This is a genomic window from Streptomyces actuosus (assembly GCF_016921115.1).
Taxonomy (GTDB): domain Bacteria; phylum Actinomycetota; class Actinomycetes; order Streptomycetales; family Streptomycetaceae; genus Streptomyces; species Streptomyces actuosus_A.
The window spans coordinates 1-57,671 of sequence record NZ_JAFFZS010000039.1; the positions used below are offsets into that span (position 1 = coordinate 1).

A 57,671-nucleotide genomic window follows, 5' to 3' on the forward strand; every position below is an offset into this window, starting at 1 on the left:
GCGTCCCGCTTGAACTCGGCCGTGTACCGCTTACCCATGTTGCTCTTGCTACTCACTACCTGTGACTGCTTCCTCCGGGACCATCCGTCCCAGTATCAAGCTGTCCGGCCGACAGGGGGAACCTCAGACCCCATCACCAGTGCAGCCGCGAGGGCGGCCCTTCGCATGGCGAAACCCATTGTCCTTCCTCCCGTTTGGCATGTCGGCCTCATGCGGCGGAACAACCCCGTGAGGAAACCATGGAACGCACCGACAACGACACTGACTAGAGGGTAGCTTGAGCTGGGCAGGACCAAATTGGCCAGGCCGATAACTGCTGAATGAATCGTGCAAGGTTGCACGGAACTACCGCCTCCGGCGCCATGATTCGGGCGGTGAGGCCATTGGGTCACGCTCGCAGGAAGACAGCAGCATGCCGGTTGGCTCGGAACCTTCCGTCAGAGTGCGTCCGAAAAGCGCCAGTGGGCAACGAGGGGCACACTGAGCGTTTTCAGCGTTGCTTCTCCAGCCTGAGGACGCCGGCGATCGACGTGAGACGTGTCGAGCTGCCGCGAGCTCGTCCGAAGATTCGCCAGGATCTCAGGCGGGCGACTCCGCGTTCGACGGGCCCGCGGGTAGCGGACAGGGCTCAGTCGACCGTCCGCTCGGTTGGGGGTGAGCTCACCGTTCGGCGAGCTGATTTCGGGATGGTGACCCAGTCGTCGGCGCCGATGTAGGCCATGTCGGCGAGGATCGGCATGCCCTGGCGTTCACAGATCCGGATGATCTTGTGCCTGCGGGCGGCTGTGAGGTCGTAGGTACGGCCGGGCAAGGCGGGCGAGAGTCACAGGATTCTCCCGGCTGGATGCAGCTCGTCGCCAACGGCCAAGGGGTGTCTCGCCCCCGCAGCCCGGCGGGGACTGGCCCACCTCGCCCGTCTCGCCGGCGACTTCCCCACCGCGTGCCACGTCGCGCAGACCCTCAGCTGGGACGGCCGCCAGCACCGTGTCGAAGGCGACATCCTCTAGCCCAGGCCTTGGTCCTGGCCTTCACCGACCCCACTGCCGCCGACGCGTTCCACCTGGCCGAGTAGCTTCTGACGGGACTCGACCTGCGGGCCACCACCCTCCCCACGAGGATCGCCGCCCTCGTACGAGACGCCGGCGCCACCGGCAGCCTTGAGCCCGTGCGCCTGCTGCGCGCCGACATTCAGCAACGCCGGCCTGACAGCCGCAGAAGCCGCGCTGGAACTGGCTGCCTGTTTCCATCACGCCGTCCAGGACGACCATGACAAGATCAGCGCGGCGGCCTCCCGACTGCGCGACGTTACTCGCGGCGGCGACTACGCCTACCTATCGCAGCTCCTCAACCGTGGCGCTCACCGTGACCGTCACGTCTTCGAGGTGTGATGCACCGATGTCCGTCACATCAACCTGCGTCGGCCATGTTGTACGCGGGAACACGTTGCCCGCCTCGACCCGTGCCGTGACCGAGCGGTCTGTCCTCTCGCGTTTCACGCTCACCGTCACTTTGTAGGTTGTGCGCCTGGTGCCCTGGTTCTCGATGGTCACCGGAACCACGACCCGGCCGTTTTCCATGCGTGGCCGGTAGGCGATCACCCGGCCGTGCAGGGCCTTCGCCGCGCCGGGACCGTACCCGTATTCCTCGGGACGGGGTATGTGGGTGTTCCCAGCTCCGACCGGGTCGCCGCTCGGAGCGCTGCGCGCCCGCTCTTCCCCCTCCTTCCGCTGCGCCTCGGCAATCGCTTCCCGAGAGTCCGTGGAGTGCGGGGAAGCAGCGAGAGGTGTGCCGGGGGTGTCTCCCGGAGCGGGCGGCGACGGCTCTCCCGGGGTACTGCGGGTAGGGGTGGCGGTCACGCCGGTCGGGGACGCGCCGCTGGTGGCGTGTCCGGCCCCGCAACCGGTGGCGAACACGATCGCGCTCAGCAGGCCACCAGCCCACGCTGTTCTACGACTCGACAAGGGGTCCCCGCTTCCAACAGCTCCCGAAGCGCAAGGCGCACGGCACAAGATGCCCGCACTATAACCAGGACCGTCGAAAGTGAACCGATAGTGGCCCCGACGCTTGGCGCAAATCCGCCTACCCGCGACGTCTGAGCCGCATCATCCCAGGCATCCCCGCAGTGGCGCTCAGGCTGCGCTGGCCTGGCACTACGCGGACAAGCGTGAAACCCCCGAATCAACATGCAAGTTGACCAGATCCATGGGGCGCGGCGATTTCGGCGGGGGCTTGTCGATTTCCAGCCGATGCCGACAACTGTGGAAGGATTGCATCCGGTTCCGCTTCGCGGAAGGCACTTACCCGATGCACAGAAGCCCTGCGATCGCCTGCCCTCAAGGAGTATTCCGGATCTGGTTGCGTTTCAGTCAACCATGATCGTCGCGCCTCATATCGAGTTTCACGGGTAACTGGTACGGGCCCTACGCTGACCGAGCTCGAACATTCACCCGGAGCCCCCGGCGGGCTGAAATTCCCGTGACTTCTTGGAGAGCGGTTCGGGCGCAGCGGGAACGCGCGCCGGTGGTTCATGCCATCAGGAGGAAGCCGCCCCATGCGAAACGCCATACGCGCCGTCGCCGTCGGCGCGTCCCTCATGGCCGCCGGTCTGCTCGCCCCGCAGGCGGTCGCACAGGACGCCCCGAACGCCAACCAGCGCATCACAGGTACCAGCGTCCTTCTGTCCGAAAAGGGAGCCAAGGACCCCCAGACCCGCGCCATCGCGCGGGCCGACCCGGCAGCGGTCCGCGCCACAGCCACGCTGTGCGGCAGCGGCTATCAGCTGGAGTACGCCGAGCGGCTGCCGGACTCACGTCGCTACGGCACCCTCTTCACGTACGAGAAGTTCGGCTCGGTCGGCGGGGTCTGCGTCCTGTTCGACAACAACACCAGCAGCAAGAAGCACATGAAGCTCAAGCTGTGCCCCAACAAGACCGGCGCGAAGTGCAAGGTCGATGAGGGCTACTTCAGCCAGTACGCGGGACCCGTGAGGTACGAGAGCGAGAACGGCAACTACGTCGAGTGCTCCATGGTCACAGCACTCATGTGGGACTCCAGCGGCAAGGCCATCATCGACCGGGTCACCAGCGCAACGCTCTGCGACTGAGCCGCACCTCGCGCTGCCGCTGACCCCGCCCCCCCACGGTGGGCAGGTCTCACTACTTCCTGCGTCACCGCGCGGCCCCTGTTCGGGCCGTGCGGTGACGCGTCCTGCCGTGCGAACGGGCGGGAGCGCACCGAGATCGAGGTAGCCAATACCCACGAGCAGGATGCGACGTACCCGGTCCAGGCCGGCATCGCCGACGGTGGGGGCTCTGGAACCGCGGGGGCAGCGGCAACCGTACGACGACACACCCAAAGCAAAGAGTCCCCCTACAGAACCTATTCAAGGTCAACTCTGAAGCAGCGATGGAAAGCAGGAGATTTCGGTTGTGAAACCCGGACGAAGAATTCACAGACCTTCGATGGTCATAGCGGCGTGCACCGCGTTGTGCGGTGGTCTGCTGAGCGCGGCCCCCGCGTTCGGCACGCCGGGTGGCGACTCCGACTCGAATTCCAGGTCCGGCCACAACTTATGGTCGGACGCGTCCCCGGCCAAGGGCTCCGCGTCCTTGTCCTCGACCCGGATCAAGGACCCGGGCATGACGCTCGGCAAGGGATGGAACACGTCGCAGGACCGGGCGGTGACGGCCGCCGCGGACGCGGACGGCCTGCACATCCTGGTCGCCGACTCGAAACAGGCGTACGCGTGGAAGACCGCAGCGATCCTTGCCGAGCCCCGCATGCCGGCCGATTCCTGGATCGGCAATCAGTGTCTGATGGACCATGACCACACCGCCGTCGTCTACGCGCCACGTACGTTCACCAACAAGCCCGACCTGTTCCAGGGCGGAGCGTTCACGGCGATCGTCAACACCTCCACAGGAACGGTGACCAAACTCGGCTTCACCGCGTCGCTCGCGTACTTCGATCCGACCTGCAACTCCTCCGCGCGCACGGCGGCGTTCACTGCGTACCGGGACATGAACGACCCGGCGAAGACGAAGACACGCGTGGTGACCGTGAACACGGCGGGCAGGCAACTGACCGAGGCGTCGGTGAAGGGCGAGGTCACCTCGGCGGCACCAGTCACCGGCGGCGCCGTCGGCGCGTGGGGTCGCGACCTGGTCCGGCTGACGGACACAGGCAAGAGCAAGACGGGCAGGACCAAGACGCTGACGTCCGCGGACGCGGTCGCCTTCGACATCCGTCCGCTGGACACGGGCGGCAAGAAGATCGCCTTCATCGAGCGCGGCACCAAGGAGCACACGGCGAAAGTCTGGCGCGGCCACGGCAAGGCGGCCACGGTGGCCTCCGGCAAGCCCGGGGCGCTCGGCCTGGCCACCGGCGGCCCCGGCAAGGCGTACCTGACGGGCAAGACGTCCGGTGCCGTGCACACCAAGGGCACGGGTATCACACAGATCGACGTGGCCGCCGACGTCGACGTGTCCACTCAGGGGCGCCTCGCCGTCGACCCGGTACTCACCCCCGGCATGAAGGCCGGTCTGAAGCGCATCCAGAAGGCCGGACGCGACTTCACCAAGTCGGAGCAGGCCAAGGCGGTGCCCGAGTCCGACGGGCAGGCCGTGTCGCCGAAGGCACTGGCGAAGACAGAGCCCACCACCATCACCTCCACCGCCACCACCACGGGCATCGAGGTGACCCAGAAGGTGACGCCCCAGGCGGCCGCGGGCACGGAGAAGTCCTCGCCGGCGCTGGGCAAGAGCAGCAAGCCGGTCACCGAGGAGGCCCCGGCCGGGCTGGACGAGCAGATGGAGCGCACGACGCCGGCCACCTCCGCCGCGGCAGCCGCCTCGGCGCACGACCCCACAGACCCGGACCGCTGGTGTTCGGTCTCACGCAACGACGTGAACGCGCAGGCGCTGCAGCCGACGCCGAACCAGGTCGAGTGGGCCGTGGACATGGCCGTACGCGGTGACCTGACCTCCGGCTACATACGGCAGGGCGACTACCGTGCCCAGGCCGGCCTGGGCACCGTCGACCCGCAGGGCCTCTTCCCCCGCCCGACGCTGAACGGTGACGCGGGCGCCCGCATCCCGGCCAACGTCCTGCTCGGCATCCTGGCCCAGGAGTCGAATCTGTGGCAGGCCGAGTCCGGCGCCGTTCCAGGCCAGATGGGCAGCCCGCTCGCCGCGGTGGACGGCTACTACGGCCATCAGGCCGGCGGCGCCGTCGCCGACTACTGGAAGATCCACTGGGACAAGTCCGACTGCGGCTACGGCGTGGGCCAGGTCACCGACGGTATGCGGACGGCCGGCCACGAGAAGACGGGCGAGACGTCGTTGTCCCCGGCGAAGCAGAAGATCGTCGCCGTCGACTACGCGAGCAACATCGCCGCATCGATGAAGATCCTCGCCGACAAGTGGAACGAGGTGCACACCGACGGGCAGATGGTCACCGTCAACAACGACGACCCGTCAAGGGTGGAGAACTGGTTCACCGCCGCCTGGAACTACAACCTCGGCTTCAACGCCCCTGGTGCCCCCAACAGCCCGTGGGGCCTGGGCTGGTACAACAACCCGGCCAACCCGGTCTACAAGAACGACAACCCGTTCATGGACACCGTGGCCGACCCGGACGCCAACCACGACGCCGCGCACCCACAGGACTGGCCGTACGAGGAGAAGGTGATGGGTTGGGCAGCCTGGTCGATCGACACCGGCTTCTCCTACGGCACCTCCGGCCGCCAGGACTGGAAAGGCGAGTCCGGCTTCTCCTCGGCGGGCTTCCGCCCCGCCTGGTGGGTCACCGACCTTCAGCGCTCCTACGTCCAACCTCCCAAGAGCACATTCTGCAACGAGCACAACGGCTGTGACCCGCTGGACCCGCCGCACTGCCCGGACGCCGCCTGCTACACCCAGTACTGGTGGAACCAGTCGAACGCCACCTGGAAGGACGACTGCGACCGCTCCTGCGGCCACGAGAACATCAAGTACCAGACACTGATCCGCGAGCCCGGCCGTGGCTACCGTCTCAAGAACGGCACCCCCGTGTGCAGCGGAGCCCCGTCGGGCGCCACGGTCGTGGCCTCCGTCCCGAACGGAACCCCCACCTGGAGCGACTGCGGCGCGATCAAATCCGACGGAACATTCCGCTTCACTTTCTACCCCGACAGTGACGGGCGATTCGAGGCCAAGGCGGACCTGCACCAGATCGGCGGTGGCTACGGCGGTCACTTCTGGTACACGCACACGCGCAACCAGGACCATCTGGGCGGCACGACGTCCGGCGCGATGACGGTCCGCGGCTCGTGGATCCCCAACGGAACCTTCGACCTCGCCAAGGTCTACGTACACGTCCCTGACACCGGAGCGCAGACGAAGCAGGCCCACTACACCGTCTCCGGCGTGGCCGGCGGCGCCCGTGAGGTGATGGTCGATCAGGACGGCAACAACAACAAATGGGTCCCGCTCGGTGCGTACAAGTTCACCGGCACACCCAGCGTGACACTGTCGAACTACACCGACGGCGGTACGGCGGACACCGACATCGCCTACGGCGCCGTCGCCTTCCAGCCGGTGCATGGCACGTACGTCTCGGACACCCTGGAGGCGGACGCGTTCTTCGACGAGGACCAGAACATCGACGTCCGGCCCGAGTCGGGCATCTTCGACACCCCGATGAAGTCGCGTCAGGCCCTGCATGACTGGGCGCTCGACGTCTCCGGGAAGATCACCGCCCTGCCGACCTGTATCGACACGGTGGGCTCCCCCGCCTGCGTCAAGCCGGAGACCAAGGCCTCCGCCGAGCGCTGGCGCCACGAGGTGACGACGGCGGGCACGAGCACCACCGACCACCCCGACGGGCACAGCATCCCCGTGTGGATGCACTATGCCAACCCGTACACCAAGCGGCCCACCTCCGACAGCAGGCCGGACTGGTTCGGCAGCGACGACGGCGCGTACAAGCTGTACAACAAGGCCACCGTCTCGTACGTGAAGACGACCGACGGGAAGATCGTCCAGGGCAGCGAGAGCGTGTCCTACGACGACCGCACCGCCGACACGCACATCCCGGACTTCGTACGGGAGTTCTTCGCCGCGCTCCAGAAGGACTACGGCACCACGCCGCCGGACCTGAACTACACGACGACGAACCTGAATGTGCACGACGGAAGGACGACCACCACCACGACCAACAGCGACGGCATCCTGCCCGGACGCGCGTACAAGTCGATCGGCGTGAAGCCAGTGATCACCGACAGCAACGACAACCTGGTCACGGACGCCACCGGTACCTGTGTCGCGGTGATGCACACATCGGGCGGTTCGATCGGCTACCGCAGCGCCCTGGCGAACCGGAGCCTCACCGACAGCGTGCAGGACTGGGTGAACCGGGTCTCAAGGGACACCGGCTCGTCCGACAATCCCATGGCGCTGATGTCCCAGGAGATCCGCAACATGTTCTTCAAGCCGGGCCTCACCGGGTCGATCTTCGGCCAGGCCCCGCCGATCTGGCAGGAGCTGGACTTCAAGAGCTGCGCCGACGGCACCGTCAAGCGGGTCAGCGGCGCCCCGATCCTGCGCTCCAGCTACATGCCGAGCCAGTACCTGTACCGCAACGGCAAGGCCATCGACCTCAGCGGTGCCTCCACCGGCTCCAGCGCGCCGATCACGACGGGCGACTTCTACCACTTCAGTGGTCCAGCCTCCCCGCCGACCACAGACGACCCGTACGCGAACTGCACCATGACCGGCGGCCATTCGGGCAACCCGTGGGACATCGCGGTCTACGCGCCCGACCCGAAACCAGGCATCGACCCGGACACGGCGCATTTCTGCAACGCGCCGGACAAGACACCCGATGCCCAGTACACGCGGTAGTCGCGTGTCAGCCCGGCAGCCTGGTTGCAGACGCACACGGCGACCACGCATAGGCCCGATAGAGTGAAGGTGGCCCCCGAGACCGGGGGCCACCCCTTCGTTTGTGAGATGAAGAGCGAGGTCCGTCATGGCCGCCGCAGCACTGCTCATAGGCTTCGCCATGTTCTTCTTCGCCCCGGTGGTCCCATGGCTGCTGTTCCCGATGCGCCGCCGGGCAGGGGCCGCGGCTGCGGCGGTGTGGGGGGTGGCGCTCCTCGTCCTCAGCATCTTCCTCTGGGACGGGGCGTTCCTCGCGTCGGTGCTCCTCACCGCCTTCTCGTGCTGCGTCCGCCTCGTGGTCGAGGCCACCGGCGCCCTGGAGGATGCGCGGGCACGGCGCCGCGCCCGCCACTCCTGACGCCAAGAGGTCGATCAAGGGCGGTCTCACGGAGACCGCCCTTGATCGAAGTCCAGCCACACTCCCGCCACCCGGCGAAAGCCCGGTTCAGACACCAAGGTCCTGCTGGGTTGCTAGGCCCTCTTGGGCTCGGCCTGCTGCACCACCTCGAAGGACCACAGCGTCGAACCCGCGGCGGCGGGCCTCGGCTTGTCGCCGCCCTCCCCACCGCCCTGGTGCGCGGCCTTCATCGGCCCCTCCATCCACGCCTGGAAGGACTCCTCGTCCCGCCACCGCGTGTACACCAGGTACTGGTCGGTGCCCTCGACGGGGCGCAGCAGCTCGAACCACTCGAAGCCGTCGGAGCTCTCCACGGTGTGGGCCCGCGAGGCGAACCGCTTCTCCAGCACCTCCCGCTGCTCGGCGGGGACGGCCAGTACGTTGATCTTGACTACGCTCATGGCCCCATCCTGTCGTACGAGCCATCAGGAGCGCGTCAGTGACCTGCTGGCGCACGGCCGCGGCACCCCCGGGCAGGGGCGGCGGAACTCGGGGCGGGGCGAGCCAACCCACCGCACCGGCCGCTCCGTTGGGCGCCCGTCGCGCCCTGTCGGGGTCAGGCTCCGGATCCACGCGAAGGAGCGCACCCGCAGCGCGGCTACGGCGACGAAGCCGCCCACGGCGCGGAGCGGCTCCCGGGCTCCCGCGCGCCGCCCGTCGGCTGGGCCCACCTCCGCACCGTCGCACCCCCGGCAGCCACGGCACCTCGCACCACCGGGTCCGGTCGGGGGGGCGCGATGCCGGGCCCCCGTCCGGCGCCGGTCGGGCACCACCCCCGCCCGGCCGCCCGGCTCACGCGGACGAGCCCCCACCGGTGCCCCTCGCCCGCCCCACCCACCGTCCCCCTGCCCCAGTCGGCCCCCGGCCCTGTCACCACGTGCCGAATGCGGGCATGATGACCCGGTCGTTGCCCAGGAGACCGGCGAGGTGAGCGGTGCGCGTGCCAAGAGGCGTGGCGAGTACGGCGGTTCTGTGCGGCACGCTCCTGATCGCCGCCTGCGCACCGACCCTTCACGACGACGTCGCCACGGCCTCCGCGTCCCCGCGCGCCGCGAAGGCACCGGCGGCGCTGCCCGTCCCCCGCGGCACGGGCAGCGAGGTCCCCGACGACTTCAACGGGGACGGCCACCGCGACCTGGTCCTCGACGACCTGGTGAAGTCCCAGGCCCACACCGACGACGCGGGCATCGGCATCGTCTACGGCAGCGCACGCGGCCTGGTCCCCGGCGTCCGGCAGCTCCTCAGCCCGCAGCGGCAGGCCGCCCGGGTCGCCGGACGGGCTCCGGCGCTCTTCGACGCCGAGGAGTCCTGCGACCTCGACGGTGACGGCTTCACCGACCTGATCGTCTCGACGGACCCGCCGTACGACGGCCAGGGCCGGCCACCGGTGCCGTTGCAGGTGCTGTTCGGCTCACCGCGGGGCCTGACCGGCACCGGGGTCGTCCTCGACATCCCCGACGGGGCCCGCTACGGCGACGACTGGCCGGACCAGCCGGTGTGCGGCGACTTCGACGGTGACGGCGCGCAGGACCTGGTCGTCCACGCCTCGCAGGGCCGGCTGAGCTTCCTGCGCGGCCCGTTCAGCCGCCGGGGCAGGCCCCGCGCGGCGGCGGCGCCGCTCGCCTCCCCGGGCAACGTCCCGACGGGCCCGTCCGCCGACGTCGACCGCGACGGGTACGACGACCTCCTCGTCCGCGCCGCGCAGGGCACGGGTCCCGCGTGGGTGCTGCTCGGCGGCCCGGACGGCCCGGACCGCACGGGCACGGCCCTCCCGGACGGCATCGACGTCGCGCTCGGCGACTTCGGTCGCGGCAAAGCTCTGGATGCGGCCGTCGGCAGCATGGATGAAACGTCTCTGCGCCTTGACCTGCCGACCCCCGCGCCCGCCGCTCTCGCCTCTCCCGGCTCCCTGCTCGACGCGGGCGACTTCGACGGCGACGGCCGCAGCGAACTGGTCTCCTCCGGCTCCCGACTGAAGATCTTCCGGGGCCGTGCGACAGGCCCCGCCCCGGACGACATGCTGATCGTCCGCCCGCCGGACACTGGCACCACCCGCGTGGTGGCCGTCGGCGACTTCGACGGCGACGGCCGCGCCGACCTGGTCGTCCGGACGTACCGGGGCGAGACGAAGGACACGGTGGCCGTCTACCCGGGCTCGCGGACCACGCTGGTGGCCCCCACACCCTCGGTCACCTTCTCCACGGCCCGGTTCCTGGACGGTTGACGGCCTGGGCACGGCAGGCGGGGCCCGGCGGACGGCACGGAGAGCACGGGGCGACGGGGAGCGCGGTACGAGGACGCTTCGGGGAGGTACGGGGACGCTTCGGGGAGCGGCGCGGGGGCCGACGGGAGAAACGGCGCGAAGCCGCCGCGGGTGCCGCCCGGACGCCGGGCCGCCGGACGCTGGGGCGTCGGGGGGGGCCGGGGGCCGGGCCGGCCGCCACCCCGGCCGCGTTCCAAGGAAACCGGTGGGTAGGGTGTGCGGGCTCATACAGGGGAGGGGACGAACACACGATGATGAATCGAGTCACCAGAGCCATGGCCACGCTCGCCGGCCTCATGCTCGCCGGCGCCGGGCTGACCGTCACGACCGCCGCTCCGGCGGCGGCCGGCGTGGAGGACTGCCCCGAGGGCTACTTCTGCGGCTGGTCGAACAACACCGTCACCGGCCCGATGTGGAAGACGAACAAGGACGTCGCGTACATGGGCGGCTGGGACAACAGCATCCATGCCTACGTCAACCGCACGAACGCGGTCGCCTGTCTCTATGACGCCGCCGGATACGACACGTCGAAGGGCTCGGACTGGCTGGAACCCGCCAGCGCCGAGGGATACCCGTACTACGAGAACATGAACGGCACGATCAGCTCGATCAGGTTCGTCCAGGACAGGCACGAGTGCGACGTTCCCGACTACCCGAGCTGGATGTCCTCGACGCACAGCCCCGGCCCGCGGGACTTCGGCGACATGGACGGCAACGGGCAGGCCGACGTGATCAGCCGCGACCGGGCCGGGCGGCTCTGGTTCACCCCCGGTGACAGCACCGGCCGGCTCATCGGCACCGGCGGCTGGAACGCCATGAACGCCCTGACCCGGCACGGTGACTTCACCGGCGACGGCCACGAGGACCTCATCGCCCGCGAGGCCTCCACCGGCAGGCTCTGGCTCTACCCCGGCACCGGCACCGGCACCGGCGGCCTCGGCAGCCGCACGCTGATCGGCACGGGAGGCTGGAACGGCATGCGGAACGTCACCGCGTACGGCGACCTGACCGGCGACGGCCGCCCCGACCTGATCGCCTCCGAGAAGTCCACCGGCCGGCTGTACCTGTACCCGGGCACCGCCACGGGCGGCCTCGGCACCCGCAAGCTCATCGGCACCGGCGGCTGGAACGCCATGAACGCCCTCGCCGGCATGGGCGACACCGACGGCGACGGGCACCCCGACCTCTACGCCCGCGAGGCCTCCACCGGCAGGCTCTGGCTCTACCCCGGCACCCGCACCGGCGGCCTCGGCAGCCGCACGCTGATCGGCACGGGAGGCTGGAACACCATGGGCCACCTCCTCGCCGTCGGTGACTTCACGGGCGACACAACCCCCGACCTCGCCGCCGTCACCGACGACACCTACATGATCGACGGGTGGCTGGAAGGACCCGGCCTGCTGTTCGCCTACACGGGCCGCGGCGACGGACGCCTCGAAAGCGGTCGGCGCGTCGACGACAGCTGGTGGGGCTTCACCGACGTCTGCTGACGGTCGCTCCCGAGGGCTCGCCCCGAGGCGCTCCCGATGCCTCTCCCGAGGGCTCCCGCCCCGCCGCTCACGCGGCCGGCGGGAGCCCTCGCGCATCACCCGCCACCGTACGCCCTTGCGGGAAACGCCCCCACCAGGGCATGTCACAGGTCCGCAGCAAAGCCGTCCCCGGAAGCCACGGCCCGTCACATCACGCTCCGGAAACAGGTACGTTCGAGAGCGTGGCAGGATTCAGGATCGGACGCGGCGGTCGGGACGACCGCGCCGCACAAGCGCGACCGCAGCACCCCCCGTACGGGCAGCAGGCGCCGCAGGGACCGTCGTACGGCTACCCGCAGGCGCCGCAGCACCCGCACCCGCAGGGTCGGCAGCGCCCGCAGTACGGCGGCGCCGCCCAGGGGGGCTACCCCGGCGGTCCCGGCTACGGCGGCAACGGCGGCAGCGGATACGGCGGCGGGCAGGACGAGCCGGAGTACTTCGGGGGCGACCCCGGATACGGACCCGGCCCGGCCGGCACCCCCGACCCGTACGCGGCGAACACCCCGGGCCACACCCAGGCGTTCTCGATCGACGACCGGGCCCAGTACGACGACGGCGGCTACGACGACGGCTACACCCAGGGCGGCACCTACCAGGCGGGGGCGGCCGCCCCGACCGGCCCGACCGGCCCGCGCCTGCACTGGAAGGAACTGCTGAAGGGGATCGTCCTCTCCCCCGACCGGACGTTCCTGCGCATGCGCGACTACACGATGTGGGGCCCGGCCCTGATCGTGACCTTCCTCTACGGCCTGCTCGCGGTCTTCGGCTTCGACGGCGCCCGCTCGGACGCCATCAACGCCACCCTCTCCAACGCGATCCCGATCGTCCTGACGACGGCCGTCGCGATGGTGGTCTCGGCGTTCGTCCTGGGCGTCGTCACCCACACCCTGGCCCGCCAGTTGGGCGGCGACGGCGCCTGGCAGCCCACGGTGGGCCTGTCCATGCTGATCACGTCGCTCACGGACGCTCCCCGCCTGGTCGTCGCGATGTTCGCGGGCGGCGACGCGACCTTCGTCCAGGTCCTCGGGTGGGTGACGTGGGTCGCGGCGGGCGCCCTGCTCACCCTGATGGTCAGCCGCTCCCACGACCTGCCCTGGCCCAAGGCGCTGGGCGCCGGTGCGATCCAGCTGATCGCCCTGCTGTCGATCGTGAAGCTCGGCACGTTCTGACCCGGCCCCACCGCACGCCACGGAAGAGGCCCCCGGCCGCGCCCTCGCCCCGCGAGACCCGCATGCCGGGGGCCTCCCCGTTCCCCGCCCCGTCCCCCATCTGCAGAAGAAGACGAACGGGGACCGGCCCGCGCCCGCGTGCCCGCCCCCGGAGCCCCCTCCGGGCCCTTCTCTCCCTGGTCAGAGGAGGTGACGTACGCGGTGGACCACCAAGCGCTCCCCCTGCCGCCGAGGGGAACATGTCAGCGCCGACCGGTGGAGGAGAAGCTTCCGGCGGCCGCTTGAGCCAGACCCGAGCGTCGCCATGGCGGCCGAGGACAAGCACCGTAGGCACGGCGGTCGCCGCTCGACGTCGTCCCTGTCGGAGTGGGGCGGCAGAGACCATGACGCCGGCGACCAGCCGCACGACGCTCCGCTCCTCACGCCCGCGTCATCGGCGCATCAGAGCGCTTCCTTGTTCTCCCTGGGCGCCTCACCCGACTTGTGCACCGGAGGCAAGACACTCCACGGGAAGTGGATCCACTCGTCGGTCCGCTTCCACACGTACTCGCACTTCACGAGGGACTGCGACTTCTCGTAGATGACGGCGGAGCGGACCTCGGCGACATGGTCGAGGCAGAAGTCGTGGACGAGCTTGAGCGTCTTGCCGGTGTCGGCGACATCGTCCGCGATCAGCACCTTCTTGTCGGTGAAATCGATGGCGTTGGGCACGGGCGCGAGCATGACCGGCATTTCGAGGGTGGTCCCCACACCGGTGTAGAACTCGACGTTGACCAGGTGGATGTTCTTGCAGTCGAGGGCGTAGGCGAGCCCGCCGGCCACGAAGACGCCGCCCCGGGCGATGCTGAGCACGACGTCGGGCTGGTAGCCGTCGTCGGCGATGGTCTGGGCGAGTTCGCGGACGGCCGCGCCGAAACGCTCGTAGGTCAGGTTCTCTCGTACGGCGTTCAAGGGGCTGCTCACACCTGGGTCCGATGGAAGTTGATGTAGGAGCGGGACGCGGTCGGGCCGCGCTGCCCCTGGTAGCGGGAGCCGTACCGCTCGCTGCCGTACGGGGACTCGGCGGGTGAGGTGAGCCGGAACATGCACAGCTGGCCGATCTTCATACCGGGCCAGAGCTTGATGGGGAGCGTGGCGAGATTGCTCAGCTCCAGAGTGACGTGGCCGGAGAAGCCGGGGTCGATGAACCCTGCGGTGGAGTGCGTGACCAGGCCCAGCCTGCCGAGGGAGCTCTTGCCCTCCAACCGGGACGCGAGGTCGTCGGGCAGCGTGATCACCTCGTACGTCGAGGCGAGCACGAACTCCCCGGGATGCAGGATGAACGGCTCGTCGCCCTCGGGCTCGACCATCCGCGTGAGGTCGGCCTGCTCGACGGAGGGGTCGATGTGGGGGTAGCGGTGGTTCTCGAACACGCGGAAATAACGGTCGAGACGCACGTCGATGCTCGACGGCTGCACCATGGATTCGTCGTAGGGGTCGATCCGAACCCGCCCGGCGTCGATCTCGGCCCGGATGTCCTTGTCTGAGAGAAGCACGCCCCGAGGATACGCAAGGCGTGCGGAGCCCCCACAATCGCGACGGCTCCGCACGCCGTTGATCTTGTCTGCGCCGCTGCCGCAGGCCGGTGCCGGCGGCGTCCGGCCTGCGGCGGCGGCGCCTGCCGCCGCTACCGCTTCTCGAACGTCACCGGCACCGCACTACGGAGCCGGGCGCAACGAGGACACCGCACGAGCCGACCGGGCCCGAGTCGCTCGGCCTGCTGCATCGGGAACGAAGCGGTGGTGAACACGTGCCCATCGGCACAACGGACGACGGTGCGCTCCATCAAGTCCTAGAGTCCCTTCCCCATGAACCGCGTCACGTCTGGCTGGGATGCCGTGACGACGATCGCCACATTACGGGATGAAAGGGACGGCTCTCCAGGCGGCACTCCGACCCGGCCGACCCCTCTCGAAGGCCTCCACCGTACGCCCCAACTCCGGCCCCCCGCACCCGGATCCCACCCCTCCCAACACACCGGCCCCCGGGGGGCGAACACCGGGGGCCGGGGATGAGGTACAGTGGGCGACGGTTCCGACACCGAGCCGAATCGGCGCAGGTCGGGAACGTACGCGGGTGTAGTTTAATGGTAGAACATCAGCTTCCCAAGCTGAGAGCGCGAGTTCGATTCTCGTCACCCGCTCCACGACAAACCCCCAGGTCAATGACCCGGGGGTTGTTTGTTGTCTGGACCAATGCAGGGTGCGCGCACCACGGCCGGTCGCTCACGACATCGTCGTCAGCCTTCGGAGGAATCGGCATGAACGGCTGCCAGGACGGCGTGTCGGTATTCCGCTTCGGCCTGTGCGCTCGTGAAGCCCGTGCATGCGGTGACCTGCCGGGTGTTGGTGAATTCAGGGGAGAACCAGTCGGTGACGTTGTCGTCGACGGCCTGAGTGATCGCCGGTGACCCGGTTTTCAGGCGGAATCCGACCTGGTGGCAGACGTGGCTCTCGGGGCGGACGAGGTGCCATACGACGGCCGCGTCGAAAACGGGCTTGGCCGGGAAGCCGTTCGCCGCCAATTCGTCCACAAGCGGTCGTGAAGACCGCCCGAAGTAACGCGCGAGCGGGTCCGGATCGGTGGCCATCTCGCGCAGCCGGTCGAGCGGGATCGGGGCGAGGGACGACAGCTCGAAGTTGATGGCGGTGAACGGGATCGAGGTTTGTTCGAGTACGATCGCTTCCGCGCGTGGGTCCATGATGTAGTTGAAGTCCACTGCCGGATGACCGAACAGTTCCAGCGGCGTTGTCGGCTTGCTGCCGACCAAGGCGACGACCCGTTTGATGTGTGCAGCTTCCGCGGGGTAGTTCATGGCGAGGCAGGCCACGTCGGTCAGTGGTCCGATGGCGAGGATGGTCAGCCCCCGCGTTCGGTGCAGTTGGTCGGCCATGAACCGGACGCCGTCGTTGACACAAGTGTCGGTGAGGTCCGCCCCACCGGTTTCTTCTTGGCGAAGGACCGGCAGCCAGACGTCCGCCCCCTGGACCACGGGCACCCGGGAACGGAGCGCCTTCCTGGTGGCTCGCGCGGTGACCATCGAGGGTTCGACCAGCGAGTTCCCCATCGTCACGACTACGCCCCGAAGGTCGACACGCTGTGCGACGGCAAGGGCGAATGCGTACGCGTCGTCGATGTCGGGAACCGAGGTGGCGATTCCGTTGCGATTGCCCGTAGTCAATCCCATCGCCAGATCGGTGGACAGGATGACCGGCTCCCTCCGGTTGCCGGAGGGGAAGGAGTCCTCCTTCCCCTGGACGAAGGAATCGACGGCATCCGGTGGCGCATGCACGGGAGAGTGCGCAGCCGCTTGAGCCGCGCTCACGTTGCTGCACAGCACCACGGGCACGAGTAGCCCGACGCTCATCGCGATGAGTTTCCTCACCGCAGTCCAGTAGTGTCGTCTCACTATGGCTCATTTCGCTGATCAGGGGATTCGGGTAGCTTTCCTTGATCCGGATCGTCGCTGCAACAGCCGAGCTGGCAGCGACACCGTAAAGGACGTCCTCAATGACCCGCCGAGCCGACACGATAAACATCGTGATGTTCACCCTGAGCCGACATACGGGCTTGTCAACGGCTCTCCACGGTGAACTTCCACCCCATTGCTGAACCAGAAGCAATCCAGCACCGATTCAGTTTCTCCAGGGAGCAGTCGCCGCGCGGAGCCCCGCCGTCTGCGCTCCCGCCTCAACCTCGCCGAGAGTCGAACAGCTTCACGAACCATCTCCCTTCTCGGGCTTTTGGTTGTTGCTGGGTCACGCAGTGGATGCCACCGCCACCTTCGACGACGGCGTGGATCTCCCATGGGACGATCTCGCGGTCGGGGCAGGGGTCACCGATGACGGCGGCGGCTTGCTGCCTGGTGCGCGTCGCCGCCCCTTTCGCGGTCGACGGCCGAGACGGGTTCGCCCCGGCGCCGCACCACACAGCAGCTCGGCCGGTCCCTCCAGGCCAGTCGATGGGGCCGCCGGCCTTCCAGCCGGAGGCGGTGGCTCTCTTGTCCGGTAGGTCAGAACGGGCCGCTGAGGGTGCCGAGTCGGTCGGTCAGACGCAGGTTCTCGGAATAGTCGACGGGGCAGGCGATCACGGAGACGCCTTCGTCGTCGAGGGCGCGGCGCAGTGCGGGCAGCAGTTGGTCGGCGGACTCGACCCGGTAGCCGCGTGCGCCGAAGCTCTCGGCGTAGGCGACCAGGTCCGGGTTGGTGAACCGGGTGTGGCTGTGACGGCCGAGTTCGAGTTCCATCTTCCAGGTGATCAGGCCGTATTCCTCGTCCACGAGGACGAGGACGACCAGGGGGATGTGTTCGCGGACGGCCGTCTCCAGTTCCTGGGAGTTCATCAGGAAGGAGCCGTCGCCCATCATGGCCAGGACGTGTCGGTCCGGCCGGGCCAGTTTGGCGGCGATGGCGCCCGGCAACGCGAAGCCCATGGTGGACAGTCCGTTGGAGACGAGGCAGGTGTTGGGTTCGTAGGTCGGGTAGAGGCGGGACATCCACATCTTCCCGGCGCCGGTGTCGGCGAGCACGATGTCGTGGCGGTCCAGCGCCGTGCGGACATCCGCCACCACACGCTGCGGCACCAGGGGGAATGCCTGGTTGTCGCGTCCGTACCGGAGTTCTTCGTCGAGCAGCGTGCGGATCTTCGTGCTGCTCTGCGAGTCGTAGGTGAGGCCGTCGGGCAGTGCTGCCGCGAGTGCGTCGAGCGCCTGCGAGGGATCACCTTCGACGCCGACCGCGACCGGGTAATGGGCGTCCACCTCGGCGGGGAAGCGGTGCACGTGCACGATGCGCTTGTCGCCGTTCGGGTTGATCTTGGCGGGGTCGAACTCCTGGATCTCGTAGCCGACGCAGAGCAGCACGTCGGCCGTGTCGAAGCCGAAGTTGCCGTAGTCGTGGCGCATGAAGCCGACCGCGCCGAGGGCGTTGGGGTGGTCGTCGGGGAAGACGCCCTTGCCGTGGAAGGTGGTCGCGACCGGGATGTCCAGTCGCTCGGCGAACCGCAGCAGAGCGGCTGAGGCCCCGGCCCTCGTGGCGCCGTGGCCGGCCAGCACGACGGGATTCCGTGCCGTGGTGAGCACCTCGACCGCCCATGCGATCTGCGAGAGCGACGGCGCATCGGCGTGCACCGTATCGATCTCCAGGGGGCTCAGGGTCTCGATGGGGCTCTCCGCCTCGATGTCCTCCGGCACCGCCAGGAACACGGCCCCGGGACGCTCGCTCTGAGCGGTCTTGAACGCCTTGCGCGTCATCTCCGGCACCGCGTCCGGACACTCGATGCGGGCCGACCACCGGGTGACCGGAGCGAACATCGACACGAGGTCGATGACCTGGTGCGACTCCTTGTGGATGCGGCGCAGGGAGCCCTGGGCGGCCAGGGCCACCATCGGAGCGCTGTTGGTCATGGCGTCCGCGGCGCCGAGGAGCAGGTTGATCGCGCCGGGTCCCAGGGTCGCCGAACACACGCCGGCCCGGCCGGTCAGCCGTCCGTAGATCTCCGCCATGAACGAGGCTGCCTGCTCGTGGCGCACCAGGATGTACCGGATACCGGAGTCGTTCAGCGCGTCGACGAAGCGGATGTTCTCCTCACCCGGGATCCCGAAGACGTACTCCACGCCCTCGGCCTGCAGACAGCGCACCAGGAGATGCGCGACGTCCTGCGCTGCTGGCGTCTTCCGCGACTCGGTCGCGCTCGTGGTGCCCATGGGGCGAACGTAGGCACGCCCTTCTGCCACGGCCACTCTTCGGCCGCCGACCGGGGCACGGACCAACTTCGATCTCGTGCACCGAATCGCGCGCACCGGGCGCGGCTGCACTCGGCCCTCCGCGTCCGTCGCGCGGCTGCGGACGCGGTGCGGCCCCGCGGACAGCCGGTGGGTGAGGGAGAATCTCTGCCATACGGGGTGCGGACCTTGGGCCTCCAGCCGTGCGCGGCACCACTCGCCGTCGTCCACCGCGACCTCGAAGGTGTCCGGCACGGTGGGGTCCGGGTGGGAGGCGCTCCCGTCCGTGCCGGGAACTCTGCCCTCGGCCGGTCGTCCCTGACTCCGGGCCCCGCCCGGCTGCTGCCCGCGACGACCGACGCGTGCTCCAGCAGACCGAGATCGGGCGCGCAGAGGGTACGCGCGCCGTGAGGGGACGCTCCCGTCAGGGCGCGGCGTCCGGGCCGCGGGACCTCCGGCGCACATCTACGCGCCGTAGACCACCGACCACGGGCGGGGGGAGTCGTCCGGACGGTGCGGGACGCCCGCGCGTCCTGAGGTTGCCGCGTGGTCGCGGGCCAGGACGTCCGCCGCGAGTTCCGCGAAGCGGCGGGCGGCCGGGTGGGCTCCGCGACCGACGGGCCAGGCGCCGCTGATGCGCAGGGTGAGGGGGCGGGCGGCCAGTGGGCGCCAGGCGACGCGGGGTTCCTTGCGGGCCACCGGCCCCTGGTCGAAGGCGACTCCGCGGCCCGCGGTCACGAGAGCGAGCAGGAACTCGGGGTTGGCGGCATGCCGAACGCGGCCGGGTACGAAACCCTCGGTGCGGCACACGTCGAGGATCCGGTCGTACCAGCCGGGTGCCTGGGCCCGTGGGAAGAGCACCAGGTCGTGGCCCGACAACTCGCCGAGGGCCACTTCGGGCAGCCGGGCCAGCGGCGAGGTACGCGGCAGGACGACGCCCAGGTCCCGTGGGACCTCGGGGCCCAGACGCAGTTCGGTGGCGTCGACGGGGTGGTGCACGAGCCCGACGTCGAGCCCGCCGGAGGAGAGCAGCCGCACCTGTTCCTCGGTGGTGACCTCCTGCAGGTCCACGGAGAGCCCCGGAGCGTGCTCCGCGCAGGCGGTGAGCAGCGCGGACAGCACGGCGGCCGTGGTGTCGGGCGGTACGCCCGCGCGGAGCGTGCCGAGGCCGCCGTCGCCGGCACGGCGGGCCAGCGCGCGCAGCCTCTCCTCCCGGGCGAGGAGTTCGCGGGTCTCCTCCAGCAGTGCCGCCCCGGCGGCGCTCAGCCGCACGCCGCGCGGCGAGCGGTCGAACAGCTCTGCGCCGAGCTCCGTCTCCAGTCGGCGGATCGCCTGGCTGAGCGGCGGCTGCGCCATGCCGAGCCGCTCGGCGGCCCGGCTGAAGTGCAGTTCGTCGGCCACGGTGACGAAGAGGCGGAGGTGGCGTAGGAGATCCACGGTCAGGATCGTACGTGAGTACGCTGCGGAGGGGCTCCGTAGTGATCTTGCTGCCCGGGCACGTGGCTGTCCCGTGCCCCGAGACGTTGCCGCAGACGTGGGAGGCGCGGTCCGACCCATGCCGAGTGGGCTCCCGTACGTCCCGGTGGTCACCCGGCCGGTCGTCGTCCGGTGGCCGGAGCGAATCGACGGCGAAGGGGTAGGCAGTGATCGAGGAACGGATCCGGGAGGTCTTCGCCGGTGCGGGCGCCGAGGGGCAGTTGCACGTCCTCCCGCTGAACGTACGGGCCGGGGCCGCCGAGGAGGCCGCCGGGGGGCCGGGGCGGCCCCGTGAGGTCGCCGTGGGCGCCGACGCCCCTGTGGTGATCGCATCGATCTTCAAGGTGCTCCTGGCGCTGGAGTTCGCCCGGCAGGTGGTCGCCGGCCAGCTCGACCCACGGGAACGGGTGCGGGTGACCGCGGCCGACCGGCTCGGTGGCTGGGGCACCGCCGGCTGTCTGGACGACGTCGAACTGTCGCTGCGCGACCTGGCCCACTTCGCGATGTCGGTCAGCGACAACACGGCGGCCGACCTGTTGCTGGCCCGCGTCGGCCTGGACACCGTACGGCTCCTCGCGAAGGAGCTCGGGCTGGAGCGGACCCGGATCGTGGGCGGCCCGAGAGACCTGCTGGAGTCGATGCTCGCGGAGGTCGGAGCGCGCGACGAGCGCGAGTTCGCCGCCCGCTACCCCACCCTGCCGGACGACCGCAAGAGACGGCTGGCCGTACTGGACCCCCGCCGCACCACGGCGAGCACACCGCGCGAGATCACCCGGCTGCTGCGGCTCGTCTGGAGCGACGCCGCCGGCCCGCCGGAAGCCTGCGCGCTCGTACGGCACCTGATGGGGCGCCAGGTCTTCCGGCACCGCCTGGTGTCGGGCTTCCCGGACGACGTCACCGTGGCCGCCAAGACCGGAACCCTGCCGGGGCTCCACATGGAGGCGGGCGTCGCCCGCTACCCCGACGGCGAGCGCTACGCGATCGCCGTCTTCGCCCGCACCCACGACCTGGCCGCATCCCGTCCCACGGTGGACACCGCGATGGGCAGAGCCGCGGAAATCGCGGTCGGCCACCTCCGGGACGGCAGCACCGGCCACTGACCGGCACACATATGCCTTCGCGTATCACACGAGCCGAATTCTGGTCTTGGACAGGGCAGTTCAGGCGCTGATCTGCTGACGCCATGAACCAGGACACTCGTGTCACGGACGGATCGGACGTGCCCTCCCGCCGCGGGCTCGACCGTCGTACGGTGCTGCGCGGTGCCGCGCTCGGTGCGGCCTCCCCACTGATCCCGGCCACGACCGCCGCCGCCTCGGCCGAGGACGGCGGCCGGCGCGGCGGCCCAGCCGCCGGTTCGGCGTCGTTCCGCTGGCTCGGCACCGCCGGCTGGCGTATCGACGTGGGCGACCGGACCGTCCTCTTCGACCCGTACCTCACCCGCTTCCCCACAGGCCTGTTCGACGGCGCCTTCGACCCGCGGACCCCCCTGCGGACCCGGCCGGAGATCGTCGACGCGCACATCGGCCGCCCCGAACTCGTCCTGGTCAGCCACTCCCACTGGGACCACCTCGCCGACGTGCCGCACATCGCCAGGACCACCGGCGCCCGCGTGATCGGCACCGAGACCACGTACCACCTGCTGGTCTCCCTGGGGGTGGACGCGGGGCAGATCTCCGTGGTGAAGGGCGGCGAGGTGCTGGACCTCGGGGGGATCACCGTCGAGGCCGTGCCCAGCCTCCACAGCCGCAACAAGAAGTTCTCCTACTTCGCCCCGGGCACGCTGAACGCCCCACCCGCCACCGTCCCGAGCACCATCGCGGACCTGCCCGAGGGCGACACCCTCGCCTTCCAGGTGACCGCCGGGACCGGCGGCCCGTCGGCATTCCTCACGGGGGCCAGCGACTTCTCCGAGCGTGCCGTGCGTGGCCTGCGCCCCGACCTCGCGATGATCGCCGTGCCCTCCAGCACGGCCACCCTCCGCTACGTGCCCCGGCTGCTGCGCGCGCTGGACACCCCCGGCGTCGTCGTACCCGTCCACTGGGACAACTTCGAAGTGCCGCTGAACGGTTCACCCGTACCGGACCCGGCGATGGATCTGGACACGTTCCTCGCCCAGGTCGCGAAGGTGTCCCCGGCAGCGCGCGTCGTCGTCCCGGACTACCGGACCGTGTACGACGGCGACATGCGCCCCGCAAGGGAATAGCGTGCCCGGGGAGACGGTCTGTCGGCGCCACGGCTTCCGCCCGCTGAGAGTCCCACGGCATTCGTGCCGCCGCCGCGTTCGGAGTTCTGGAAGTGCTCTTCGACGTCACCCGCAGCGATCTCGTCGACGTCTTCGGCGAGAACCGGATCGCGACCGTGCCCGCCTCCGCCTACCCACCCGCCGCGGCGGACACCGAGGGCGCCCCGCCTGCCGCAGACCGTCGGCGTCCCCACCGGGACGCTCCTGCTCCGTCAGCCCGACGAGGACGACGGCCTGCGGCTCCTCGTCCAGGACGTCGTCCACGTCGAGGACTCTGTCTCGGGGGGTGTGCGGCCCTCGAACGCACGAGGATCGGGCAGGCGGAGGGCGCGAACATCGGCTTCGACCGCCCCTTCCATCGTTCGGGGCGGGGGTGCCTTGACCGACCGGGACGGGCGTGACAGCGGCCACGAGATCGCGGTCGAGCGGGCCGAACGCAGCGCGGGGGTGTCGCCCGCCGTGTCGAGGGCGGCCGGCGTCGGGGGTCTGGCACTCGCCGCCCTGGCGAGTTGGAGCAGCCTCCTGCTCGTCGTGCAGGGGCGGGTGATCCCCGGCTGGGGCGTGAGCGCGGTTCTCCTCGCCCTGTCGCTCGCTCTCCGACGGGCCCTCACCCGGGCACACCGCCCGACGGATGCTTCGAGGCTCCGGCAGAAGCCGACCACGTGGGTCCGGGCGGGCAACCGCCTGCTGATCGTGACGGCTGTGCTCGGCACCGCGTGGGGAGCCGTCGACGACCTGGTCTCGGACGCGGAGTACCTCGTGCTGCGCCCGGCGGGGCCGGGGGGCTGCACGGCCGTGGTGCGGGAGACGTCCTTCCTCGTGATCGGCCAGGGCGAGGTGTACGCGGTGGGACGCACCGGACTGGCCCTGGGCAGGTCGGGGTCCTGGACGATCGACGATGGTCACCGGCCCGTTCGGGCCGGCACCTACACGTTGGGCTGGGGCCGGGACGGCGGTCGCCTGCGGATCATCGGGACGGGCACCGATCCGGTGGTCCAGGGGGGATCAGCCGACATCGACTGCGGGTGAGGCCCGGCCCGGCAAGCACGGCTGCCCGTCCCGGCCCGGACACCCGAGTCGGGACGGGGCCCCTCATGGCGGCGCCTCGGGCGGGCCGCCGGCGCCCCGGTCGCGGTGCTGCCGACTCCGCGGAGCTCCTCGCTGTCCCGTGGCCGGTCCTCGATCCCGTCGGTGTCAGGCCTCGCCGTCGGCCGCGGCCCGCATGAGCGGCCTCGCGGCCTGCTCGGTGGTGTCTGGGGGGACGACCACCAGATCCCGGCGTCCCTGGCCGGGGGCGAGCAGGACGACGGTGTCCGCGGCGGACGCCTTCGTGGTTCTGCGCAGTCGTACGACCTGGTTGCAGACGAGCATCCGGCCGGGCGTCGGGGACCACTTCGAGCCGTTGACGGTGACGCTGGCGATGTGCCCCCAGTCGGGCGGCAATCCGGCCAGGAGCAGGGGTAGTTCGGCAAGGAGGTCGTAGGAGCGTGGCCACCAGGCGCCGTCGATGGGCCGGGGCATCGCGCCTTGGGGTGACAGGCTCAGGCGCAGGAAGGGGTGGGAGGGAGGCGGGGGCTGCAGTGTGGTGGTCATGTCTGCTCCTGCCGGCTGCCGTGGGACCGGGTTCGAGCCCGGCGGGCGGCGGTCGGTGGTGGTGGTGGTGGTGGTCGGGCCCGGCGGGCCGAGCCGGGCGGACCGGCGGCCGACAGACGTCAGGGAAACTTCCTGGGGGAGGCGGCGATGCGCCTGTCGGGGGCATGGGGACGGCGGCTCGCGGACAGTCGGGCGGCGATCAGGACCGGCGTCATGGTGCCGACGATGGCTGCGCGACGTCGCGGGGGCGAGGGTCGGGCACGGCGCGGACCCGGTCTCCGGGCGCGTCCCCGGCGGCCCGGCGTAGTCGATCACCGGGAACGGCACCCGCGAGAGAGGCGGTGCTCGGAGAACTCCCGGCGGTCTCAGCCTACTCCACCCGGCACGCGAGAAGCGCTGCCCGCCGAGCACTCGCCGGAACCCTGGCGGTCCACGCGGGGGCAGGGGGCACACGGTCCGTTCGGTCGCGCCGGTGCCGCCCGCGGCTCGGGAGGCGCGGCCCACGGGGCGTCCGCGCGGGGGCCCGGCTCCGCCGTCGGCGCCCCGCGGGATCGGGCCCCGGCTCCGGCGACGGCACCGCCCGCGGGGTGAAGGCCGAGGCCGGAGGGCCGGCCGGTGTCCGGGACGCCCGGCCGCGGAGCGGCGTCGCGTGAGGTGGCGCCGGCCTCGGCGGACCGCGCGTGGGCGTGCGAAGCGGTTGTCTCCGCGCGACCATGGGGACACCGGAGTGCCTCGCCGCCGGGGCCGGGCCCCGGCCGGCGCAGTGGCCCGTGGCGGGAAGGGCGGCATGGTGGAGGACATGAGGCCCCGGGAAGGACGGGAGCGGTGGCTGTCGGCGGCGGAGCCCGATCTGTGGCAGCAGGTCGTCGATGAACTCGGCACCGCCGTGACCGTGATCGATCCGGCGGGGCGGGTCGTCGCGCTCAATCCGGCCGCCGGGCGGCTGATGGGACGTCCGGCTGCGGCGGTGTACGGGCAGGACCTGCACGACCTGTGCCACCGGGATCCGGGAGGCGCCCGGGTCCCGCGGGAGTACTGCCCGCTCCTGCAGGCACTGGCCGAGGGACGTTCGGCGCTCGGGGAGGACGACCGGTGCCTGCGAGGTGACGGTCGGCTGGTCCCGGTCTCCTGGTCGGCCTCACCGGTGACGGAGAGCGGCGTGCTGCGGGGGATGGTCCTCCTCGTGGTGGAGGCCGAGGCGGTCCACCGTGTCCGCCAGGAACGCGCCGAACGGGCGGAGCGGGTCGAACAGGCCGAACGGGCCGCTCGCACGAGCGCCCTGGAGGACCTCGCGGAGCGGTTGACCCTCGTCGCGGAGATCACCGACGTGCTCGGCCAGACCCTGGACGTGGACGAAGCCCTCGCCCGGCTGAGCCGGCTGCTGGTCCCCCGCCTCGCCGACTGGGCGGCGGTGGACCTCCGGATCGGCTCCCACCAGGTGCACCGCGTGGCGGTGACCGGCCCCGAGGGCCGCGACGCCCGGCAGGAGGACTGGCAGAGCCAACTGCCGGAACCGGCCACGGAGCCGGCGCCTTCGCCGCTGGTCCGGGTGCTCAACGGAGGCGGTCCCGTCGTGCAGGGTCCTGCGGACGTGGACGCGGCGCCCGACTCCCCGCTGGCGGCCGTCCACAGCGCCTTCCTCAGAGCAGTCGGCGCGGCATCGGTCGTCACGGTCCCGCTGGGCGCCGGACACCCGGTCACCGGCGCCCTCACCCTGGTGCGCACCGATCCGGCGCGCCCCTTCGACAGCGGTGACGTGGACCTGACGGGCGACATCGGCCGCCGGGTCGGCCTCGTCATCGACAACGCCCGCCGGTTCGGCCGGCAGCGCGAGATCGCCGAGGCCATGCAGCGCAACCTCCTCCCCCCGCTGCCCGAACACGGCCGGATCCAGCTGGCCGCCCGGTATCAACCGGCTCCGGCCGGCTCGCAGGTCGGGGGCGACTGGTACGACGCGTTCACGCTGCGGGACGGCACGCTCGCCCTGGTCATCGGCGACGTCGTGGGCCACGACCTGGCCGCCGCGGCCGGCATGGCGCAGGTGCACGGCATCCTGCGTTCCCTCGCCTGGGACCGCACCGGGCCGACCGGAGCCGTCGTGGACCGCCTCGACGACGCGCTGCACGCCATCACCAACGTGACGATGGCCACCCTCGTCCTCGCCCGGCTGGAAGGCCCGGACGCCGGCCCCTGGACGCTGCACTGGACCAGTGCCGGGCACCCGCCGCCCCTGCTGCTGGTACCCGGCGGGAACGCGCTGTACCTGGAGGCCGGGCAGGGGCTTCTTCTCGGGGCCCCCTTCGGCGGCGGTGACCGGCCGAGCGCGGCCCACGCCCTGCCGCCGGGGTCCACGCTGCTGCTCTACACCGACGGCCTGATCGAGGTTCCCGGAAGTGACCTGGACACCGGGCTCGGCCGGCTGCGCCGCCATGCCCTCGCTCTCGCGCACGAACCGCTGGAGATCCTGTGCGACGAGTTGTCGGCCCGGATGTCCCTCGGCAGCACCGACGACATCGCCCTGCTCGCGCTGCGCCTGCCCGCGGCCTGACCCGGGAGGCGGCGGGGGCGGCACGCGCGTCGGCGGGGTCGGCACGCACCGGGACGCGGGGCGGGCCGGGCGGCGGAGACGCGGGGCGCGTCGCCGACGCTCCGCCGCCCGGCCCGCGCCCGCGAGACCTCGGCGCAGCCCCGTCCTCCTGGGGGCACTGTGCGGGGAAGGGCGGATCGTGGGCGATTCCGGGTTGGAAAGCCGCGCGTGTGGCACCCGGTCCGCGAGAGGGCCGGACACGCGAACCGCCTCCCGTACGGGTCACCGGTTCGGACATGAGCCGCACGCCGCACGAGGCCGGTACGGCCCGCTCTGCCCGGTTGTCGCCGCCAGGCTGTCCGGCGACAACCGGTGCGGCCTTCCCCGAACCGCGCCCGCGGCGCTCCGCTCGTGCGCGCAGCCGGCCGCCGGGCGGGCATACTCGGGGTCGGCCGGCCGCGAGTCGGCAGGGGGTCGGGGGCACCGCGAACCGGCCCCACCGGCGTCGCCGCGGCCTCCGTATGCGGTGACATCAGTTGTCGCGTGTCGGATCGATGCCGGAATGTCCATGGTCCGGATCCTCGGGGTCGGCGCGATCGTCGAGGGCTTCCCGAAGCAGCGGGACGATCTGGCCCGCAGCCACGAAGTACCTGGCCGTCGTACGGTTCTTCACCTGGGCGAAGGCGGCCTCCGAGCTGTAGGGCGTGTCGGCCAGATCGTTCGCCCAGGGCCACGGCGCCACCCCGGGCAGGGTCGCCATGGGCCGTCCGTCCTCGGTGCGGGCATCGGTGAGCGTCTGCCGCAGTCGGTTCAGCGTGTGCCTGGCTTCCCTGGGCTCGGTGCCGTACAGCTCGACGTAGCGGCTGGCGATGTCCGACGTGGACCAGCCGTCCGCGCGAGGTGGACGAACGTCCGGGACCAGAGGCCAGGACAAGGCGACCGCCATGGGCAGCAGACGGTTGCCGGACACTCTGAGCACGGGGACGAAAGTGGTGCCGCTCGGCCTGGCGGGAGGGCTCGGGCCCGTCACACGGTCCGTGTTCAGGGCCAGCTCGAGGATCTGAGGAGCGCCCGCCGGGTCGACGACGATCTCGTGGTCGGGCCCCGGCAGCCAGAGACCGTCGGGCGTCAGGAGCCGTCCGTCGACGGTCACGTCGGCGAGCGGGGACACCGGCCTCAGATGAACCCTGTCCCGGTGCACCGTGAGCTCGATCAGGTTGACCGGAACCGTACGGCGGGTGCCCCTGGGAAGGGCCAGGTGGCGTTCCACGTCGGCGGCCCGGTGCCGCCGGTCCGCCCGGCCGACGACGTACCGGCCGCCCTCCCACAGCTCCACGGCCGCCGGGGGCCGCGCGGACAGTGGTCGCCCAGAGGGCTGGGCACCGTGGAGGACACCGGCGGGTCCCGCGGCTGGGCCGGTCACGATCTGTCCCTGCGAACGACTTGGATCATGACTTCGATGCCGAGGGTGTTCTGGCCGGGGAAGCAGAACTCGCCGTCGACATCGACCATCTTGAACTGCTGCCGGTACACGCCGGGCCAGCCAGGTGCCCGGACCGGTATCTCCATGACGGCCACCTCTCCGGGACCGGTGGGCGGCACCGGGAACCGGGCGCCGCGCAGCGGCACGGTCTCCGTGCCGGTCACCGGGGCGACGGGCCGCAGGAACCGGTCCTGCCACGGCACCCTGCCGCTGTTGCGGATGTGCAGCGGGAAGACCGACTTCTCCCACGGCTCCAGTTCCTTCACGGTCGGCGTGTCCTCGTGCTGCTCGCTCCGATCTCCCGGCAGGGGGTACTTCCTGCCGGTGGGACGCTCGGTGAGGCCGAGGACGTCACCTCCCCGGGCGCACGCATGGAGATAACGCAGGTAGCCGTTGGCCTCGGTGATGTGGTCGATGACGCTCACGATGTCGTACGGCGGCCGAAGCCAGCCCATCTCGTACGCCAGCAGGCGTGCCGCCCCCAGCTTGCCGAGCAGTTCACGCTGATGGACCAACTGCCTGGCCGTCATACGCGCCTGGCCGTGCCGCCGGTGCGACCTCATCTGGGCACCCAGCTCGTGCCAGGTCGTGGGACCGGCCTTGCGCGGGTTGATCCGCCCGCGCTGCAGGCGCGTCGTGAGGGGCGCGGCCAGCGCCTCCTCCACGGCCGCGAGCAACTCGCGGGTGTCGGCGGTGGGCCGGATCGCCGCACCGGGGGTCGGGGCGACGTGGAGGGGCCAGCGCAATGCCGGCTCACGGCGCCAGCAGTCGACCAGGATCTCCCACAGCGGCACCGCCCGCTCCTGCAGCGCCCGGGTGAAGGGCTCACGGTCGGGCAGTGCCCGGGGATCGCGTATCCGGGTCTGAGCGTCGGCGGGCTCTGTGCCGAACGGGGGTCGACCGGTGACCAGGAAGTAGACCGTCGAGGCCCACGAGAAGACGTCGGAAGGGGTGTACGCGGTCTTCCCCTCCAGTTGCTCGGGCGAGGCGAACAGCATGCTGTACCCGGTCAGTGCCGTGTGGGTGACATCCGCCACCCGTGCGATGCCGAAGTCGATGAGCACCGGTCGCAGACCGTCGGGCCCGTTGTCCAGGATGACGTTCGCGGGTTTGACGTCGAGATGAGCCACGGGCGCGGCGTGCACCTCGACGAGTGCTCTGAGCACGCCCGTGACGACCTCGCGTGCCGTGGGACCGCTCAGCGGGCCCTGCCGCCGGACCAGGTCCTCCAGGGACGGCCCGTCGATGTACTCGAACGCCAGGAACGGCCGGTCCCCCTCCACCTGGGCGTCGAGCAGCGCGACCACTCCGGGATGGTCGATGCCGGCGACGAGGTCGGCCTCCCGCCGTATGCGGGACCGTGTGCCGTCCGGGTCCGCCCCCAGCGATTGCCAGATCTTCAGGGCGACGTGTCCGCCGTCGGGTGCGGCGGCCTCCCAGACCTGGGCGGCGCCGCCCGGTCCGAGTTCCCTCAACAGCCGGTACGCGCCGAGAGGCGTGGTCACCGTGATCCGCTCCCCGCGGCCCGGCGGAGCAACGGTACGCGGTCGCCCGAGCCGGGATGGACGGACGTTGATTCCCGTTGCGTGGATCGGCTGGAAGCCTCTTCTGTGCCGGGACGGAATCCCGGAGGCGCCGCCCGACGGCGCTCGGTCGGCCCCGGCCACGGGGCCTCTGCACCGGAGGTTGCTTGCCGTGTCAATGGGTTCCCTCCTGTTGGGGGTTGTCTGTGTGACGGTCGTCCTGGTCGTCGCCGTCATCGTGGGTGTGGGCGCCGGATGGCTGGCCCGCCTGGACCAGGCAACCTGGCCTGCGGCGGCCACCCGCGCCGCCGTGGCCTTCGCCGCGACCGTGACACTGTTCGGTGTGGCCGTCACGGCCGTGACCGGGATCCTCACCGTCGTTCTCGAGTGAACCGGGGCGCACGTCGCGCCAGCGTCGTGCCGGGGAGTCCGTGCCCCCGGGGAGCCCTGATGCCCCCGCCGTCAGCGGCGGAACCGCGATCGGCGGTCGAGGAGGGTCAGCGCCTCGTCCTGATCGGCGGTCAGCCAGTCCCGCACGTGCGGAGCCCGCGCGGTGTCCGAGGTCCAGCCCACGACGGTGTCGTACCGGGGATGCCCCCCTGTCTGCTCGTCCGCCAGCCAGCCGAGGCAGGCGCTCACCAGGGATCGGTGATTGGTGCGGCTCGCGTTGTCCGACTTCAGGTGCCTGCCGTAGCCCGGTCCCTGCTCGCGGGCCAGCGCCACCCACGGGTCGAGCACCCGCAGTGCGATGTCCGGACCGCCGCTGCGCAGGGCTCCGACGACGAGGGCAGAACGGTACGGGCCTTCCGTGAAGTGCGGGCTCTCGCGCGTCGCCACGCGCAGCTTCGCATCTGCGTCGTCGAGGGCCACCAGGGCGTCACGCCGGTAACCGCTCATCAAGTGGTCCTCGAACGTCCAGGTCAGCAGGTGGCAGCGGACGAGGAGGGCGAGGTGGGCATCGTCCTCCCGCTCCGCCCGGTACAGCAGGGCGTCGAGTTCCGCCCGTCGCTCACCGTGCTGCCACGGCCAGGCGTGCCGGGGGTACGTACCGCTCCCGCACACCTCGCAGCGACGCGGGATGCCGGGGCGGGGAGCGGCGAAGTACCCGGTCTCCCCGCACTCCGAGTTGCCGCACTGCCAGCCGGCGGCCAGGGCGTCCGAGGGGGCCTGGTAGCCGTCCTTGGTGGGTGGCAGGCGTCTGGGCGCCAGCAGCCTCTGCAGGATCTGCATCGGTTCATCCTCTTTCCGTTCTTCGGCTCACACCCCCGGAAGCAGTCCCGGGTCTCGTCTCAGCCGACCTTGACGTGCTGCTCGTCGGTGGAGTTCGGTCGGACGTGGCCGGAGTTGCGGCAAGGCCTGCACGTCGTCGGGGAGCCGGCGCTTCCCCGTCACTTCGGGCAACAAGGCGCCCGAAACGTCCTGCGGCTTCGGCGATCGCCGCAGCAGACGTCGTCGTCTCTCGTGCAGCCCGGGCCGGACTCCGTTCTCGTGGCGGGTGAGGTGCCCTGCCCGTTCGGGTGCCGGCCCGGTGGCAGCCGGCTCACCCTTCGGGGATCCGGCTGTGCTCAGCGGCCTGCATCGCCCGGTCGCGTGCGGCGCGTTCGGCCGGAGTGAGCCGGGTGATCCGGCCCGAACGGCTACCGGGCCGCACACCCCACGGCGAGGAGGGCTTCCCTCTCGCCAGCCATACGACGAGTGTGATCTCCCAGCCGATCGCCTTGCCGGCGCTGACCATGAACCATTCGGGGCTGATCAGCAGCAGGCTCGGTGGGACGCCGTGCCAGAACGAGCCTCCCGCTCGGGCGTTGAAGGTCCACAGTGCGATCGCCACCCCGAGCACGTGCCCGAGGGCCAGAACCGTTGCCATCGGCCCCCCTCTGAAGCTTCCTCAAGTCCTTGTTCCCCACAGGTCGGTTCCACGTTGGTATCGCGTGGGCGGAGGTCGCGCCCCGGTGCGTTGCCAACCTCCTCGGGTGTTGCAAGGCCGGTCTTCGGGCCGAAGAAATCCGGGTATGACAGTGAGTTTTGTCTTCCTTGCCACGGCAATGTCCGACTTCCGCCACACTGGTCGTATGAACGCACATGCGGCGGTCGGCGAGGATGCCGCACCGGGACGGCGCGCCCGCATCGCCTGGCTGTTACGGGTCAACCGGTTGCTGGCCGAGGAGAGACCGCTGAGGTCGCTGTCGGCCTTCGCGGCCGCCTTCCACGGCGGGGCGTACGACCGCGACGTCAGCGCCAGCACCGTCTCGCGCTGGGAAACGGGACGAAAGCCCGTTCCCTGGCCGGCTGTTCGCCGCTACGAGGAACTGCTCGGACTTCCGCGCAACCTGCTCACCGCCACCGCGCGCACGGTGTGGCGCTACTGGGCACCCGGCCCCGTCCTGGACGTCGATCCGGGCGGTGTCCCGGCACGGCCCGTCGAGGATCTGCTGGAGCAGGCGGTGTCGGACGACGTGATGACCGGTGACGACTGGGACCAACTCGTGGACGGACTGTGTGCGCGTCCCGACGTGGTGCTGATGCCGTCCGGCACCTGGTCCCGGCTCGCGGAACGGCTCGTCGAGGAGATGGTGATCGCCGACGATCTGCCGTGGATGCTCCGCTTCGAGTCGCTCAACCGTCTGCTGAACCACCGACGAGGCGGCCGTACGGTCATCGCCGTGTGCGGAGCGATGGCCGCCGAACGGGCACGGCTGACGGCCACCGAGATCGTCTGCGCCCTCGACAACTGCGGTCACCCCGACGCGGCCGACCTGGTATTGGGCGAACTCACCCAGCCCAGTGGGCTGTTGGCCCACCGCGGCGCGGTCATGGCCTGCTTCCGCAAGGTGAACTACCGACACTTCGACGAGATGCAGCTGAGGACTCTCGTGCGGGTGGTGCGGGATTCCACCGGCGCCGGCCCGCTCGGCGACCAGATCGAGCCGCTGCGCCGGCATCTGTCCACGGTGCACCCCGAGTACGCCCACATGGTGCTCGGCCGCAGCGGCAGGGCGACGCTTCCCGGGAGATCGGCCGTGCGGCACACCGACGTGTTCGCCCAGGATGCCCGTGCACCCATGGCGGTGGCCGTGTGCAGGGTGGCGGCGTGTCTGGGCGCCGTCGAGTCCGATCGGGTGTGCCATCCCCCGGTACCGACCGCTCTGATCAACGAGGCTCTGACCAGTCCGCTCTTCGACGTCCGGCTCTACGCCGCTTTTCTGCTCGCAGCCACGCCGTACCGCCCGGTGCTCGCGGACGCGCTGGCGGCGGAGCTGATACGCCCCATGGCCGTCCGGCAGGAAGAGCTCGCGATTCCGCTGCTGGAGGCGCTGCGCGTGCTCGGCGACCACCGGCACCGTGGGTTGCTGCAGCGGCTGGCTGTGTCGCCGGGCGTACCGCGGGTCGTCGCGTACGCCGCGGTACGCGGTCTGGGCCACGTGGCGGCCGACCATGCCGCCGGCGCTTTCCTGCGGGACGCCGTCGCCCACCATCACGCCGCGTGGCTGAGCGACCGGGACCCGACGACCGCTGCCACGCTGGAGAGCCTGGTCTACGCGCTCGGTATGGCGTCACGCGACGATCTGCTCACCGCCATTGCGGCGGAGCCCGGTTCCCTTCCGGCGGCACGCACGGCCGCGGCTTGGTGGCTGAGCATCCCCGGCCATCGACGCGCCAGCGCCTTGTTGTAGCACTTGGACACCGGTGAACGGTGGCCCACGGGCGGATGTGCCAGGCCCAGGCTCCGGGACCGAGGTGTACGGGACAAGCAGGCCGGCGGCCGACGGGTGCCGGTGGTCACGGGTGCCGGTGGTCACGGGTGCCGGTGGTCACGGGTGCCGGTGGTCACGGGTGCCGGTGGTCACGGGTGCCGGTGGTCACGGGTGCCGGTGGTCACGGGTGCCGGTGGTCACGGGTGCCGGCGATCCCGGCGCCACACCGGCCCGGTCTCGGCCTCGTCGACGACGGGCGCGACCGGCTGGTCCGGTCGGCGCCGCGCCGGTACGCCACCGGCACGGCCCGGGGGGGGCGCCCGGGGTGCGGTCGGCACGGCGGCCCGCTCGTCCTGAGGAGCGGGGCCGGCGCCGTGCCGCTGTCGCGGCCGCGTGGCCCGCACGTAGGAGAGCCAGGGCCGTACGTCGCCCTGTCCGCCGACGTCGAAGCCGGCCCCTGCGACGAGTCCGCCCAGCAGATCCACGCGGTTGTGCGCCGTGGCGTGGGCGCTCGCGCCGTGCACGAGGTGCCGGGCGCTCCCGTTCTCGGGTGGCCGGAACCTGACGGGCGGGGCGGCCCTGGAAGTCCGTACGCCCGGGCCCTCGTCCGGGGACGGCCGCCCGCCCCGCCCCTCACGCGTTCGAACACGCCGTGCGTATGCCGCTCTCCCGACCGAGAGAACTGTGGATTAATGGTCGTCCGGAGCGAACACCCATGCCCCGGAACGAACCTGACGAGAGCGAGTGCACGAGCATGAGACGTCCCCTGAAGCCGGCTGTCGGACTCACCTGCCTGGTGGCACTGGCCTGCGGGGGCTGCTCCTCGGGCGGGAACGGCTCCACGACGGCCGCCGGGGCCCCCGCAGCCGGCGCGTCCGCTCCGTCGTCGGGAACGTCGTCGACGCCCTTCCATCCGTACGTCAGCGCCACGACCGCCACGGACACCGACGCGACCGGCTCCCCGTCGACGTACAACCTGGAATTCGTGCTCTCCGACGGCAGCGGCTGCGCCCCGAAGTGGAGCGGCACCTACCCCGTGGGCAACTCCGCGGTGAAGTCGCGGATCTCGGCGCTGAAGGAGTCCGGCGCCGGGGTGCGCGTCTCCTTCGGCGGAGCGGCCGGGACGGACCTGTCCCAGACCTGCGACAGCGCCGCCGCGCTGGCCGAGGCGTACGGCAAGGCCCTCGACGCGGCGGACGCGACCCAGGCCGACTTCGACATCGAGGGCAAGGCGCTGACCGACTCCGCCTCGATCGCCCTGCGCTCCCGGGCGATCGCGATCCTCCAGAAGGAACGCGCCGACCTGAAGGTCTCCTTCACGCTCCCCGTCACGCCCTCCGGGCTGACGGACGACGGCCTCGCCGTCCTCGGCTCCGCCGACGACAACGACGTGAAGGTCTCCACCGTCAACATCATGGCGATGAACTACGGCACGTCGTACTCCGGCGACATGGGTGACTACGCGATCTCCGCGGCGAAGGCCGCCCACGGGCAACTGAAGGACGTCTTCGCGTCGACCGACGACGACGCCTGGCACGGCCTCGCGCTCACGGCGATGATCGGCGTGAACGACGTCCCGGGCGAAACGTTCACCCTGTCCGACGCGGCCGACGTGCGGTCGTTCGCCGAGGACAAGGGCCTGGCCTGGGTGTCGATGTGGGCGACCTTCCGGGACCGGCCGTGCGACGGCGGGACCTCGTCGGGCGGCGCACGGCCCGACTGCAGCGGGGTGGATCAGGAGAAGGGGGCGTTCGCGAAGGCCCTGGCGGGCTGAGGCACCGCTCACCCCGGCAAGCGGCGGTCACCGACGAGGGCACCGCCTTCCGCGCGCGCCCTCGTCGCCCGCCCCGGGAGCCGCGCACCCGTCCCGCCTGTCGCAGCGTGCAGCCCGCCCGTGCGCGGATCACGGTCGATGCACGGACGCGGGGGGCCGAGCAGGCCCGGACGTCCACGGGACCGGCGTGCCACAGGTGCCGTCCCGAACGCGGTGATCGAGCCGGTGACCGGGCACGGGACAGGCGCCGTCACGGCGGACGCCGTCGTCACGCGTGCGGGAGTGGGCAGCCGGGGCTCCGACGGCGAAGGGCCACGCAGCAGGGCGCGATCACCGCGGTCGCCGAGACGCCGGTCGACGGGCCGGCCGACCGTCCCGGACCCGGGTGATGTCCGCGGGGAAGCCCGCGGGCCCGGAGGAGCCCGGGGACCTGGAATCCGCCCGGGCGGTGACCGCCGGGGCTCCCGCGTCCGGGGCGGCACGGCCGACGGCAGGGCTCACGTCCCCGGAGCCAGGACCAGAAGGCGGAGCGGGCCGGGCGGCAGAGCCGGATGGGGGTCGTCCCCGGCGCTCCGCCACCCCCAGGACCGCAGGGTCTCGACGGCCGTGTCGTCCCGGGGGTCCACCAGCGTGACGCCGAGCGTGGCCCGGTGGTCGGCGAGCAGCCGCCGCTGCATGCGCCGGGCGAGGTTCCAGGGGCGGTCCTGGTGCTCCAGGCGCACCCGGGACGGAACGACGATCCCGGAGACGACGAAGAGCTCACCGGCCGCCTCCCGGGGGAGCAGCCCGCGGGGAAGGTGCCCGTCGAAGCCCTCCCACCACGAACCCGCGCCGCCCGCGGAGAACCCGTAGGCGCATCCGGTCAGGCCGGTGGTCTCCGAGATCAGCAGGGCGAACCCCGGTCGCCGCGCATCGGCCGCGAGATGCCTCAGAAAGGCGGCACGCTCCTGGTTCCACGCCCAAGGGCCGCCACCGGAGGTCTCCGCGTACAGAGCACCCAACTCCTCCAGGCGGTCCTCGACCTGACGACGGGTCAGAGCACGGAGGCGCTCCCCCTCGCGGGGCGAGGATCCCCGCTCCCGGCTCGTCCTGCCCGGAGCACGCCGACACGGGCCGCCCGGTGCGGACCTGGGCGCGGGGACGTTCGGGTTCGTCGGGGCCGTCGGAAGGAACACCTGCGCGATCATGGGGCGAGCCCTGCCCCGGCGCGGACCGAGACCGCCCCGGTGTCGTCGATCGCCGAGAGCGGCACCGGTGTCGGCGCCGGTGCGCGGCGTGCCCTCGGTACCTCCACCGTACTCCCGGCCGGACCGCCCGAAGGGTGTGCCGGGCACGCTCCCCTCACCCGGCACGCCCTTCGAGGGCGGGCCGCCGTGGAAACGCGCCGCAGCGCCGACACCGCACGCGGCGCCCCGGCCGCGACCGCGTGCGCGGTACGGGTCCGGCACCTGCCAGGAGGTCCCCGTGGAACACGAGTCCACGGCCCGGCCGGGGCGGCTGCACCTCGTCGTGGACCTCAGCGAGGTGACCTTCACCGACGGCAGCATCCTGGCGCCCCTGTGCGAGGCGTGGTCCGACTGCCATGCGCGTGACGGCCGGGTACGCGTCGTCCACGACACCCACACGACCGACCTGGTCTTCCGGTACAGCGGCCTCCTGCGCCATTTCCCCGCCTACGCCGGCGCGCAGGACGCCTGGGAGGGCCGGACGGCCGGCGACGGCGCACCGGGGCCGGTCGGGCGGCGCCGGTGACCGCACCCGGCCGGGCCGACACGCCCGTCAGATGAGGCACACCGTCCGGCAGCGGGCCGGGCGTGCGTCCGGCGCGCCGCCCGGGGCCACGCGGGAGGGCACCTCAGGGCTGCTCCCTCCGGTGCCGGGCCCGAACGCGAGCCGCGCCCTTCCGCGCCGAACGGGCAGCGCGGAAAATCTGTCATGGCGAGCCCACATCTCCTCGCCTGCCGGAGTTAGGGTTGCCGCACGACACGACACGGATGGCGCCGATTCCCTCGGAAGCGGCACCAGGCCCGCCCGGGCCCCCTCGCCGCGTCCCCGAACGAAGGTGCCATGCCAGCCGAGAAAGCCCGCGTCGCCGGCAACCTCGACGACGACGACTACCCCGCCTACACCATGGGGCGGGCCGCTGCCGCGCTCGGCACCACGCCCGCCTTCCTGCGCGCTGTGGGCGGTGCCGGACTCGTCACGCCGCTGCGCTCGGAGGGCGGCCACCGCCGGTACTCCCGGAGCCAGTTGCGGATCGTCGGCCGGGTCCGGGAACTGGTCGACCAGGGCACCCCCATCGAGGCCGCGTGCCGCATCGTCTCCCTGGAGGACCAGCTCGACGACGCCCTGCGCCTGAACCGGGAAATGCGCCGGAGACTGGACGAGCGCGGCACGGATACCTAGTCCCGCCGATGCAGAAATACGGATGCCGACGTGGTCGGAACTCCGGACGCCCCCCAATACGCATGGCCGTTTCCGTCGGACCTGTGTTAGCGTGGTTTCAGTTGCAGTTTTGGTTGCCAGAGAATTTTTTTCTTTGCAGAGCTTTCCGGATCTTTCCGGAGGGGTGATCATCGCGGCGACTCGGACCCGTAAAGTGCGGAGTTCGGCACTGCCCCCCAAAGGGAGATTCAAGTATGGCATCTGGCACCGTGAAGTGGTTCAACTCGGAAAAGGGCTTCGGCTTCATCGAGCAGGACGGTGGCGGCGCTGACGTGTTCGCCCACTACTCGAACATCGCCACCTCCGGCTTCCGTGAGCTTCAGGAAGGCCAGAAGGTGACCTTCGACGTGACGCAGGGCCACAAGGGCCCGCAGGCCGAGAACATCGTTCCCGCCTGACGCTGACGCATAACATTGCGAGCCAGGCTCGCGCAACATGTGGCTGGGGCCCGCGCTCATGGGTGCGGGCCCCAGCCCATTGTGTTTCCCCTCTTTCTTTCCGGGCATCCGGCCGTCCCGGCTTCGTCGTACGAGGCCCGGCGATTCTTTTTTCTTCGGCTCATTCTTGCGAATCCTCGCGCGGCCATCGCCGCCGGACGGAATTCCTCGATGCGCCGCATCGAGGAAGGTTCCTCCATGAACCGCACCAGCCGCACCGGTCGCGCCGGCGGTGACTCCCGTACTTCCGGTGGCTCCGGTGGCTTCCGAGCGGACAGAAGGTCCGCGGGCTCGTCCGGCTCCGCTCCGGGCGGCCGCTCCCGCAACCAGCGGTCGGGCGGGCAGGACCCCCGCCGGGGCGGCGGGCGAAAGAGCGGCCAGGGCGCACGCTCCGCCCCGCGCCCTCAGGAGTTCGCCCTGCCGGTCACCCGCACCGAACCACTGCCGGCGGTCGAGACCTTCGGCGAACTGGACATGCCGCCGAGGCTGCTGACCACGCTCGGCGCCGGCGGCCTGACCGCGCCGTTCCCGATCCAGGCGGCGACCCTGCCGAACGCCCTGGCCGGCCGGGACGTCCTGGGCCGGGGCCGTACGGGCTCGGGCAAGACGCTCGCCTTCGGCCTCCCGGTCCTCGCCCGCCTGGACGGGCAGCGGGCCCAGCCCCGGCAACCGCTCGCCCTCGTCCTCGTCCCCACCCGGGAACTGGCCCAGCAGGTCACCGACGCGCTCACGCCCTACGCGCGCGCCCTGCAGCTGCGGATCGCCACCGTCGTGGGCGGCCTGTCGATCGGCCGTCAGGCGACGGCGCTGCGCGGCGGCGCCGAGGTCGTCGTCGCCACGCCCGGCCGGCTGAAGGACCTGATCGAGCGGGGGGACTGCCGGCTGGACCAGGTCGCCGTCACCGTGCTGGACGAGGCCGACCAGATGGCCGACATGGGCTTCATGCCCCAGGTGACCGCGCTGCTCGACCAGGTCCCGTCCGGCGGGCAGCGGTTGCTGTTCTCCGCCACCCTGGACCGCAACATCGACCTCCTGGTGCGCCGCTACCTCCACGATCCCGTCGTGCAGTCGGTCGACCCGCCCGCCGGGGCGGTCACCACCATGGAGCACCACCTCCTCCACGTGCACGAGGACCACAAGCACACGGCCGCGACCGAGATCGCCGCGCGCGACGGACGCGTGCTGATGTTCCTGGACACCAAGCACGCGGTGGACCGGCTCACCAAGCACCTGCTGTCCGTCGGGGTGCGCGCCTCGGCCCTGCACGGCGGCAAGTCCCAGGCGCAGCGCAACCGGACGCTCGCCCAGTTCAAGGACGGCCACGTCACGGTCCTGGTGGCGACCAACGTCGCCGCCCGCGGCATCCACGTCGCGGGCCTCGACCTGGTGGTGAACGTCGACCCTCCCGGCGACCACAAGGACTACCTCCACCGCGGCGGCCGTACCGCCCGCGCCGGCGAGTCCGGCACCGTCGTCACCCTCGTCCTGCCGCACCAGCGGCGCGCGGTGGACCGGCTGATGACCGACGCCGGCATCACCGCGCGCACCGCCCGGATCCGTCCCGGTGAGGCCGAACTGCATCGCATCACGGGCGCCCTGACGCCCTCCGGTGTTCCCGTCACCCTGACCGCACCGGCCGGCGGACGCCGTGAGAACGACGGATCCACCGCCCGGAACCGCAGGGGCCGGAGCGCCGCCCGGACGCGTCGCTCCGCCCGGAGGAACGACGCATAGCCCGGGCACGGGGGACACGCTTCCGGCGGCCGGGCGGGGCCGACCACCGACCGACCGCCCCGACGAAGAGGAGGAGCCCTTGGCTCCGTATCCACCCCGGACCTCGCGCGGCGGCGGCGCCGGCACCGGTCCGACCGCCTGCGACGCCATGCACGCTCCCGGTCCGCAGGTCGACGAGCACATGACGGTCGACGTGGCCCGGTCCGTGCTCATCGGTGCCCGCGTCCCACACCTGCTCCTGCGGGACGAGGACGGGCGGTGCACGGGACGGGTCACCCGGGCCCGGCTCGCCGCTCACCGCGGCGGCTCCTGGTACAGCGACCGGATCCGGCTGCGGGACATCCCGCTCGACCGCGGGCCGTTCACCGCGTCCGCCGCCGTGCTCGGCGACGCGGAAGCCGCGATGCGGGACCGGACGCTGGACGCGTCCCCGGTGATCGACGAACACGGCTACGCCCTGGGCGTCCTCGCCCTCACCCCCTGACCGCCCGGCCGGCCGACGCCGGTCGTCCCCCGAGGCGTTCTTCCTCATCCCGTGGAGGCATCCATGCGCTGTGTCATCGCCCACTACCCCTTCGACCTGACCAAGAGTGAAGTCGAGCAATCGATGGACGGCATCACGCCCGAGACCGTCACCGGCGTGTCCGTGACCATCAGCCGCCGCGTCTACCCGGTGATGCAGGTCGGGGAGGCGGTCACCCGGTTGAGCCGCCGGGACTTCACCACGGGTGAGATGCGCCGGGCGCTGACCCGCCTCGGCTTCACCTGCCACGACGCGCAGCCGGCGCCGCCGGCCGCGGATCCGCGTGCCGGGAGGAACCCGCTCGGCTGGTGACGCTCCCCGCACCCGCCGGCCCATGACGTGCCGTCCACGGACAGGACGCCGAGGTGGCGGAGCCGGCCGGGGCGCCCGACGGCGCCCCGCGCCCGGGAGCGCGACGGGCGCGCCGGCCGTCGCGCTCCGCCGAGCGGTCCGGGAATGGCGCCTGACAGATCGACATCGGCATGGTTACGATGACGGCGATGAAGAACAACTCCTCGCTCGGATTGGGGGAATCGTTCGCTCAGGGTGAGTGCTGATGGCACATCACTCCGCGAACGGGATTCCGGCCCACCTGTCGATGTGGCAGCGCGTGCGCGCGTACGCCGTGCCACCGTCCATGATCGAGAACGCGACCGCTCGGCGTGCGGTCGGTGACTGGGCAGGCGCCTGCGCCGCCGCCCGGATCGACGTCGACCTCGATCTGCGCGCCGTGCGCAACCGGCACGGCTCCGACCTCGCCACCCGCCTCCGTACGGATCTGCGCCTCCTCGCGCCGGACCTGCTCCGCTGGCACATGCCCCGGATCGCCCCGGACGGGCGGCTCCGCCCCGGCCTCACCCTCTCCCTGGCCCGCCACCGCGGTTCCGGCGGCGCACCCCTGCACCTGGTGGTGCGGACGCCGCCGGCCTGGGCGGACGCGGGACAGCGCATGTCCCTGGCCCTGTGGGAGGGGCACGGGAGCGGTTCCCCGGGACAGCATCCGCATCCGCATCCGCATCCCGACCGGCGTTTCCGGCTCGACCTGCACCGGCACCTGTGGGACGGACGGCGGAGCGGCGAGCTGGGGCGGCGGAGCGGCGCGGGCGGACACCCGTCCACGGCGCCATCGCCGAACGTGCCCTCCGCCTCCGTACGGCCGCATCTGCCGGAACCTCCGGCCGGCCGCGATGCGTCGGCGTGGGCGGTGGCCGGCTGGGCCGCCGAGGCGGAGGTGCTGCTGCGGGCCGAGGGACGCCCGCCCAGGGGGGCCTTCACCGTACGGCTCGGCGCACGGAGCCGCGCCGTCCTCGAACTCGTCGCGCCCGACGACAGCCACACCCCGACGTTCCGGCCGCTGCGGGAGGCGCTGCCGCCGCAGGAGGTCGCGGCGCTCCCCCTGCTCCCGGAGGCGGCGGCCCGGGTCCTCCCGGACCTGGAACTGCTGCGGGCCGGGCTGATCACGGCCGAGCGGCTGCATCCGCTCGTCGCCGCGGCACTCACGCCGTCCGGCGCGGAGACGTCGGCCGTCCCGGCGCCGATCCCCGGTGCCGTTGCCGGGGCCGGGGATCCGCACCGGGTGACGTGCCGCGGCGAGGTGCACCGCATCGCGCTGCGGGACGGCGTCCTCACGGCGGTCGACCACGATCCGGCGCAACTGCGGCGCGAGGAACTGCTGGTGGCGCTCGGTGGGCCGGCGCTGCCGTGCCTGCGGGCCATCGACGCCGTGCACCGCAGCCCCGAGGCACTGCCGGCGGTCCGGGAACGGATCGCCCACGGTGACGCCGCCGGGGCCCTCGACGTGGTCGAGGGGCTGCTCGGCCCCGCCGCGGTGCTGCGCGACGGTCCGCTCCGGGAGGAACTGGAGTCGGCCCTGGCCCGCCGTGTCGACCACGGGCTGTTCCGATCGGGGCTGGTCGACGAACACCCCGCCGCCGGTGCGGTCGACGCGGGCGCCCCGGGCGCACGGCACGCCGAGGTGAGCCACCGCCCCCGGCTCGACCGAGCCGTCCCCCACGACATGCGCCGCAAGCGCTCCAGCCGTGCCCGGCCCCGGACCGGGCTGACCCGCTGACCCGCTGACCCGCTGACCGTCCGGCGCTTTCCGCGGGCGGCGCCGCTTTCCCACACCGCCGTACCGCGGCACCGCGCGCTCCGCGCCACGCACCCCGACGACATCCGGGACGGGCCGCCCCGTCCCCTCGACACACTCCTGGTGATGCCATGACGACCCCCAGCACACTCCTGCCCGCCCCCGCCGCGACGACTCCGGCCGCCGACCCCGCCGACCTCGCCGACGGCCGACTCGCCGTCGCCGACGGGCTCCTGGCCCTGCTGCGGACCACCGGTACCGAGCCGCGCCCCGACGAGCAACTCGAAGCACTCACCCTGGCCGTCGCCGCCGACCTGCCCGTGCTGCTCTGGGGTGAGCCCGGCATCGGCAAGACGGCGGCCCTGACACAGCTCGCGGCCTCCCTCGACCTGCCGCTGACCACGGTGATCGCCAGCGTCCACGAACCGTCCGACTTCTCCGGGCTGCCCGTCGTGGGCGACGACCCCGCGGTGCAGGGGGTACCGATGGCTCCCCCGCAGTGGGCCGTCGAGCTCGTACGGGCCGGGCGCGGGCTGCTCTTCCTGGACGAACTCTCCACCGCCACCCCGGCCGTCCAGGCGGCGCTCCTCCGCGTCGTCCTGGAACGGAGGGTCGGGGCGCTGCAACTCCCGCCGGGGGTACGGATCGTGGCCGCCGCCAATCCGCGCGCGTCGGCTGCGGACGGATGGGAGCTGAGTCCTCCGCTGGCCAACCGGTTCGTGCACCTGTCCTGGGTGCACGACCGGGACGTGGTGGTGCGCGGGCTGGGTGGGGTCTGGCCCCGGGCCGAGCTGCCCCGGCTGGTTCCGGAGCGGCTGCCGGAGGCGGTGGCCTTCGCCCGGCGCGCGGTCTGCGGCTTCCTGGAGGCCCGGCCGACGCTGATCCACCGCCTGCCGACCACCGAGACGCGGCGCGGAGGTGCCTGGCCCTCGCCGCGGAGCTGGGAGGCGGCCTTGACCCTGCTGGCCTTCGGCACGGCGGCCTCCGTGTCCCGGGAGGTGCTGGCGCTGCTGGTGCGGGGCGCGGTGGGGGACGGGCCGGGGCTGGAACTCCTCGCGCATCTGGACCGCATGGAGCTGCCGGACCCGGAGACGCTGCTGGCCGATCCGGCCTGTGCGGAGCTGCCGGTGCGGGGCGATCTGCGGCAGGCGACGCTGGAGGCGGTGGTGGCCGCCGTCGGGGCGCGACCGGAACGGGAACGGTGGGAGGCGGGCTGGGCGGTGCTGGTCCGCGCCCTGGAGACCGGCGCCCCGGACCTGCTGGTCGCACCGGCGACCACGCTGGCCGCGCTGCGGCGCGACGACTGGGAGGTACCGGAGTCGGTGGAGCGACTGGCCGGAGTGATCGGTCTCGCCCGGCGGGCGGACCGGTCGGTGGGGCGGGCCACGGCCGCCACCGGGCGGGCCGAGAGGGGGTCCCGATGACGGGGGCGGCGAAGCGTGCGGCACCTCGTCCGCTGCCGCGCCCGATGCCCCGGCCCGCGCCGCCGCGCCCGGTGCGGGCCGCCGCGCCGGGGCCGCCGGCCGGGACCCGCGCGCCGGGCGGCTCCGGTGCGCCGGCCGCCCGGCCCGGACTTTCCCTGGACCGGGAGAAGTTGCTGGCCGCCCGCCTGCACGCGGTGAAGGTCCGCCCCTATCTGGCCTCCGCGCTCTTCGCGCTGCACGTGGTGGAGGACCCGTCGGTGCCGACGATGGCGGTGGACGCGCACTGGCGCTGCTACGTGTCCCCCGGCTTCGTCGCACGTACCCCGGTGGAGGAACTGGCGGGGGTCTGGGTGCACGAGGTCTCCCACCTGCTGCGGGACCACCACGCGCGCGGCGAGCGGTATGCGCGGGAGCACGAGGCGCACGGGCCGGGCGGGCGCGGCGGGACGGGGGTCCACCCGGCCGAGGGCCGGGAGAGGCTGCGGCGGAACATCGCCGCCGACTTCGAGATCAACGACGACATCTACGGTGACGGGCTGCCTCTGCCCACCGGGGCGGTGCTGCCCGGGCTGCTGGGGCTGGCCGACGGGCTGCTGATGGAGGAGTACCTGCGGTCGGCGTCGTTGTCCGGGCTGGTCGCGGACCTGGCCTGGCTGGACTGCGGCAGCGGTGCCGACGGGCAGGCCAGGCCGTGGGAGCTGGGGCCCGACGGGGCGCACGGGCTGAGCAGGCAGCAGCGGGACGCGGTCCGCTTCCGCGTCGCGGAGGGCATCAGGGGCCGGCCGGGCGATGCTCCCGAGGGGTGGCGCCGGTGGGCGGACGAGGCGTTCCACCCTCCGCAGCCCTGGCGGCGGTTGCTGGGGGCGGCGGTCCGCTCGGCGGCGGGCTCGCCCGGTGTGGGCGAGAACCACAGCTACCGGCGGCCGTCCCGGCGTTCGGCCGGTGTCCCCGGGGTGCTGCTGCCGAGTCTGCGCCGCACGCCGCCCCGGGTCTGCGTCGTGATCGACACCTCCGGGTCGGTGAGCGACGCCGAGCTGGGCAGCGCGCTGCTGGAGGTGGCGGCGATCTCCCGGGCGGTGGGCGGGCGCCGCGACCTGGTCTCGGTGATCTCCTGCGACGCGGCGGCCGGGGTCGCCGTCCCGCTCTGCCGCGCGGAGAACATCGCTCTCGTCGGCGGCGGGGGAACGGACCTGCGCTCCGGTTTCGCCCGGGCACTGCGCTCCGGCCCGCGCCCGGACGTGATCGTCGCCCTGACGGACGGCCAGACACCCTGGCCCTCCGCACCGCCGCCGTGCCGCACCGTGGTCGGCCTGTTCCCCCGCCCCGCCGGCGCCGTGGACGAGACGGACCCCGACTACGTCCCGGACACGCCGCCGTCCTGGGCCCAGGTCGTCACGATCGGCTGAGCGGGCGCGGTGCGCGGTGGTCCGACCCGGGGGGAGGGTGCCCTCGGTGGCGGCCGGTCGGCCCCTCCCGGGGGTGCGGGGGCGCGCCGAGGTGAGGCATGCGGGCATCGTGATCGTGCCCGGCCGGGCGGATGTCGACGTGGCCCCGCCCGCCGGGCTGAGATCGACGCCGTCGCGGCGGCCACCGGCAGGGGCACCGCCGGGAGCCTGCGCTTCAACCGCACCGTCGGCGTGCCTCCGGACGCCCACCACCGCCCGTTCCGCTCACGCCCCGCACCGACCGGCCGCCGCCGGGGTGATCTGCCGCGCGTCACGGCCCTACTCGACCGCCTCCGCGGCGAGCACCTCGGCGGGGATGACCTGTTCCGTCCAGATGGTCTTGCCGGTCGGTGTGTAGCGGGTGCCCCAGCGCTGGGCGAGCTGGGCCACGATCAGCAGGCCCCGCCCTCCCTCGTCGGTGGTGCGGGCGTGGCGCAGACGCGGAGAGGTGTTGCTGGCGTCGGAGACCTCGCAGATCAGACCGCGGTCCCGGATCAGGCGGAGCCGGACCGGTCCGGAGGCATGGCGGATGGCGTTGGTCACCAGTTCGCTGACGATGAGCTCCGTGGTGAACGTCAGCTCGTCCATGCCCCACTCGGTCAGCCGGCGGACGGCGAGAGTGCGGGCCTCGGCCACGGCGGCCGGGTCGCTCGGCAGGTCCCAGGAGGTGACCCGGTCCGGGGCCAGGGCGTGGGTCCGGGCGAGGAGCAGGGCCGCGTCGTCGGACGGGGGGCCCGTCACCAGGGTGTCGACGGCCTTGCCGCCGATGTCCTCCAGCGTCGGTCCGGGCGCGGTCAGGGCGTCGCCGAGGCGGGAGAGCCCCACGTCGATGTCGCGGTCGACGCTCTCGACGAGGCCGTCGGTGTACAGGGCGACGAGGCTGCCCTCCGGCAGTTCCAGCTCGACGGAGTCGAAGGGCAGGTACCCGAGGCCGAGGGGCGGCCCTGCGGGCAGGTCGAGAACCTCCGCCGAACCGCCGTCCGGGCCGATGATCACAGGCGGGAGGTGTCCGGCGCGGGCCAGCGTGCACCGCCTGCTGACCGGGTCGTAGACGGCGTACAGGCAGGTGGCGCCCATGAACGCGGCACCCACGGTCTCGGCCCCGTCCTCCGCCGGTTCGCTGCCGTCGGGAGACCCGATGAGGCCGATGACCAGGTCGTCCAGGTGGGCGAGCAGTTCGTCGGGGGGAAGGTCCAGGTTGGCGAGCGTGCGGACCGCGGTGCGCAGGCGCCCCATGGTGGTCGCCGCGTTCATGCCGTGGCCGACGACGTCCCCGACGACCAGGGCGACGCGGGCTCCGGAGAGCGGGATGACGTCGAACCAGTCGCCGCCCACGCCGCTCGGCGCGTCCGCCGGGAGGTACCAGGACGCCACCTCCAGGGCGGACCCGCCGGTCAGCTTCTGCGGGAGCAGCGAGCTCTGCATGGAACGGGCCGCGGTGCGCTCGCGGGTGAAGCGGCGCGCGTTGTCGATGCTCACCGCGGCGCGGGAGACGATCTCCTCCGCGAGGCGTACGTCGTCGTCCTCGAACGGAGCCCCCGGCCGGGACCGGGCGAACGTCGCCACCCCCAGGGTGACGCCCCGTGCCCGGACGGGGACGACCATCAGCGAGCGGAAGCCGAAGCCGCGGATGGCGGCGCCCAGGGAGTGGTCCTCGGTCACCCAGGCGCTGGTGTCCGGGTCCAGGGTCCGTTCCACCAGGGTCCTGCTCTCCAGCAGGCAGCGGGTCACGGGGGACGAGGGGGCGCGCCGTACCGTCTCCCCCACGGCCAGGGTCGCCTCCGGGGAGCCGTGGCGTACCGACCGCTGGCCCGCGCGGCGGATGACGGGTGTCATGTCGACGGGTCCGGGCGCGGGCTCCTCGCCCCGGATCACGGCGTCCAGCACGTCCACGGCGACGAAGTCGGCGAGGGCCGGCACGGCCTCGTCGGCCAGTTCCTGCGCGGTCCGCGTCACGTCCAGCGTGCTGCCGATCCGGGCACCGGCGTCGTTCAGCAGGGCGAGGCGCTCCTGTGCCCGCCAGCGCTCGGTGACATCGATGATCATGTACCAGATGCCCACCTGCCGGCCCTGGCGGTCCGTCATGGCGAAGAAGGACGCGGAGTACGCCCGCTCCCGGGAGGGGTCGGCGCGGCTGGCGCCGCGGAACTCGTGGTCCATCACCGGCTCCCCGGTCCGCAGGACCGACCGCATCCGCTCCTCGAAGGCCTGCGCGTCCTGCCCGGGCAGCACCTCCCCCACCTCCCGCCCGAGCCGCTTCTCCAGCGGGATCATGCGGTCCAGCGGCTTGTTCACCCAGACGTAGCGCAGGTCCAGGTCCAGGACGGCGATGCCGACCGGGGCCTGGGCGAGGAACGGGGTGAGCATGAGCTGGTTCACCCCGCCGCCCGGCATCCGCCAGAAGGCCCGTTTCGGCGGCCGGCCGACGAACCTGCCGAAGACCAGGGCCGCGAGGGTGGCGATCAGCACGCCGGGGACCATCTCGTAGATGCCCGACTCGAACGGCCCGAGCACCGGGTTGACCCGCTTCCACAGCAGCACGGTGGCCGCCCCCGACACGATCCCGGCCATGGCCCCCGCCCAGGTCATGCGCGGCCAGTACAGCGAGAGCAGGACGACCGGGCCGAAGGCGGCCCCGAAGCCCGCCCAGGCGTAGGCGACGATGCTCAGCAGGCCGTCGGCTCTGAGCGCGATCACGAAGGCGACCACGATGACCACGACGACGGCGCCCCGGCCGACCCACACCAGTGCCTTGTCCGAGGCACGCCGGTTGAACAGGGCGCGGTAGAAGTCCTCGGTGAGGGCCACGGACGACACCAGGAGCTGGCTGTCCGCGGTCGACATGATCGCGGCCAGTACGGCGATCAGCATCACCCCGGCGATCCAGGGGTTCAGCAGGGTCCGGCTCAGGACGATGTACACCGTGTCCGGGTTGGCCAGCGGTGCGTCGAGGCGCGCGATCCCGACGAGACCGACGAGGGTGGCGCCGCCGAGCACGACGACGACCCAGCCGGTGCCGATGCGGCGGGCCGCGGGGATGGAGCGGATGCTGCGGATGCCCATGAAGCGGGCCAGGATGTGCGGCTGCCCGAAGTAGCCGAGGCCCCAGGCGAGCAGGGAGACGATCGCGACGACGCCGAGCGGCCCGCCCGGCGACCACTGGCCGCCGGAGTAGTGGACCTCGGTGCCCATGTCCAGCAGTCCGGGCGCCTTGGCGTCGAGGGCGTCCCCCAGGTCGCCGAAGCCGCCGAGGGCGGCGATGCCGGTCAGCGGGAGCACGAGCAGGGCCAGGAACATCAGGGAGCCCTGCATGACGTGCGTCAGGCTCACGGCGAGGAATCCGCCCAGGCAGGAGTAGATGACGATCACCAGGGCGGTGAGGGTCACCCCGAGTCCGAAGCGGATGTCGAAGACGTTCTTGAACAGCAGTCCGCCGGCCACGAGCCCGCTGGCGACGTAGACGGTGAAGAACACCAGGGTGACCGCGGCCGAGGCCATCCTGAGCACCCGGGTGCGGTCCTCGAACCGCTGCTCCAGGTACGCGGACAGACTCACGGCGTTTCCGGCGCGCTCGGTGTAGGTGCGCAGCCTCGGGGCGACGAACAACCAGTTCAGGTAGGTGCCGACGATCAGTCCGACGGCGATCCAGCTGGCGCCGACGCCGGCGGCGTACACCGCTCCGGGCAGGGCGAGGAACAGCCAGCCGGACATGTCGGACGCGCCCGCGGACAGGGCGGCGACGAAGGCGTTGAGCCGGCGGCCTCCCAGGGCGAAGTCGGCGAATGTGTGCGTGCGGGTGTACGCCCAGACACCCGTTCCGATCACAGCGGCCACATACACCAGGAATGTGGTCACGATCGGCGCGCTCAAGTCGAACATATGTCCTCGCCTGCGAGGCTCATGCGTGCCGGCGCGGCCGTCGGCGCGCCGGGCAGCGGTGTGCCCGGCGGTACAAATCTACAGAACGAGGTCGTCGGGGGGCGACTCGTCGGACCGACCGCGCGGAAGCGGCACCCCCACGAGGCGCGGGACGCACGCGGCGGGAGGCGGGAGACGGCGTTCGGGGGACCGCTCAGAGGCCCGCGCGGTCCAGGGCGCTCTGCAGCGACTGCCGGTAGCCCGCACTGGTGTACGTGGCGCCGGACACCGTGTCGATCTGCGCACTCTGCGCCCGGAGGGTCTCCTGGTCGAGCTTGGGGACGGCCATGGAGGAGATGTCCCTGCTGCGCGCCGCGTCGTCGGGGTACTGGACGGCGGTCGACCCGGTGATCCTGCTGCCGCTGAGGGTGATCCGCACCTGGACCGGGCCGTACTTGGTCTGGACCGTGGCGCCGGTGACCGAACGCGTGACGGGCGCCGCCGTCGTGGTCTTCGGGGCGGAGGGGGCGCTGCTCGTCCGCGCCGGGGCGGCCGGTGCGCTGGACGCGGACGCCGTCGCCGTGGACGAGGGCCCGGCGGAGTCCTTCCCGGGCGTGTCGCTCGGCGAGGCCGACCCGGACGGAGCGGCGGACGGAGAGGCGGTGGCGGAGGCCGACGGGGTGGCGGGCGCGGAGGCCGCGGCCGTGATCCCGATCTGCGCCCGTCCGGCCTGGGCCAGCGAGGGGTCCGTGGTGGGCTTCAGCGCGAGCAGCAGCACCAGGCCGGACACCGTGCCGACGGTGGCGAGCAGGGCGTGGCGGAAGGGATGTTTCTTTCTCATGGGGTTTCCAGCGCATCGGGGGCGGCGGCTGTCACGGGCGGCCCGCCTCAGAACTCGAAGGACTCGTGGTGGATGCGGCGGTGCGGGACGCCGGCCTCGCGCAGCGCGGCGTACGACTCCTCGGCCAGTCCCGGCGGCCCGCACAGGTACACGTCGTGACGGGCGATGTCCGGCAGGATCCTGCGCAGCGCCTTCGCGGTGACGGTGGGGCGCCGCCCCTCCGGGCTGTTGACCGCGTACAGCAGCCGGGCTCCCCGGGCGTCCGCGATCTCCTCCAGTTCGTCCCGCAGCGCCAGCTCGTCGGCGGTGCGGGCCCGGTAGAGCAGGGTCAGGTCCCCCGGGGCTCCGGGCAGTGTCTCGAACAGCGCCCGCAGCGGTGTGATGCCCGCGCCGCCGGCGATCAGCAGCACCTTGCCGCGCCTGCGGCGGGCCGCGGTCATCGCGCCGTAGGGCCCTTCCGCCCACACGCGCGTGCCCGGCCGCACCCCGGCGAGCGCCGCACTGTGCCCGCCGACGGCCTTGACGGTGATCCGCAGCAGGTCGGGGCGGGGCGGGGCCGAGAGCGAGTAGGGGTTGGCGCTCCAGCGCAGCCCCGGGGCGAGGAAGCGCCAGCGGAAGAAGTGGCCGGCCTCCGCTCCGAGGCGGTGCAGCCGCCGGCCCCGGATGAGGACGGAGACCACACCCGGTGCCTCCTGCACGACCGAGTCGACCCGCATGCGGTGCCGGAGGTTGAGCCGTACCGGGGTGAGCACCCGGTACCACAGGACCAGGGCGCCGACCGTGAGGTACAGGGCGTACCAGGCGGTGCGGGCGGCGGCGTCGGCGACGAACTCGTCGCCCGTCGCGAGCTGGTGCCAGAAGGCGAGGTACACCGCGGCATAGGTGAGCAGATGCAGGTGGTACCAGAGCTCGTAGCGCATGCGACGGCGCACGGCACCGACGGACACGAGACCGACGAGGAAGAGGATCAGTGTGCCCGCGGTCGCTTCGAGCATCCTCGGGTAGCCGGTGACGACGGAGACGGTCTGCTCGCGGATGCCGGTGTCCGACTGCAGCGCGTACCCGTACAGGGTCAGCACCACGTGCACGAGGGTCAGGCACAGTGCGTAGCGGCCGGTGCGCGCGTGCCAGCGGACCGCGCGGTCGGAACCGACCCGGCGTTCGAGGGCCGGGATGCGTGCCATCTGGGCGATCACGAGGGCGATCGCCCAGCCGGCGAGCAGTCCGGTGATCCGGCCCGCGTTGACCATCCGGTCGGCGGCGGTCGCGGCGACGGCGGGAGTGTTGTGCCACCACAGCCACAGCACGGCGGCCGGGCCCGTCCAGAAGATCGCGAGCAGGGGGGCCGTGGGTGTGCGCCGGGGGCGGATCCGGCGCATGGCCTGCCGTCGTCCCGCCCGGCTGTGCTGGATCGTCGTCAAGGCTGATCTTCCTCTTCCGGCCTTGCAGTCCCGGCACCGTACATCGGCCAGTGGCTGAAAATCGTCGGTTGTGGTGAAGGGCACCGTTCCGGTCGGCCCCGGGGCGGGCGGCGGGGGCAGCACCTGCCTCCCGCGGCCACCTCTCCCAGCGGACGGGCGGAGCCGGGCGTCACCGGCCGCCGCAGGCACCGCCGGACGGAACCACCGCCGGACGGGACGGTCGCGCCCCGACTTCCGCGGGCAGTTCCCCCTGCCCGGGGCCGGCGCCGGCCCCGGGCTCCGAGCGGGCCTGCCGCTCGCGTGCTCCGGCTGCGTGGTCCGCGCCGTCGCCCCGGGGCGCGGTGAGCGCCATGGCCGGGACGCGGGGAGCGCCGGACGAGCCCGACGACCGGGTGGCCGGCCCGACCCACTGCCGCGGACGGGGCAACGCCCCTGTGGCGGTGGGTCGTCCATGGCCGTGCGGGGAACAGTCCCGGTACGGCCGAGGTGGTCCGCGCGACGCGGGCCCGCGTCGCGAGGGGGAAGCGGCATGAGCGAGGAGAGTGTTACGGAGCCCCGCGCCGGGGGGACCGGCGCTGCAGGATCCGGGGAGGGCGAGTCCGGGACGGGCAAGTACGGGGAGCCCGCGAGGATCACGGACGGCGAGACCGCCGGCAGCGCGGAGGACGGACCCGGGAAGAGCGAGGCGCCGCTGCGTTTCGAGTGGATCAGGGAACTGGACAACGGCATTTCGGCGTGGGTGCTGAAGAAGCTGACCGACTCCTTCGACTTCGACGTGAACAACGCCCGGAAGGTGGCGAGGGCCGTCTCCTTCGGCATCCTCGTCCTCGCGGCGCTGCTCGTCTGCACGGCGATCGCGTCGCTCGTCTTCTATCTGGAGACGCACAAGGAGAGCGCCGGCACGGGCGATCTGTCCCGCGAGAGTCTGATCTTCGCCCTCTTCATCTACCTGGCGGTCATCCTCGGCCTCTTCACCGTCGCCCTGCTGATCTTCAAGTCCCTCTCGCGCGCGGACGAGCGTCTGCGCGCCGAGGTGAAGGGCGAGCTGGAACAGGCGGCGGAGCGGCTGCGCGAGAAGATGGAACTGCCGAGCCTGCTGGAGTACAACCGGGCGCGGCTGAACCAGTATCACGAGACCACGACGCAGCAGGCCAGGCGAGCCTTCCGGAACAGCCTGATCGCCATCGCCGTCGGACTGGCCGTGCTGGCGCTGTGCACTCTCACCACCGTCGTGGCCACCGGCCGGGCGGACCGTGTCGTCGTCGGCAGCATCGCCGTCCTCGGCACGGTCTTCTCCGGATATCTGGGGCGCACCTACGTCATCGTCTACTACCGCACCCTGTCCCAGATGAACCGATACTTCAGCCAGCCCGTCATCGAGGGCTACCTCCTCACCGCCGAGCGCGTCGCGGAGCGGATCCAGGACAGCGGGCTGCGGGAGGAGAACTTCGGGAAGATCGTCGACGCGGTCCTGGAATCGGGGCGGGAGAACCAGCGGGCCGTGCACGGGGAGCCCGACTCCCGTTCCACCGGAAGGCCCGGGAGGCGCTCCCGCGGGTCGTCGCGGCGCGGACGGCGCAGTTCCTGACGCCGCACCGGTCCCGCCGGCCCGCGTCGCCCCGAGCGGGTCGGTGCGGCGGACGTGTCGCGCCCGTCCCGGCGCTGCCGCTCGTGCTTACGTGAGGGCATGCTCAGCGCAGTGCGTGCCCTTGTTCTGCCGGATTCCCAGCGCCGTTCGCTGGACGATCTGGCGCAGGACCTGGACCTGTCGTCCGGGGACACCAGGTCCAAGCGCTCGGCCTTCTGGACGATGCTGACGCTGTCGTCGGTCATCGCGGTCGGAGGGGTGCTCACGGACTCCACGGCCACCGTGATCGGCGCGATGATCATCGCGCCGCTGTCGACACCGATCATGGGCATCGCCCTGGCGTCGGTGCAGCGGCGGCGGATCGGGGCGGTCGCCGTCGTGCTGTCCGCGTGCACCCTGGTGATCGCGGTCGGGCTGGTGTTCTCGCTGGTGCTGCCCAGCGACTACGACCTGCTCGCCAACAGCCAGATCTCCTCGCGCACGTCACCGGGGCTGATGGACCTGATCGCCGCGCTGGCCACCGGCTTCGCCGGTGCGGTGGCCCTGGCCCGGCGCGACGTCGCCGCCGTGCTGCCGGGCGTCGCGATCGCGATCTCCCTCGTGCCGCCGCTCGTGGTGGTGGGGGTCTGCCTGGGGCGTCTGGCTGGGGTCCTCGCGCTGGGCGCCCTGGTGCTGTTCGTGTCGAACCTGTTCGCCCTGGTCTTCGGCGGCATGGTGGTCTTCGCCGCTCTCGCCTACCGCGCCAGCACCGAGCAGGTGGCCGGGCGGCCCGCCCGGCGGGCCTTGGCCGGCATGGCCCTGCTCTTCATCGTCGTGTTCGTGCCGCTGGCGGCCAACACCACCCTCACGTTCCTGATCAACACCTGGACCAGCCGGGCCAAGACCGCCGCGGAGGAGTGGCTCGCCGACTCGCCGGGGGCGGAGGTCACGAGTGTCGACGCGAAGTCGCAGACGCTGTACATCCACGTCCGCGTCCCCGGGGAGCTTCCGCCGGTGCAGACGCTGCTCGACGATCTCCAGGGACAGATCCCCAACGGCATCCCGGTCGTGGTGGACGCCACGCGCGGCCGGCGCGTCGAGGCCGGAACGGTCGGGGGCTGAGCGCTGCGCCGGAATCGTCGCGGTACGACGTCCACCGGCCGCTGCGCCGTCGTGGCCGGTCGCGCGGTTCCCCGCGCGTTCTCGGGCGCTGCCGGACCGCTGCGGACTTCGCCCGGCCTGCTGAGAGCCGTCGGGGGGCCGGGCCGTCGACCGGGCGGTCGGGGACCGGGCAGGGGGCCGGCCGGTCGGCGCACGAGCAGCGGGGCGGGCCGTCCCCGGGAGGCGCCGGGAAGCCTTCGGGGGCCGAGGGAGGCGATCCGGGAACCCGGTCGACGGGGCGCCGAGGGACCGGGACCCGTAAGTCCCGCCGCCGGCACGGGCCGCACGGGCCGCGCGGAACGGCGGATGCTACGACGGGTCCGCCGCGACCGGACGGCCGTGGCAGCGGGCCCACTTGCGTCCGCCGCCGCACGTGCAGGGCGCGTTGTGCGGCCGGTCGGCGTCCGCGGTCGCGTACTGGCGCATGATCAGCGCGGGGGCCAGCCCCTGCCGCAGCAGCTGCGCCATCGTGCGCATCGGGGCGTCGACGTGCCGGAAGAACTCCTGGAAGCCGGCGCACAGGTGGTTGAGGCCCGGCTCGCCGTCCGGGGTGGTGTCGAAACGGTCCTTGGGGCAGCCGCCGTGGCAGGCGAAGCGGACGTCGCAGTCGAGGCAGTACCGGGGCAGCGTGTCGTGCTTGTCCTGGCCGAACGTCCGCTGCCGCGGCGAGTCGACCAGTTCCAGCAGGTGCCGCTCGCCGATGTTGCCCAGCAGGTGATCGGGCTCGACGAAGTGGTCGCAGGAGTACACGTCGCCGTTGTGCTCCAGGGCGAGGGCGCTGCCGCAGGTTCGGGAGTGGACGCACAGCGAGGGCTGCTCCCCGTACCAGTTGGCCAGCGCCACGTCGAACATCTGGACGTGGACCCGGCCGACGTCGGTGCGTACCCAGTCCTCGAAGACGTCGATCAGGAACCGGCCGTACTGCCGCGCGGTCACCGACCGCTCGGTGACCCGGTCGCCCTGCTGCCGGTAGAGGGGCCGGTCCTCGGCCCGGGCGCCCCAGCCGTCGTTCGCGAGGGGCAGGGCGTCGGCGGTGGTGCGCTCCACGATCGGGATGAACTGCATGTGGGCGGCACCGCAGTCGTCCCGGAGAAAGGAGTACACCTCGCGGCCGTGCCCGGCGTTGGCGTCGTGCAGGGTGGTCAGCGCGTTCCACTGCACTCCGTGCTCGCGCAGGTGGTCCAGCCCCCGCATGACGCGGTCGAAGGTGGGCCTGCCGCCCTTGTCGACCCGGTGGGCGTCGTGCAGTTCGCGGGGGCCGTCGACGGAGAGGCCGACCAGGAAGTCGTTGTCCCGGAAGAAGCGGGCCCACTCGGCGTCGATGAGCGTGCCGTTGGTCTGGATGGTGTTGACGATCCGCTGGCCGGGCCGGGCGTGGCGGTGCTCGTACTCCAGGGACCTGCGGAAGAAGTCCAGGCCCATCAGCGTCGGCTCACCCCCCTGCCAGGCCACCGTGACCTCGGGTGCCGGGCCGTGCGCCTCGATGAGCTGCCGGATGTAGGCGTCGAGCAGATCGTCCGCCATGCGGAATCTGCTGCCCTCGTACAGCAGTTCCTTGGACAGGAAGAAGCAGTAGGTGCAGTCCAGGTTGCAGATCGCCCCGGCAGGCTTGGCCAGCAGATGGAACGGCCGGCGCCGCACGGTCGGGGCGGGCAGGTCCACGGTGCTCATCGCCCCAGGATGGGGGCCGGGCGGGCGTCCGGCGTCACCCGCCACGGGTGACGCCGGAAGGTTCCCCCGGCCGGCACGGTCGTCCCGGGCCGGCCGGGGGAACCCGGGTCGTTCGGGTCACGGTTCCCGCGGTACGACGCACAGGGCCCAGATGACGAAGGCGTAGAACGCGATGAGGGTGAGCGACCAGAAGGGGTAGTACGGGATCGACAGGAAGTTGGCGATGATCAGTAGTCCGGCGATCCCGACGCCGACGACCCTGGCCCACGTGGAGCGCTGGAAGAGCCCCACGCTCACGATGACGGCGATGACGCCGAGGACCAGCTGGATCCAGCCCCAGCTGGTCAGGTCGAACTTGAAGATGTAGTTCGGGGTCGACACGTAGATGTCGTCGTCGGCGATCGCCATGATGCCCCGGAGAAGGTCCAGGATGCCGGCGATGAACAGCAGGGCGGCGGCGAACATCACCAGTCCGCCGGCAGCCGCCTCAGCCGTGTCCGAACGGCGGTGGGGGGTCATGCTCGTGGTCATGGTGGAACCTCGCTTCATCGGCGGGCGGCGACGCCCGGCTCTGCGTCCTCCAGCATGAGCGGTCGGCGCGGACCGGTGATCACCCGTGGCGGGTGATGTCCGCGGGACGGCCCGCTGGTGCCCTTGAGCGCAGGAAGCAAGCGGGGCGAGGGCCGGGCCGGGTGCGCGGGACCCGGGAGGCTCGGGAGGCTTCGGAGATGAGCGGTGAGGCCTGGACCGGGGTGGCGGTGGCGGGAGTCACCGCCGCCTACGCGCTGTGCTCGCGCCGCCTCGCGTCGACGCCGGTGTCGTCGGCGATGGTGTTCACCGGCTGCGGGGTGCTCCTGGGGCCCGCCGTGCTCGGCGTCGTCGAGACGCAGGGCCGCACCGGGCCGATCCTGACCCTGCTGGAGTCGGCGCTGGCCCTGGTGCTGTTCACCGACGCGATGGCGGTGCGCCGGCGCGACCTGCGCAGCGGCGGCTTCCTGCCGGGCCGGCTGCTCGGCATCGGGCTGCCGCTGACCATCGGGGCCGGGTGGTTGCTGGCGTGGCCGCTGCTGCCGGGGCTGACCGTGTGGGAGCTGGCGCTGGTGGGCGCCGTCCTCGCGCCGACGGACGCGGCGCTCGGCAAGACCGCCATGTCCAGCCCCCGGCTCCCTCCGCTGGTGCGGCAGGGGCTCAACGTGGAGAGCGGACTCAACGACGGCATGGTGCTGCCGTTCTTCCTGCTCTTCCTGGCCGGCATCCCGGGCACGTCCGCCGCCGAGGAGGGGGTGTCGGGTGTCTTCTGGCGCGCGCTGGTGCTCAGCACGGTGCTGGGGCTGCTGGCCGGGGCGGGTGGCGGCCGGCTGCTGTGCGCCGCACGGGCCCGGGGGTGGGTCACCCCGGAGTGGGCGCAGCTGTTCGTCCCGGCCGTCGCGATGGCGGCGTACTGCCTGGCCGTCGTGACGGACGGCAGCGGCTTCATCGCGGCCTGGGCCGCCGGCTTCGCCTTCGGCCACGCGCTGCGCCACAGCGCTCCGCGGCCGGCCACCGCCACCGCCTCCGGCGCGGGGCCGGCCGGCGGGCGGCCCGAGGACGACGCCCGCCCGGCCGACTTCGCCGAGCATCTCGGCGGCCTCCTGACCTCGGTCAGCCTGCTGGTCTTCGGGGCGGTCGTGCTGGGTCCGACGCTGGAGGACCTGAGCTGGC

Annotated in this window: 45 protein-coding genes, 1 tRNA gene and 2 pseudogenes (1 of these 48 running past the window's edge); 27 read left to right on the forward strand and 21 right to left on the reverse strand. The window is 72.1% G+C overall.

Annotation, left to right across the window (positions count from 1 at the left end; all coding sequences use genetic code 11):
* Positions 1-490: 490 nt before the first annotated feature.
* Positions 491-877: pseudogene (locus tag JS756_RS37175) on the reverse strand (transposase family protein); the annotation flags it as partial.
* Between the two features lie 454 nt (positions 878-1,331).
* A complete protein-coding gene (locus JS756_RS30785) occupies positions 1,332-1,577 on the reverse strand; it encodes a hypothetical protein (RefSeq protein ID WP_205386549.1) in 246 nt (81 codons plus the stop codon).
* Between the two features lie 974 nt (positions 1,578-2,551).
* Between JS756_RS30785 and JS756_RS30790 the strand changes: the two genes are divergently transcribed.
* The 3 genes from JS756_RS30790 (at position 2,552) to JS756_RS30800 (ending at position 8,277) form a co-directional block, all read left to right on the forward strand.
* Positions 2,552-3,103 carry a hypothetical protein gene (locus JS756_RS30790; RefSeq protein ID WP_205386550.1) on the forward strand — a complete coding sequence of 184 codons (552 nt, stop codon included), beginning with the start codon at positions 2,552-2,554 and terminating at the stop codon, positions 3,101-3,103.
* Positions 3,104-3,638: 535 nt separating this feature from the next.
* Positions 3,639-7,880 carry a golvesin C-terminal-like domain-containing protein gene (locus tag JS756_RS30795; protein WP_205386551.1) on the forward strand — a complete coding sequence of 1,414 codons (4,242 nt, stop codon included), beginning with the start codon at positions 3,639-3,641 and terminating at the stop codon, positions 7,878-7,880.
* A 127-nt stretch (positions 7,881-8,007) separates the two neighbouring features.
* Positions 8,008-8,277, forward strand: a complete 270-nt coding sequence (locus JS756_RS30800; RefSeq protein ID WP_205386552.1) for a hypothetical protein — start codon at positions 8,008-8,010, stop codon at positions 8,275-8,277.
* A 113-nt stretch (positions 8,278-8,390) separates the two neighbouring features.
* On the opposite strand, the gene JS756_RS30805 is transcribed toward JS756_RS30800, so the two are convergent.
* Complete coding sequence (locus tag JS756_RS30805; protein WP_205386553.1) at positions 8,391-8,717, reverse strand: antibiotic biosynthesis monooxygenase family protein; 327 nt, start codon at positions 8,715-8,717, stop codon at positions 8,391-8,393.
* A gap of 539 nt (positions 8,718-9,256) precedes the next feature.
* On the opposite strand from JS756_RS30805, the gene JS756_RS30810 reads away from it, so the two are divergent.
* The 3 genes from JS756_RS30810 (at position 9,257) to JS756_RS30820 (ending at position 13,277) form a co-directional block, all read left to right on the forward strand.
* Positions 9,257-10,540, forward strand: a complete 1,284-nt coding sequence (locus tag JS756_RS30810; RefSeq protein ID WP_438817358.1) for an FG-GAP repeat domain-containing protein — start codon at positions 9,257-9,259, stop codon at positions 10,538-10,540.
* Between the two features lie 290 nt (positions 10,541-10,830).
* On the forward strand, positions 10,831-12,069 hold the full coding sequence (locus tag JS756_RS30815) for an FG-GAP-like repeat-containing protein (protein WP_205386555.1): 1,239 nt from the start codon (positions 10,831-10,833) through the stop codon (positions 12,067-12,069).
* A 140-nt stretch (positions 12,070-12,209) separates the two neighbouring features.
* The gene (locus tag JS756_RS30820) at positions 12,210-13,277 is read left to right on the forward strand and encodes a Yip1 family protein (RefSeq protein ID WP_205386556.1); all 1,068 of its coding nucleotides are present in this window, start codon (positions 12,210-12,212) and stop codon (positions 13,275-13,277) included.
* 441 nt (positions 13,278-13,718) lie between these two features.
* Here JS756_RS30820 and JS756_RS30825 read toward each other — a convergent pair whose 3' ends face one another.
* Positions 13,719-14,228 carry a phosphoribosyltransferase gene (locus JS756_RS30825; RefSeq protein ID WP_205386597.1) on the reverse strand — a complete coding sequence of 170 codons (510 nt, stop codon included), beginning with the start codon at positions 14,226-14,228 and terminating at the stop codon, positions 13,719-13,721.
* An 8-nt stretch (positions 14,229-14,236) separates the two neighbouring features.
* A complete protein-coding gene (dcd, locus tag JS756_RS30830; RefSeq protein WP_205386557.1) occupies positions 14,237-14,812 on the reverse strand; it encodes a dCTP deaminase in 576 nt (191 codons plus the stop codon).
* Between the two features lie 576 nt (positions 14,813-15,388).
* On the opposite strand from dcd, the gene JS756_RS30835 reads away from it, so the two are divergent.
* Positions 15,389-15,462 (forward strand) — tRNA-Gly (locus tag JS756_RS30835).
* A 93-nt stretch (positions 15,463-15,555) separates the two neighbouring features.
* On the opposite strand, the gene JS756_RS30840 is transcribed toward JS756_RS30835, so the two are convergent.
* The 4 genes from JS756_RS30840 to JS756_RS30855 form a co-directional block, all read right to left on the reverse strand.
* The gene (locus JS756_RS30840) at positions 15,556-16,701 is read right to left on the reverse strand and encodes a nucleoside hydrolase (RefSeq protein ID WP_205386558.1); all 1,146 of its coding nucleotides are present in this window, start codon (positions 16,699-16,701) and stop codon (positions 15,556-15,558) included.
* Positions 16,702-17,006: 305 nt separating this feature from the next.
* Positions 17,007-17,246 (reverse strand): agmatine deiminase family protein, encoded by a 240-nt coding sequence (locus JS756_RS38130; protein ID WP_205386559.1) that lies wholly within the window; start codon positions 17,244-17,246, stop codon positions 17,007-17,009.
* Positions 17,247-17,328: 82 nt separating this feature from the next.
* Positions 17,329-19,020, reverse strand: a complete 1,692-nt coding sequence (locus tag JS756_RS30850; RefSeq protein WP_205386560.1) for an acetolactate synthase large subunit — start codon at positions 19,018-19,020, stop codon at positions 17,329-17,331.
* Between the two features lie 483 nt (positions 19,021-19,503).
* Positions 19,504-20,475, reverse strand: a complete 972-nt coding sequence (locus JS756_RS30855) for a LysR family transcriptional regulator (RefSeq protein WP_307791246.1) — start codon at positions 20,473-20,475, stop codon at positions 19,504-19,506.
* 206 nt (positions 20,476-20,681) lie between these two features.
* Here JS756_RS30855 and JS756_RS30860 point away from each other — a divergent pair, with 206 nt between their 5' ends.
* The 4 genes and pseudogenes from JS756_RS30860 to JS756_RS30870 all read left to right on the forward strand — a co-directional run bounded on the left by JS756_RS30860 (position 20,682) and on the right by JS756_RS30870 (position 23,788).
* A complete protein-coding gene (locus tag JS756_RS30860) occupies positions 20,682-21,614 on the forward strand; it encodes a serine hydrolase (RefSeq protein ID WP_205386562.1) in 933 nt (310 codons plus the stop codon).
* 83 nt (positions 21,615-21,697) lie between these two features.
* Positions 21,698-22,720 (forward strand): MBL fold metallo-hydrolase, encoded by a 1,023-nt coding sequence (locus tag JS756_RS30865; protein WP_205386563.1) that lies wholly within the window; start codon positions 21,698-21,700, stop codon positions 22,718-22,720.
* 92 nt (positions 22,721-22,812) lie between these two features.
* A pseudogene (locus JS756_RS37180) lies at positions 22,813-23,032 on the forward strand (SUKH-4 family immunity protein); the annotation flags it as partial.
* A gap of 105 nt (positions 23,033-23,137) precedes the next feature.
* Positions 23,138-23,788, forward strand: coding sequence for a hypothetical protein (locus JS756_RS30870; protein ID WP_205386564.1), 651 nt, complete (start codon positions 23,138-23,140; stop codon positions 23,786-23,788).
* Between the two features lie 165 nt (positions 23,789-23,953).
* On the opposite strand, the gene JS756_RS30875 is transcribed toward JS756_RS30870, so the two are convergent.
* The gene (locus JS756_RS30875; RefSeq protein ID WP_205386565.1) at positions 23,954-24,352 is read right to left on the reverse strand and encodes a DUF5994 family protein; all 399 of its coding nucleotides are present in this window, start codon (positions 24,350-24,352) and stop codon (positions 23,954-23,956) included.
* Positions 24,353-25,151: 799 nt separating this feature from the next.
* Between JS756_RS30875 and JS756_RS30880 the strand changes: the two genes are divergently transcribed.
* Complete coding sequence (locus JS756_RS30880) at positions 25,152-26,900, forward strand: SpoIIE family protein phosphatase (protein WP_240204615.1); 1,749 nt, start codon at positions 25,152-25,154, stop codon at positions 26,898-26,900.
* Positions 26,901-27,411: 511 nt separating this feature from the next.
* Here JS756_RS30880 and JS756_RS30885 read toward each other — a convergent pair.
* Together JS756_RS30885 and JS756_RS30890 are read right to left on the reverse strand one after the other, a co-directional pair.
* Positions 27,412-28,302 (reverse strand): hypothetical protein, encoded by an 891-nt coding sequence (locus JS756_RS30885; RefSeq protein ID WP_205386567.1) that lies wholly within the window; start codon positions 28,300-28,302, stop codon positions 27,412-27,414.
* Positions 28,299-29,867 (reverse strand): protein kinase domain-containing protein, encoded by a 1,569-nt coding sequence (locus tag JS756_RS30890; RefSeq protein ID WP_205386568.1) that lies wholly within the window; start codon positions 29,865-29,867, stop codon positions 28,299-28,301. The genes JS756_RS30885 and JS756_RS30890 overlap by 4 nt, the downstream gene beginning before the upstream one ends.
* A 226-nt stretch (positions 29,868-30,093) precedes the next feature.
* Here JS756_RS30890 and JS756_RS30895 point away from each other — a divergent pair, with 226 nt between their 5' ends.
* A complete protein-coding gene (locus JS756_RS30895) occupies positions 30,094-30,276 on the forward strand; it encodes a hypothetical protein (protein ID WP_307791249.1) in 183 nt (60 codons plus the stop codon).
* A 71-nt stretch (positions 30,277-30,347) separates the two neighbouring features.
* Here JS756_RS30895 and JS756_RS30900 read toward each other — a convergent pair whose 3' ends face one another.
* Positions 30,348-31,115, reverse strand: coding sequence for a hypothetical protein (locus JS756_RS30900; RefSeq protein ID WP_205386569.1), 768 nt, complete (start codon positions 31,113-31,115; stop codon positions 30,348-30,350).
* 310 nt (positions 31,116-31,425) lie between these two features.
* Complete coding sequence (locus JS756_RS30905) at positions 31,426-31,752, reverse strand: hypothetical protein (protein WP_205386570.1); 327 nt, start codon at positions 31,750-31,752, stop codon at positions 31,426-31,428.
* 205 nt (positions 31,753-31,957) lie between these two features.
* Here JS756_RS30905 and JS756_RS30910 point away from each other — a divergent pair, with 205 nt between their 5' ends.
* Entirely contained in the window at positions 31,958-33,559 is a 1,602-nt protein-coding gene (locus JS756_RS30910; RefSeq protein ID WP_205386571.1) for a helix-turn-helix domain-containing protein, read from the forward strand.
* A 218-nt stretch (positions 33,560-33,777) separates the two neighbouring features.
* On the opposite strand, the gene JS756_RS30915 is transcribed toward JS756_RS30910, so the two are convergent.
* Complete coding sequence (locus JS756_RS30915) at positions 33,778-34,104, reverse strand: hypothetical protein (protein WP_205386572.1); 327 nt, start codon at positions 34,102-34,104, stop codon at positions 33,778-33,780.
* A gap of 230 nt (positions 34,105-34,334) precedes the next feature.
* Between JS756_RS30915 and JS756_RS30920 the strand changes: the two genes are divergently transcribed.
* The gene (locus tag JS756_RS30920) at positions 34,335-35,354 is read left to right on the forward strand and encodes a chitinase (RefSeq protein WP_205386573.1); all 1,020 of its coding nucleotides are present in this window, start codon (positions 34,335-34,337) and stop codon (positions 35,352-35,354) included.
* A gap of 497 nt (positions 35,355-35,851) precedes the next feature.
* On the opposite strand, the gene JS756_RS30925 is transcribed toward JS756_RS30920, so the two are convergent.
* The gene (locus JS756_RS30925; RefSeq protein ID WP_205386574.1) at positions 35,852-36,355 is read right to left on the reverse strand and encodes a hypothetical protein; all 504 of its coding nucleotides are present in this window, start codon (positions 36,353-36,355) and stop codon (positions 35,852-35,854) included.
* A gap of 463 nt (positions 36,356-36,818) precedes the next feature.
* On the opposite strand from JS756_RS30925, the gene JS756_RS30930 reads away from it, so the two are divergent.
* The 9 genes from JS756_RS30930 to JS756_RS30970 all read left to right on the forward strand — a co-directional run bounded on the left by JS756_RS30930 (position 36,819) and on the right by JS756_RS30970 (position 45,412).
* Positions 36,819-37,106: an STAS domain-containing protein gene (locus JS756_RS30930; protein ID WP_205386575.1), complete on the forward strand. Its 288-nt coding sequence runs from the start codon at positions 36,819-36,821 to the stop codon at positions 37,104-37,106.
* Positions 37,107-37,421: 315 nt separating this feature from the next.
* Positions 37,422-37,760, forward strand: a complete 339-nt coding sequence (locus tag JS756_RS30935; protein ID WP_205386576.1) for a helix-turn-helix domain-containing protein — start codon at positions 37,422-37,424, stop codon at positions 37,758-37,760.
* A 233-nt stretch (positions 37,761-37,993) separates the two neighbouring features.
* Positions 37,994-38,197 carry a cold-shock protein gene (locus JS756_RS30940; protein WP_205386577.1) on the forward strand — a complete coding sequence of 68 codons (204 nt, stop codon included), beginning with the start codon at positions 37,994-37,996 and terminating at the stop codon, positions 38,195-38,197.
* A 237-nt stretch (positions 38,198-38,434) separates the two neighbouring features.
* The gene (locus tag JS756_RS30945) at positions 38,435-39,970 is read left to right on the forward strand and encodes a DEAD/DEAH box helicase (RefSeq protein ID WP_205386578.1); all 1,536 of its coding nucleotides are present in this window, start codon (positions 38,435-38,437) and stop codon (positions 39,968-39,970) included.
* Positions 39,971-40,118: 148 nt separating this feature from the next.
* Entirely contained in the window at positions 40,119-40,454 is a 336-nt protein-coding gene (locus JS756_RS30950) for a CBS domain-containing protein (protein WP_205386599.1), read from the forward strand.
* Positions 40,455-40,517: 63 nt separating this feature from the next.
* Positions 40,518-40,805, forward strand: a complete 288-nt coding sequence (locus tag JS756_RS30955; protein WP_205386579.1) for an SCO5918 family protein — start codon at positions 40,518-40,520, stop codon at positions 40,803-40,805.
* A 244-nt stretch (positions 40,806-41,049) separates the two neighbouring features.
* The gene (locus tag JS756_RS30960) at positions 41,050-42,564 is read left to right on the forward strand and encodes a hypothetical protein (protein ID WP_205386580.1); all 1,515 of its coding nucleotides are present in this window, start codon (positions 41,050-41,052) and stop codon (positions 42,562-42,564) included.
* A gap of 149 nt (positions 42,565-42,713) precedes the next feature.
* Complete coding sequence (locus tag JS756_RS30965; protein WP_240204618.1) at positions 42,714-44,006, forward strand: AAA family ATPase; 1,293 nt, start codon at positions 42,714-42,716, stop codon at positions 44,004-44,006.
* Positions 44,007-44,050: 44 nt separating this feature from the next.
* Positions 44,051-45,412: a vWA domain-containing protein gene (locus JS756_RS30970; RefSeq protein ID WP_438817359.1), complete on the forward strand. Its 1,362-nt coding sequence runs from the start codon at positions 44,051-44,053 to the stop codon at positions 45,410-45,412.
* Between the two features lie 318 nt (positions 45,413-45,730).
* Here JS756_RS30970 and putP read toward each other — a convergent pair whose 3' ends face one another.
* From putP to JS756_RS30985, 3 genes are all read right to left on the reverse strand, one after another.
* Complete coding sequence (gene putP, locus JS756_RS37920) at positions 45,731-49,330, reverse strand: sodium/proline symporter PutP (RefSeq protein WP_205386582.1); 3,600 nt, start codon at positions 49,328-49,330, stop codon at positions 45,731-45,733.
* 193 nt (positions 49,331-49,523) lie between these two features.
* Positions 49,524-50,150, reverse strand: coding sequence for an FMN-binding protein (locus tag JS756_RS30980; protein ID WP_205386583.1), 627 nt, complete (start codon positions 50,148-50,150; stop codon positions 49,524-49,526).
* A gap of 47 nt (positions 50,151-50,197) precedes the next feature.
* Complete coding sequence (locus tag JS756_RS30985) at positions 50,198-51,529, reverse strand: ferredoxin reductase family protein (protein ID WP_205386601.1); 1,332 nt, start codon at positions 51,527-51,529, stop codon at positions 50,198-50,200.
* A 571-nt stretch (positions 51,530-52,100) separates the two neighbouring features.
* Here JS756_RS30985 and JS756_RS30990 point away from each other — a divergent pair.
* The gene (locus tag JS756_RS30990; protein WP_205386584.1) at positions 52,101-53,159 is read left to right on the forward strand and encodes a hypothetical protein; all 1,059 of its coding nucleotides are present in this window, start codon (positions 52,101-52,103) and stop codon (positions 53,157-53,159) included.
* Positions 53,160-53,270: 111 nt separating this feature from the next.
* On the forward strand, positions 53,271-54,260 hold the full coding sequence (locus JS756_RS30995) for a TIGR00341 family protein (RefSeq protein WP_307791251.1): 990 nt from the start codon (positions 53,271-53,273) through the stop codon (positions 54,258-54,260).
* A 348-nt stretch (positions 54,261-54,608) separates the two neighbouring features.
* On the opposite strand, the gene JS756_RS31000 is transcribed toward JS756_RS30995, so the two are convergent.
* A complete protein-coding gene (locus JS756_RS31000) occupies positions 54,609-55,970 on the reverse strand; it encodes an anaerobic sulfatase maturase (protein ID WP_205386586.1) in 1,362 nt (453 codons plus the stop codon).
* 117 nt (positions 55,971-56,087) lie between these two features.
* Complete coding sequence (locus JS756_RS31005; protein WP_205386587.1) at positions 56,088-56,501, reverse strand: DUF7144 family membrane protein; 414 nt, start codon at positions 56,499-56,501, stop codon at positions 56,088-56,090.
* Positions 56,502-56,698: 197 nt separating this feature from the next.
* Here JS756_RS31005 and JS756_RS31010 point away from each other — a divergent pair, with 197 nt between their 5' ends.
* Positions 56,699-57,671: the 5' portion of a cation:proton antiporter domain-containing protein gene (locus JS756_RS31010; RefSeq protein ID WP_205386588.1), read on the forward strand. 362 nt of this gene lie beyond the right edge of the window; only the first 973 of its 1,335 coding nucleotides appear in the window; it begins with the start codon at positions 56,699-56,701; its stop codon lies beyond the right edge, outside the window.

What these genes read in the sequence shown, in the direction of transcription:
- JS756_RS30785 (WP_205386549.1), bottom strand. Translation starts at nt 1,577, where the DNA reads ATGGAAAACGGCCGGGTCGTGGTTCCGGTGACCATCGAGAACCAGGGC.
- JS756_RS30790 (WP_205386550.1), top strand. Translation starts at nt 2,552, where the DNA reads ATGCGAAACGCCATACGCGCCGTCGCCGTCGGCGCGTCCCTCATGGCC.
- JS756_RS30795 (WP_205386551.1), top strand. Translation starts at nt 3,639, where the DNA reads ATGACGCTCGGCAAGGGATGGAACACGTCGCAGGACCGGGCGGTGACG.
- JS756_RS30800 (WP_205386552.1), top strand. Translation starts at nt 8,008, where the DNA reads ATGGCCGCCGCAGCACTGCTCATAGGCTTCGCCATGTTCTTCTTCGCC.
- JS756_RS30805 (WP_205386553.1), bottom strand. Translation starts at nt 8,717, where the DNA reads ATGAGCGTAGTCAAGATCAACGTACTGGCCGTCCCCGCCGAGCAGCGG.
- JS756_RS30815 (WP_205386555.1), top strand. Translation starts at nt 10,831, where the DNA reads ATGATGAATCGAGTCACCAGAGCCATGGCCACGCTCGCCGGCCTCATG.
- JS756_RS30820 (WP_205386556.1), top strand. Translation starts at nt 12,210, where the DNA reads ATGTCACAGGTCCGCAGCAAAGCCGTCCCCGGAAGCCACGGCCCGTCA.
- JS756_RS30850 (WP_205386560.1), bottom strand. Translation starts at nt 19,020, where the DNA reads ATGGGCACCACGAGCGCGACCGAGTCGCGGAAGACGCCAGCAGCGCAG.
- JS756_RS30865 (WP_205386563.1), top strand. Translation starts at nt 21,698, where the DNA reads ATGAACCAGGACACTCGTGTCACGGACGGATCGGACGTGCCCTCCCGC.
- JS756_RS30875 (WP_205386565.1), bottom strand. Translation starts at nt 24,352, where the DNA reads ATGACCACCACACTGCAGCCCCCGCCTCCCTCCCACCCCTTCCTGCGC.
- JS756_RS30880 (WP_240204615.1), top strand. Translation starts at nt 25,152, where the DNA reads ATGAGGCCCCGGGAAGGACGGGAGCGGTGGCTGTCGGCGGCGGAGCCC.
- JS756_RS30900 (WP_205386569.1), bottom strand. Translation starts at nt 31,115, where the DNA reads ATGCAGATCCTGCAGAGGCTGCTGGCGCCCAGACGCCTGCCACCCACC.
- JS756_RS30905 (WP_205386570.1), bottom strand. Translation starts at nt 31,752, where the DNA reads ATGGCAACGGTTCTGGCCCTCGGGCACGTGCTCGGGGTGGCGATCGCA.
- JS756_RS30910 (WP_205386571.1), top strand. Translation starts at nt 31,958, where the DNA reads ATGAACGCACATGCGGCGGTCGGCGAGGATGCCGCACCGGGACGGCGC.
- JS756_RS30920 (WP_205386573.1), top strand. Translation starts at nt 34,335, where the DNA reads ATGAGACGTCCCCTGAAGCCGGCTGTCGGACTCACCTGCCTGGTGGCA.
- JS756_RS30935 (WP_205386576.1), top strand. Translation starts at nt 37,422, where the DNA reads ATGCCAGCCGAGAAAGCCCGCGTCGCCGGCAACCTCGACGACGACGAC.
- JS756_RS30940 (WP_205386577.1), top strand. Translation starts at nt 37,994, where the DNA reads ATGGCATCTGGCACCGTGAAGTGGTTCAACTCGGAAAAGGGCTTCGGC.
- JS756_RS30945 (WP_205386578.1), top strand. Translation starts at nt 38,435, where the DNA reads ATGAACCGCACCAGCCGCACCGGTCGCGCCGGCGGTGACTCCCGTACT.
- JS756_RS30950 (WP_205386599.1), top strand. Translation starts at nt 40,119, where the DNA reads ATGCACGCTCCCGGTCCGCAGGTCGACGAGCACATGACGGTCGACGTG.
- JS756_RS30955 (WP_205386579.1), top strand. Translation starts at nt 40,518, where the DNA reads ATGCGCTGTGTCATCGCCCACTACCCCTTCGACCTGACCAAGAGTGAA.
- JS756_RS30960 (WP_205386580.1), top strand. Translation starts at nt 41,050, where the DNA reads ATGGCACATCACTCCGCGAACGGGATTCCGGCCCACCTGTCGATGTGG.
- JS756_RS30965 (WP_240204618.1), top strand. Translation starts at nt 42,714, where the DNA reads ATGACGACCCCCAGCACACTCCTGCCCGCCCCCGCCGCGACGACTCCG.
- JS756_RS30970 (WP_438817359.1), top strand. Translation starts at nt 44,051, where the DNA reads ATGCCCCGGCCCGCGCCGCCGCGCCCGGTGCGGGCCGCCGCGCCGGGG.
- putP (WP_205386582.1), bottom strand. Translation starts at nt 49,330, where the DNA reads ATGTTCGACTTGAGCGCGCCGATCGTGACCACATTCCTGGTGTATGTG.
- JS756_RS30980 (WP_205386583.1), bottom strand. Translation starts at nt 50,150, where the DNA reads ATGAGAAAGAAACATCCCTTCCGCCACGCCCTGCTCGCCACCGTCGGC.
- JS756_RS30985 (WP_205386601.1), bottom strand. Translation starts at nt 51,529, where the DNA reads ATGCGCCGGATCCGCCCCCGGCGCACACCCACGGCCCCCCTGCTCGCG.
- JS756_RS30990 (WP_205386584.1), top strand. Translation starts at nt 52,101, where the DNA reads ATGAGCGAGGAGAGTGTTACGGAGCCCCGCGCCGGGGGGACCGGCGCT.
- JS756_RS31000 (WP_205386586.1), bottom strand. Translation starts at nt 55,970, where the DNA reads ATGAGCACCGTGGACCTGCCCGCCCCGACCGTGCGGCGCCGGCCGTTC.
- JS756_RS31005 (WP_205386587.1), bottom strand. Translation starts at nt 56,501, where the DNA reads ATGACCACGAGCATGACCCCCCACCGCCGTTCGGACACGGCTGAGGCG.